This is a genomic window from Mycolicibacterium austroafricanum, from assembly GCF_000612725.1.
Lineage (GTDB): Bacteria > Actinomycetota > Actinomycetes > Mycobacteriales > Mycobacteriaceae > Mycobacterium > Mycobacterium austroafricanum.
The window spans coordinates 1382415-1433756 of sequence record NZ_HG964450.1; the positions used below are offsets into that span (position 1 = coordinate 1382415).

The 51342-nt window shown below is 64.4% G+C and carries 41 protein-coding genes and 3 pseudogenes; 25 read left to right on the top strand and 19 right to left on the bottom strand.

What is annotated here, in order from left to right:
- The 11 genes from BN976_RS06530 to BN976_RS06580 form a co-directional block, all read left to right on the top strand.
- Positions 1–2259, top strand: a 2259-nt coding sequence (locus tag BN976_RS06530; RefSeq protein ID WP_158498003.1) for a transglycosylase domain-containing protein, incomplete at its 5' end; no start/stop codon positions are given.
- A gap of 80 nt (positions 2260–2339) precedes the next feature.
- On the top strand, positions 2340–3986 hold the full coding sequence (locus BN976_RS06535; protein WP_051558344.1) for a glycosyltransferase family 87 protein: 1647 nt from the start codon (positions 2340–2342) through the stop codon (positions 3984–3986).
- Between the two features lie 83 nt (positions 3987–4069).
- Positions 4070–4360, top strand: a complete 291-nt coding sequence (gene rpsF / locus BN976_RS06540; RefSeq protein WP_011783131.1) for a 30S ribosomal protein S6 — start codon at positions 4070–4072, stop codon at positions 4358–4360.
- Positions 4361–4424: 64 nt separating this feature from the next.
- Positions 4425–4937 (top strand): single-stranded DNA-binding protein, encoded by a 513-nt coding sequence (locus tag BN976_RS06545; protein WP_011783130.1) that lies wholly within the window; start codon positions 4425–4427, stop codon positions 4935–4937.
- A 40-nt stretch (positions 4938–4977) separates the two neighbouring features.
- Complete coding sequence (gene rpsR, locus BN976_RS06550) at positions 4978–5241, top strand: 30S ribosomal protein S18 (RefSeq protein WP_011783129.1); 264 nt, start codon at positions 4978–4980, stop codon at positions 5239–5241.
- A gap of 11 nt (positions 5242–5252) precedes the next feature.
- A complete protein-coding gene (gene rplI / locus BN976_RS06555; RefSeq protein ID WP_011783128.1) occupies positions 5253–5708 on the top strand; it encodes a 50S ribosomal protein L9 in 456 nt (151 codons plus the stop codon).
- Between the two features lie 476 nt (positions 5709–6184).
- A complete protein-coding gene (gene dnaB, locus BN976_RS06560; RefSeq protein ID WP_036369346.1) occupies positions 6185–8821 on the top strand; it encodes a replicative DNA helicase in 2637 nt (878 codons plus the stop codon).
- 244 nt (positions 8822–9065) lie between these two features.
- Complete coding sequence (locus BN976_RS06565) at positions 9066–9764, top strand: TnsA-like heteromeric transposase endonuclease subunit (protein ID WP_235621981.1); 699 nt, start codon at positions 9066–9068, stop codon at positions 9762–9764.
- Complete coding sequence (locus BN976_RS06570) at positions 9761–11893, top strand: TnsB C-terminal domain-containing protein (RefSeq protein ID WP_036368797.1); 2133 nt, start codon at positions 9761–9763, stop codon at positions 11891–11893. The genes BN976_RS06565 and BN976_RS06570 overlap by 4 nt, the downstream gene beginning before the upstream one ends.
- Positions 11890–13014, top strand: coding sequence for an ATP-binding protein (locus tag BN976_RS06575; protein WP_036368799.1), 1125 nt, complete (start codon positions 11890–11892; stop codon positions 13012–13014). Before BN976_RS06570 ends, BN976_RS06575 begins: the two co-directional genes overlap by 4 nt.
- Positions 13011–15704 (top strand): TniQ family protein, encoded by a 2694-nt coding sequence (locus tag BN976_RS06580; protein WP_051558305.1) that lies wholly within the window; start codon positions 13011–13013, stop codon positions 15702–15704. The genes BN976_RS06575 and BN976_RS06580 overlap by 4 nt, the downstream gene beginning before the upstream one ends.
- On the opposite strand, the gene BN976_RS06585 is transcribed toward BN976_RS06580, so the two are convergent.
- From BN976_RS06585 to BN976_RS31995, 4 genes are all read right to left on the bottom strand, one after another.
- On the bottom strand, positions 15696–15956 hold the full coding sequence (locus BN976_RS06585) for a type II toxin-antitoxin system ParD family antitoxin (protein ID WP_036368801.1): 261 nt from the start codon (positions 15954–15956) through the stop codon (positions 15696–15698). The genes BN976_RS06580 and BN976_RS06585 overlap by 9 nt on opposite strands.
- Positions 15957–16031: 75 nt before the next feature.
- Positions 16032–16823: an IS21-like element helper ATPase IstB gene (gene istB / locus BN976_RS06590; RefSeq protein WP_036368803.1), complete on the bottom strand. Its 792-nt coding sequence runs from the start codon at positions 16821–16823 to the stop codon at positions 16032–16034.
- A gap of 24 nt (positions 16824–16847) precedes the next feature.
- Positions 16848–18452 carry an IS21 family transposase gene (istA, locus tag BN976_RS06595; protein ID WP_036368805.1) on the bottom strand — a complete coding sequence of 535 codons (1605 nt, stop codon included), beginning with the start codon at positions 18450–18452 and terminating at the stop codon, positions 16848–16850.
- Entirely contained in the window at positions 18430–18897 is a 468-nt protein-coding gene (locus BN976_RS31995) for a MarR family winged helix-turn-helix transcriptional regulator (RefSeq protein WP_051558306.1), read from the bottom strand. Before BN976_RS31995 ends, istA begins: the two co-directional genes overlap by 23 nt.
- Positions 18898–18967: 70 nt before the next feature.
- Here BN976_RS31995 and BN976_RS06605 point away from each other — a divergent pair, with 70 nt between their 5' ends.
- Positions 18968–20146, top strand: a complete 1179-nt coding sequence (locus BN976_RS06605; protein WP_024449040.1) for a macrolide family glycosyltransferase — start codon at positions 18968–18970, stop codon at positions 20144–20146.
- Positions 20147–20473: 327 nt separating this feature from the next.
- Here BN976_RS06605 and BN976_RS34570 read toward each other — a convergent pair whose 3' ends face one another.
- The 6 genes from BN976_RS34570 to BN976_RS06635 form a co-directional block, all read right to left on the bottom strand.
- On the bottom strand, positions 20474–20596 hold the full coding sequence (locus BN976_RS34570) for a hypothetical protein (protein WP_268748842.1): 123 nt from the start codon (positions 20594–20596) through the stop codon (positions 20474–20476).
- Positions 20597–20777: 181 nt separating this feature from the next.
- Positions 20778–21536, bottom strand: coding sequence for a TatD family hydrolase (locus BN976_RS06615; protein ID WP_036368811.1), 759 nt, complete (start codon positions 21534–21536; stop codon positions 20778–20780).
- Positions 21537–22850 (bottom strand): hypothetical protein, encoded by a 1314-nt coding sequence (locus tag BN976_RS06620; RefSeq protein WP_051558307.1) that lies wholly within the window; start codon positions 22848–22850, stop codon positions 21537–21539.
- Positions 22847–23644 carry a hypothetical protein gene (locus BN976_RS06625; protein WP_036368813.1) on the bottom strand — a complete coding sequence of 266 codons (798 nt, stop codon included), beginning with the start codon at positions 23642–23644 and terminating at the stop codon, positions 22847–22849. Before BN976_RS06625 ends, BN976_RS06620 begins: the two co-directional genes overlap by 4 nt.
- Before the next feature lie 3 nt (positions 23645–23647).
- Positions 23648–25354 carry a KAP family P-loop NTPase fold protein gene (locus BN976_RS06630; protein ID WP_051558308.1) on the bottom strand — a complete coding sequence of 569 codons (1707 nt, stop codon included), beginning with the start codon at positions 25352–25354 and terminating at the stop codon, positions 23648–23650.
- Positions 25355–25850: 496 nt separating this feature from the next.
- Positions 25851–26672, bottom strand: coding sequence for a hypothetical protein (locus tag BN976_RS06635; protein WP_036368814.1), 822 nt, complete (start codon positions 26670–26672; stop codon positions 25851–25853).
- A 236-nt stretch (positions 26673–26908) separates the two neighbouring features.
- Between BN976_RS06635 and BN976_RS06640 the strand changes: the two genes are divergently transcribed.
- On the top strand, positions 26909–28297 hold the full coding sequence (locus tag BN976_RS06640) for an AAA family ATPase (RefSeq protein WP_109489566.1): 1389 nt from the start codon (positions 26909–26911) through the stop codon (positions 28295–28297).
- Positions 28298–28574: 277 nt separating this feature from the next.
- Here the strand turns inward: BN976_RS06640 and BN976_RS06645 are convergent, their stop codons facing one another.
- Entirely contained in the window at positions 28575–29135 is a 561-nt protein-coding gene (locus BN976_RS06645; RefSeq protein WP_036368818.1) for an RES domain-containing protein, read from the bottom strand.
- Positions 29132–29473, bottom strand: a complete 342-nt coding sequence (locus BN976_RS06650) for an antitoxin Xre/MbcA/ParS toxin-binding domain-containing protein (RefSeq protein ID WP_036368820.1) — start codon at positions 29471–29473, stop codon at positions 29132–29134. Before BN976_RS06650 ends, BN976_RS06645 begins: the two co-directional genes overlap by 4 nt.
- Positions 29474–29561: 88 nt before the next feature.
- Between BN976_RS06650 and BN976_RS06655 the strand changes: the two genes are divergently transcribed.
- The 4 genes from BN976_RS06655 to BN976_RS06665 all read left to right on the top strand — a co-directional run bounded on the left by BN976_RS06655 (position 29562) and on the right by BN976_RS06665 (position 33860).
- Entirely contained in the window at positions 29562–30713 is a 1152-nt protein-coding gene (locus BN976_RS06655; protein ID WP_051558309.1) for a hypothetical protein, read from the top strand.
- A 75-nt stretch (positions 30714–30788) separates the two neighbouring features.
- Complete coding sequence (locus BN976_RS32455) at positions 30789–31022, top strand: DUF2188 domain-containing protein (protein ID WP_084182219.1); 234 nt, start codon at positions 30789–30791, stop codon at positions 31020–31022.
- Between the two features lie 28 nt (positions 31023–31050).
- The gene (locus tag BN976_RS06660) at positions 31051–31389 is read left to right on the top strand and encodes a hypothetical protein (RefSeq protein WP_145977921.1); all 339 of its coding nucleotides are present in this window, start codon (positions 31051–31053) and stop codon (positions 31387–31389) included.
- Positions 31386–33860 carry a tetratricopeptide repeat protein gene (locus tag BN976_RS06665; RefSeq protein WP_036368824.1) on the top strand — a complete coding sequence of 825 codons (2475 nt, stop codon included), beginning with the start codon at positions 31386–31388 and terminating at the stop codon, positions 33858–33860. Before BN976_RS06660 ends, BN976_RS06665 begins: the two co-directional genes overlap by 4 nt.
- Before the next feature lie 515 nt (positions 33861–34375).
- On the opposite strand, the gene BN976_RS06670 is transcribed toward BN976_RS06665, so the two are convergent.
- Positions 34376–36019 carry an FAD-dependent monooxygenase gene (locus BN976_RS06670; RefSeq protein ID WP_322787911.1) on the bottom strand — a complete coding sequence of 548 codons (1644 nt, stop codon included), beginning with the start codon at positions 36017–36019 and terminating at the stop codon, positions 34376–34378.
- Between the two features lie 223 nt (positions 36020–36242).
- On the opposite strand from BN976_RS06670, the gene BN976_RS06675 reads away from it, so the two are divergent.
- Positions 36243–36863, top strand: coding sequence for a TetR/AcrR family transcriptional regulator (locus BN976_RS06675; RefSeq protein WP_036368826.1), 621 nt, complete (start codon positions 36243–36245; stop codon positions 36861–36863).
- A 213-nt stretch (positions 36864–37076) separates the two neighbouring features.
- Here the strand turns inward: BN976_RS06675 and BN976_RS06680 are convergent, their stop codons facing one another.
- Genes BN976_RS06680 through BN976_RS06695 form a run of 4 tightly spaced genes read right to left on the bottom strand, consistent with a single transcriptional unit; the run spans position 37077 to position 41510 of the window.
- Complete coding sequence (locus BN976_RS06680) at positions 37077–37511, bottom strand: hypothetical protein (RefSeq protein ID WP_036368828.1); 435 nt, start codon at positions 37509–37511, stop codon at positions 37077–37079.
- The gene (locus BN976_RS06685) at positions 37508–40423 is read right to left on the bottom strand and encodes an MMPL/RND family transporter (protein WP_235621982.1); all 2916 of its coding nucleotides are present in this window, start codon (positions 40421–40423) and stop codon (positions 37508–37510) included. Before BN976_RS06685 ends, BN976_RS06680 begins: the two co-directional genes overlap by 4 nt.
- Positions 40420–40866, bottom strand: coding sequence for an MmpS family transport accessory protein (locus BN976_RS06690; RefSeq protein WP_084182221.1), 447 nt, complete (start codon positions 40864–40866; stop codon positions 40420–40422). The genes BN976_RS06685 and BN976_RS06690 overlap by 4 nt, the downstream gene beginning before the upstream one ends.
- Positions 40863–41510 carry a TetR/AcrR family transcriptional regulator gene (locus BN976_RS06695; protein WP_235621983.1) on the bottom strand — a complete coding sequence of 216 codons (648 nt, stop codon included), beginning with the start codon at positions 41508–41510 and terminating at the stop codon, positions 40863–40865. Before BN976_RS06695 ends, BN976_RS06690 begins: the two co-directional genes overlap by 4 nt.
- A 462-nt stretch (positions 41511–41972) precedes the next feature.
- On the opposite strand from BN976_RS06695, the pseudogene BN976_RS34025 reads away from it, so the two are divergent.
- Both BN976_RS34025 and BN976_RS06700 read left to right on the top strand, forming a co-directional pair.
- Positions 41973–42077: pseudogene (locus BN976_RS34025) on the top strand (F0F1 ATP synthase subunit C); the annotation flags it as partial.
- A 322-nt stretch (positions 42078–42399) separates the two neighbouring features.
- Positions 42400–42636, top strand: coding sequence for a hypothetical protein (locus BN976_RS06700; protein ID WP_036368833.1), 237 nt, complete (start codon positions 42400–42402; stop codon positions 42634–42636).
- A gap of 82 nt (positions 42637–42718) precedes the next feature.
- On the opposite strand, the gene BN976_RS06705 is transcribed toward BN976_RS06700, so the two are convergent.
- Positions 42719–43378, bottom strand: a complete 660-nt coding sequence (locus tag BN976_RS06705) for an Ea47 family protein (protein WP_036368836.1) — start codon at positions 43376–43378, stop codon at positions 42719–42721.
- A gap of 416 nt (positions 43379–43794) precedes the next feature.
- Here BN976_RS06705 and BN976_RS06710 point away from each other — a divergent pair, with 416 nt between their 5' ends.
- The 4 genes from BN976_RS06710 to BN976_RS34290 all read left to right on the top strand — a co-directional run bounded on the left by BN976_RS06710 (position 43795) and on the right by BN976_RS34290 (position 50057).
- Positions 43795–44025: a hypothetical protein gene (locus BN976_RS06710; protein WP_036368838.1), complete on the top strand. Its 231-nt coding sequence runs from the start codon at positions 43795–43797 to the stop codon at positions 44023–44025.
- Between the two features lie 88 nt (positions 44026–44113).
- Entirely contained in the window at positions 44114–45421 is a 1308-nt protein-coding gene (locus tag BN976_RS06715; RefSeq protein ID WP_036367295.1) for an IS256 family transposase, read from the top strand.
- Positions 45422–45429: 8 nt separating this feature from the next.
- Complete coding sequence (locus BN976_RS06720) at positions 45430–48687, top strand: AAA domain-containing protein (RefSeq protein WP_036368840.1); 3258 nt, start codon at positions 45430–45432, stop codon at positions 48685–48687.
- A 104-nt stretch (positions 48688–48791) separates the two neighbouring features.
- The gene (locus BN976_RS34290) at positions 48792–50057 is read left to right on the top strand and encodes a phospholipase D-like domain-containing protein (RefSeq protein WP_235621984.1); all 1266 of its coding nucleotides are present in this window, start codon (positions 48792–48794) and stop codon (positions 50055–50057) included.
- A gap of 162 nt (positions 50058–50219) precedes the next feature.
- On the opposite strand, the pseudogene BN976_RS34295 reads toward BN976_RS34290, so the two are convergent.
- A pseudogene (locus tag BN976_RS34295) lies at positions 50220–50423 on the bottom strand (integrase core domain-containing protein); the annotation flags it as partial.
- Between the two features lie 160 nt (positions 50424–50583).
- Here BN976_RS34295 and BN976_RS06735 point away from each other — a divergent pair.
- Positions 50584–51273: pseudogene (locus BN976_RS06735) on the top strand (DDE-type integrase/transposase/recombinase); the annotation flags it as partial.
- Positions 51274–51342 lie beyond the last annotated feature (69 nt).

The window sequence follows — 51342 nt, forward strand, 5'->3', positions numbered from 1 at the left end:
AGCCAGCCGCCGCCCCCGCCCGGTCGTCCGCCCGGTGGCGGCGGTCCGCCCGGTGGCGGTGGTCCGGCCGGCCCGCGCCGCAGCCTGCGTGAGCAGATCAACTGGAAGTGGGTGCGCCGGGGCTCGATCATCGCCGCGGCGGTGCTGATCCTGTTGCCGCTGCTGACCTTCGGGATGGCGTACATGATCGTCGACGTCCCCAAACCCGGGGACATCCGCACCGCGCAGGTGTCGACGATCCTGGCCAGCGACGGCAGCGAGATCGCCAAGATCGTCCCGCCGGAAGGCAACCGGGTCGACGTGAACATCGACCAGATCCCGGTCCATGTGCGCGACGCGGTGATGGCCGCCGAGGACCGCGACTTCTACTCCAACCCGGGCTTCTCGTTCACCGGGTTCCTCCGCGCGGCCAAGAACAACATCTTCGGCGGCGACCTGCAGGGCGGGTCGACGATCACCCAGCAGTACGTGAAGAACGCCCTCGTCGGAGACGCCCGGTCCGGGGTCGGCGGTCTCATCCGCAAGGCCAAAGAGCTGGTGATCTCGACGAAGATGTCCAGCGAATGGTCCAAAGACCAGGTGCTGCAGTCGTATCTGAACATCATCTACTTCGGCCGCGGCGCCTACGGGGTGGCGGCGGCTGCGCAGGCCTACTTCGGCAAGCCGGTCGAGCAAGTCACCGTTTCCGAGGGCGCGCTGCTGGCCGCGCTGATTCAGCGGCCGTCGGTGCTCGACCCGGCCGTCGACCCCGACGCCTCCGCGGTGCGGTGGAACTGGGTGCTCGACGGCATGGTCGAGATCGGTGCGCTGTCGCCGGAGGACCGTGCGGCGCAGGTGTTTCCGCCCACGATCCCGCCGGACCAGGCATTCACCCAGAACCAGACCACCGGGCCCAACGGACTGATCGAGCGCCAGGTGGTCAACGAGTTGATGGAGATCTTCGACATCAACGAGCAGACGCTGAACACCGAGGGCCTGCAGATCACCACGACGATCGACCCGCAGATGCAGGCCGCCGCCGTCGACGCGGTCGAGGAGTACATGGACGGGCAGGACCCGGACATGCGCACCGCCGTGGTGTCGATCGACCCGAGAACCGGGGGCGTACGGGCCTATTACGGCGGCTCGGACGCCAACGGGTTCGACTTCGCGCAGGCCGGTCTGCCCACCGGCTCGTCGTTCAAGGTGTTCGCGTTGGTCGCCGCGCTGCAGCAGGGGATGGGTCTGGGTTACCAGGTCGACAGTTCACCCGTCGAGGTCAACGGCATCAAGATCTCCAACGTCGAGGGCAACAGCTGCGGCACCTGCAACATCGCCGAGGCGCTGAAGCGGTCGTTGAACACCAGCTATTACCGGCTGATGCTGCAGCTGGAGAACGGCCCGCAGGACGTCGCCGACGCCGCACACGCGGCAGGCATCGCCGAGAGCTTCCCCGGCGTCGAGCACACCCTGTCCGAGGACGGTCAGGGCGGACCGCCCAACAACGGCGTCGTGCTCGGTCAGTACCAGTCCCGCGTCATCGACATGGCGTCGGCGTACGCCACGCTCGCCGCGTCCGGGGTGTATCACAAACCGCACTTCGTGCAGAAGGTCGTCAACGCCGAGGGCACCGTGCTTTTCGACGCGAGCCAGGAGGACAACACCGGCGAGCAGCGCATCGACAAGGCGGTGGCCGACAACGTGACCGCCGCGATGCAGCCGATCGCCGCGTACTCCAACGGGCACGCGCTCGCCGGAGGGCGGCCGTCGGCGGCCAAGACGGGCACCAACCAGCTCGGCGACACCGGCGCCAACCGTGACGCGTGGATGGTCGGATTCACCCCGTCGCTGTCGACGGCGGTCTGGGTGGGTACCACCGACGGCACCAAGCCGCTGGAGAACAAGTGGGGTTCACCGGTGTACGGCTCGGGGCTGCCGTCGGACATCTGGAAGGCGACGATGGACGGTGCGCTCGACGGCACCGACAACGAGAGCTTCCCCAAGCCTGAGGAGATCGGCGGGTACGCCGGCGTGCCGCAGGCCCCGCCGCCACCCTCGCCGAGCGTGACCGTGCCGCCGCCGCCGTCGGAGACCGTGATTCAGCCGACCCTGGAGATCGCGCCGGGCATCACGATTCCGTGGGGCCCGCCGACCACCGTGCCCGTCGCGCCGCCGGTCCCCGGTGCGCCGCCGGCGCCCGGCGCCCCGCCGCCTGCAGACGCGCCGGGAGCTCCGGTACCGCCGGGAGCGCCGCCGCCAGGCCCGCTGCCGCCCCCGTGACGGCGGAACCCGACTCGCCGGCGCCGGCGGCAGGGCCGGTCTCGCCGGCGCCGCACGAAGGGGTCGGCACGCCGGCCGGGCTGGATTCGCCGGCTCCGCCGGCAGAAGACCGACGGAGCCTCGACACCCGCGACCTGCCGAGCCGCACCGACACGATCGGGGCGGCGCTGTCCGAGACCATCGGCGGACCCGTCGGCCGGCACGCGCTGATTGGCCGCACCCGGTTCCTGACACCGCTGCGCGTGATGATGATCATCGCGCTGGTGTTCCTGGCGCTCGGCTACTCGACCAAGGCCGCATGCCTGCAGACGACCGGCACCGGTGCCGCGGATCAGCGGGTGGGGAACTGGGAGAACCAGCGCGCTTATTACCAGCTGTGCTACTCCGACACGGTCCCGCTGTACACCGCAGAGCTGTTGAACCTGGGCAAGTTTCCGTACAAGTCCAGTTGGCTGGAAACCGACGCCGAGGGCAAACCGCGTGCGCAGTACGACGGCGAGCCCGCGGTGCGGTACATGGAGTATCCGGTACTGACGGGCATCTACCAGTACCTGTCGATGTCGCTGGCGAAAACCTATACGGCCCTTACGAAACTGGTGTCGGTGCCGGTCATCGCCGAGGTGGTGATGTTCTTCAACATCGCGGCGCTGGGGCTGGCGCTGGCGTGGCTGACCACGTTGTGGGCCACAGCGATGCTGGCGGGTCCGCGACGGATCTGGGATGCCGCATTGCTGGCGGCGTCACCGATCGTGATCTTCCAGATCTTCACGAATTTCGACGCGCTGGCAACGGCGTTCGCGGCGGGCGCGCTGCTGGCGTGGGCGCGGCGAAGACCGACCCTCGCCGGTGTGCTGATCGGCCTGGGTGTTGCGGCCAAGCTGTATCCGCTGCTGCTGCTCGTGCCGCTGACGCTGCTCGCGGTGCGGACGGGCCGGCTGCGGGAAGCCGGCAAGACGGCGGCGGCCGCTGTGCTGGCTTGGGTGGTGGTGAACCTGCCGATCATGGTGCTGTTTCCGCGCGGCTGGTCGGAGTTCTTCCGGCTCAACACCCGGCGCGGCGACGACATGGACTCGATCTACAACGTGGTGAAGTCGTTCACGGGTTGGCGCGGGTTCGACCCCGAGCTGGGGTTCTGGGAGCCGCCGGTGGTGCTCAACACGGTGACTGCCGCGCTGTTCGCGGCGTGCTGCATCGTGATCGGCTACATCGTTCTGACGGCCGAGCGCAGGCCCCGGGTCGCGCAGATCGCGTTTCTGGTGGTGGCGGCGTTTCTGCTGACCAACAAGGTGTGGAGTCCGCAGTTCTCGCTGTGGCTGGTGCCGCTGGCGGTGCTGGCGCTGCCGCACCGGCGGATCCTGTTGGCGTGGATGACCGTCGACATGCTGGTGTGGGTGCCGCGCATGCTCTATCTGTTCGGTGAGCAGAAGATGGGCTTGCCGGAGCAGGCGTTCACCGCCACCGTGCTGTTGCGCGACCTCGCGGTTGTTGGGTTGTGCGCGTTGGTGATTCGTGAGATCTACCGGCCCGGGCTGGACCTGGTGCGCCAGGGCGGGGTCGACGATCCGGCGGGCGGGGTGTTCGACGGGGCGCCCGATGCGCCGCCGCGCTGGCTGCCGGACTGGCTGCGCCCCCGCCCCCTGGTGAATTCGGCGCGCCAGGCGACCGCCCGCGTCGCATCGCGCGCCCGATCCGCCGGCGATTTCGCAGATCAGGGCACGTCCCTGTAGCCTGAACCGGTTGCCGACGCAGGCGACCCTCCTGCCACGGACACGCCGTGGCCGACCAGACCAGAGGAGGTGATGGGTTTCTCATGCGTCCATACGAAATCATGGTCATTCTCGACCCCACACTTGACGAGCGCACCGTAGCTCCGTCGCTGGAGACGTTCCTGAACGTCATCCGCAAGGACGGCGGCACTGTCGACAAGGTCGACATCTGGGGCCGGCGGCGCCTGGCCTACGAGATCGCCAAGCACGCCGAGGGCATCTACGCGATTGTCGACGTCAAGGCGGAGCCGGCGACGGTGTCCGAACTCGACCGCCAGCTGAACCTGAACGAGTCCGTGCTGCGGACCAAGGTGATGCGGACCGACAAGCACTAAAGGGTGCCGCTCGTCGGGACCGCTGCGTAGGCTCGCGCCCAACGCCCACCTTGAGGAGGAACTCGTGGCTGGTGACACCACCATCACCGTCGTCGGAAACCTGACGGCAGATCCTGAACTGCGCTTCACCCCTTCCGGTGCCGCGGTGGCCAACTTCACGGTTGCGTCCACGCCGCGCATCTACGACCGCCAGAGCGGTGAGTGGAAGGACGGCGAAGCGCTGTTCCTGCGGTGCAACATCTGGCGCGAGGCCGCCGAGAACGTCGCGGAGAGCCTGACTCGCGGTTCGCGGGTCATCGTGACCGGACGGCTCAAGCAGCGTTCCTTCGAGACCCGCGAGGGCGAGAAGCGCACCGTGGTCGAGGTCGAGGTCGAGGAGATCGGACCTTCGCTGCGCTACGCGACCGCCAAGGTCAACAAAGCAAGCCGCAGTGGCGGCGGGGGCGGCGGATTCGGCGGCGGTGGCGGGGGCGGCAACTCGCGCCCCGCGGCCAACAGCGCACCGGCCGAGGACCCGTGGGGCAGCGCGCCCGCGTCGGGCTCGTTCGGTGGCGCCGACGACGAACCGCCCTTCTGACAACACAACTCATCAGTGATTTCTAGAAAGAGATAGACACATGGCCAAGTCCTCCACCAAGAGGCGCCCGGCTCCGGAAAAGCCGGTCAAAACTCGCAAGTGCGTGTTCTGCTCGAAGAAGGGCAAGAACCAGGACATCGACTACAAGGACACGCAGCTGCTGCGTACCTACATCAGCGAGCGCGGCAAGATCCGCGCCCGCCGGGTGACGGGCAACTGCGTTCAGCACCAGCGCGATATCGCGATCGCGGTGAAGAACGCCCGCGAGGTCGCACTGCTGCCGTTCAGCTCGTCGACGCGATAGGGACCACGACAATGAAACTGATTCTCACTGCCGAGGTGGAGCACCTGGGCGTTCCCGGTGACGCTGTCGAGGTCAAGGACGGCTACGGCCGCAACTACCTGCTGCCCCGCGGCCTGGCCATCGTGGCCACCCGTGGTGCCCAGCGCCAGGCCGACGACATCCGTCGGGCCCAGGAGCTCAAGAGCGTCAAGGGCCTCGAGCACGCCAACGAGCTGAAGCAGGCCATCGAGGGCCTCGAGTCCGTCGAGCTGGCCGTCAAGACCGCCGCCGATTCCGGCAAGCTGTTCGGTTCGGTGACCGCGGCTGACGTCGTCGCCGCGATCAAGAAGGCCGGCGGCCCGAACCTGGACAAGCGGACCATCGGCCTGCCCAAGGCGCACATCAAGACGACCGGCGCCCACGACATCGCGGTGCGGTTGCACCCCGAGGTGACGGCCGCACTGTCGCTGAACGTCGTCGCGGGCTAGTCGGCTCCGGCTCACAACGGCCGGGTGAGGACCTTCCGGGGGTCTCACCCGGCCGTTGCACGTTCGGGGGCGAACAAATGGCGGCAAAGCGATCCCAGCGAACCTAACCGGCTGTTAACCTTCTCGGCCCCGCGGTGAAACACAACACGCCCGAGATGGAAACCGCGTACGACACGCCGGGCAATTTCCCATCCACAGCCATTCGACCGGCCTACCGTTCGTCTATCTGCGAAGACAGGGTCAGCGTCGACGTTTACTAACAGGTTCTCCCCAGCACCTCAACATGGCCGACCAGAGCTATCCACAGACCATCCACAGGGTCATCAACAGGGACGACTTGCTTCCCGTCCAGCAACGTCTAACGTTGTCCGCCGCAGGGGTTCCCGGCGGGGTTTGTCGGAGGCGAGAGTTAGCATCGCGGCGGTAGACTTCGAACGTATGTTCACACTGCGACGACGGAGGGGAGAGTGCGCTGCGTGGCTGTCGTAGATGACCGGGGCCGCCCCGGGGACCCGTCGCAGATGGAGCCGCCGCCGAGCGAGGATTTCGGCCGCCAACCTCCGCAAGACGCCGCAGCCGAGCAGGCCGTGCTGGGCGGCATGCTGCTGAGCAAGGACGCCGTCGCCGACGTCCTGGAGAAGCTGCGTCCCGGAGATTTCTACAAGCCCGCGAATCAGCTCGTTTACGACGCGATCCTCGACCTCTACGGGCGCGGGGAGCCGGCCGACGCCGTCACGGTCGCCGCAGAACTCGACCGTCGCGGCCTGTTGCGCCGAGTGGGCGGCGCGCCGTATCTGCACACGCTGATCTCGACCGTGCCGACCGCGGCCAACGCGGGCTACTACGCCGAGATCGTCGCGGAGAAGTCCCTCTTGCGCCGCCTCGTCGAGGCGGGGACGCGCGTCGTGCAGTACGGCTACGCGGGAGCCGACGGGGCCGACGTCAACGAGATCGTGGACCGCGCCCAGGCCGAGATCTACGACGTCACCGAACGCAAATCCTCTGAGGATTTCGTGATCCTGGAGGAGATCCTCCAGCCGGCGATGGACGAGATCGACGCGATCGCCTCGGAGGGCGGGGTTTCCAAGGGCGTCCCCACCGGATTCACCGATCTCGACGAGTTGACCAACGGGCTGCATCCGGGCCAGATGATCGTCGTCGCGGCGAGGCCCGGTATGGGGAAGGCGCTGGCCTTGGACACCCCGTTGCCGACGCCCACGGGGTGGACGACGATGGCCGACGTCGCGGTGGGGGATCTGCTGATTGGTGCCGACGGCAAGCCCACGCGAGTCGTCGCGGCAACCGAGGTGATGGTGGGCCGGCCGTGTTACGAGGTCGAGTTCTCCGACGGCACCGTCATCGTCGCGGATGCGGACCACCAGTGGCTGACCGAAACTCGGGCGTCGCGAAAGTCTGCGCAGGCCGCAGCCGTCGGCTACAACCGATACAAGAATCAGCGGACATTCGCTGCGGTCCGAACGACGCGTGAGATCGGAGAGACGCTGCGTTGCCCGACCGCCGACCGTCGCCTGAACCACTCCGTGGTCAACGCGGCGCCGATCGAAGCGCCTGTCGCAGACCTGCTCCTTCCGCCCTACACGCTGGGTGCTTGGCTGGGGGACGGGACGTCGCGGGCCGCTCAGATCACGACCGCCGACCCGGAGATCCTGATGAGGATCGAAGCGGAGGGCCTTGTGACGGTTCCCTTGCCCGGGGCCAGGATGCGGTACGGGCTTCAGCTGCCCACCGAGGCGCCGGCCGGGACTCGCGAGTGCGTCGTGTGTGGAGCGTCGTTCACTCCGAGCACCAGCCAGGTGCGAACCTGCGGGCGTTCGTGCGGGGGACGGGCCCGTTTTGTGTCCGAACCTGTTGCTGCGCCGACCTGTTCACACTGTGGCGGGCCGTCGTGCGGGCTTCGGTTGTGCCAATCCTGTCGTAACGCGGTGGGCACGGTTCAGGGTCGTCTACGGACGATCGGCGTCCTGGGGAACAAGCACATCCCGACTGAGTACCTGCGTGCCTCTGAAGCGCAGCGGCGGGCGTTGCTTGCCGGCCTGCTCGATACGGATGGCACCGTCACCAATGGAGGTGCGGTCCAGTTCAGCGTCACCAGTCGGCGGCTCGCCGCTGACGTCGCCGAACTGGTCGTCTCGCTCGGCTATCGGTGCCAGGTGGCGACCAAGGCCGTGAAGGGGCGAACCGAAGCGTCCTCGACCGCGTATATCCTCAACTTCTCGACGACGGACTCAGTGTTCGGCCTGCATCGAAAAGACCTATCGCACAAGGAACGTCGCGCGTCGAGTTCCGTGCGATCCAACACACGCTTCATCGTGGATGTCCGTGAAATCGAGACGGTTCCCGTCCGGTGCGTGGAAGTCGACAACGACGACCACATGTACCTGGCGAGCCGCTCCATGATCCCGACGCACAACTCCACTCTGGGTTTGGATTTCATGCGGTCGTGCTCCATCAAGCACCACTTGCCGAGCATCGTGTTCTCGCTGGAGATGAGCAAGACCGAGATCGTCATGCGTCTGCTGTCGGCGGAGGCCAAGATCAAACTCGCCGACATGCGGTCCGGACGGATGAACGACGACGACTGGACTCGGCTGGCGCGTCGCATGAGCGAGATCAGCGAAGCCCCGTTGTACATCGACGACTCGCCGAACCTGACCATGATGGAGATCCGGGCCAAAGCGCGACGGTTGAAGCAGAAGGCGGACCTGCGTCTCGTCGTGATCGACTATCTCCAGCTGATGACGTCGGGCAAGAAGGTCGAATCGAGGCAGCAGGAAGTCTCCGAATTCTCAAGGCAGATCAAGCTTTTGGCGAAGGAGCTGGAAGTGCCGGTCGTCGCGATGAGCCAGCTCAACCGAGGCCCCGAGCAGCGAACTGACAAGAAGCCGATGTTGTCCGACCTCCGTGAGTCGGGTTCGATCGAACAGGACGCGGACATGGTCATCCTCCTGCATCGTCCCGATGCGTTCGAGTCGGATGACCCGCGCGGTGGAGAAGCGGACCTGATCGTCGCCAAGCACCGCGCCGGTCCGACGAGGACGATCACCGTGGCGCACCAACTGCATCTGTCGAGATTCTCGAACATGGCGAAATAGCGGCCGATTCTGTAGGGTCTCATTCCTGGTGTCATATTCTCATCCGCAATGTCATGTTGATGTCATATATGACAGCGCGGTGAGATTCGAGGCCCCTTGCTCCGGCGTGTCGATCGGCTCGGTTCGGAGCGTGGGTTGAAGATCGTGGTGATTCGCCCGAATGCTGGGAGCCGCGATTGTGCGTACGAAGCCCGCTTCCTCGAATGCCCCCAGCGCCATACCAGATCTCGTTGCGCGGACCAGCGTGTCCTATCGGAGCGCAAGTGATGGCCAGGAGATCGCACTCAAGCTGAGGGATGCAACCTCTGCCGCTCTCGCGGGCGCGGCTCCGTGGCGTACATTCCGCTGGGTCAAGGGCCAGAAGCACTATTCGGGCGCGTATTGGTCGGCAACGGAGGCCGGTCACGTGATCTACGAGTCGCGACTGGAACTTGCGCGGCTGTTGTACGCCGACTTCGACCCCTGCGTGAATCGAATTGTTGCCCAACCCTTTCTGCTGACGACCGAGATCAATGGGCAAGCGCGAAGGCACATTCCGGACTTCCTTCTGATCACCGACACCGGTGCTGTCGTGGTCGACGTCAAACCCCAACATCGGTTGACCGATCCCAAGGTTTCGTCAACTTTTGCGTGGACACGCACAGTCGTGAACGCCCAGGGATGGCGTTACGAGGTAGCCAGTGAACCGCCCGCCATCGAATTGGCGAACATCCGCTTCCTCGCCGGATACCGGAGGCCGCATCTCGTCGATAACACGCTTGTACGCCACGTGCGAGCGGCCGCGATCGATGGCGCCACCCTCACTGAAGCGATGAAACAAGTCGGCGGGCCTGCACCCCAGGCCCGCGCGACGATCCTGCATCTGATGTGGACCCAGGAATTCATCGTTGATACGACCCAGCCGCTGACAAGTCGAACACCGCTACGGAGAAGAACCGCGTGACCGCGTATGGCGTCCGGATCGGAGTGGGGACGCGCTTCAGCTATGACGGCGAAGCCGTCGAGATTATCGAGGTCCTGACGACACCGGCTGGCAACGAGGTAGTCCTCAAAGCTGTTCGTGACCAGAGCATCCGGCGGATGGCCCTGCGAGAGCTGCTCAATTCCACCATGGCCCAGGTCATTCCAGACGGGGCTGGCCCGTGCGCCGAAGATGATGCGGAGATCGCTGGAGTCGTACTGGCCCAACTGTCCGACTTGGACCGGGCGGAAGTCGCAGCACGCGCGGAGCACGTGCGAGAAGTGCTGACCGGGTTTAGATCTGGCCATAGTGAGTTGCCCCAACCGGGTGAACCTCGACCAGAGTTCGATCCACATCTCCCATTGGAGGCCAAGTACGCCGCAAAATCCGCCGAGCTCGCCGTTACAGACAGGACCGTCAAACGCTGGGTCCATGCCTACCGCCATCTGGGTGTGGCCGGTCTGGCCAACGAAACGGCCGATCAGCCGACGAGAACCGACAGTCGCTGGATTGAAACCGCGCTCGAGGTGATGGTCGAACACACGGATCAGTCGCGGCCGTCACAGACGATGGTGATCGACCGGACGAACGCGAGAGTGTTGGCACGATTCGGGGACGGCGTAGTGAAGTCTCCGAGTCGCGCTACCGCCCACCGGATCCTCGCGAAACTCGAGAAACAACATCCGACGTTCCATTTGAGTACGAAGCGCAACCGCGACATCGCCGATCGTCCGACCGAAGCGTATGGGAAGCTGCGTCCGACTCGGCCCGGTGAGTACCTCTTGATGGATACCACGCGGTTGGATGTTTTCGCGCTGGATCCGGACACGTTGCGGTGGGTGCAAGCGGAGTTGACGGTCGGAATGGATTGGTACACGCGGTGTGTCACCGGAATCCGGGTGACCCCGGTGTCGACGAAATCGGTCGACGCCGCGGCGGTGCTCTATCAGGCGTATCGCCCGCGACCACCGGGGCGTGATTGGCCCACGCACGCTGTGTGGCCCGAGCATGGGATCCCACGTGCGGTCCTCGTTGACGTGGACGCGGTCGACGGCGCGGGTGCGTCCGGGCCGGCGATCGTGCCGGAGACGATTGTGGTCGATCACGGCAAAATCTTCGTCTCCGAGCATTTGACGAGTGTCTGTCAGCGGATGGGGGTGTCGATTCAGCCGGCCCGGTTGCGGACGGGTCGGGACAAGGGACCGGTGGAGCGGTTCTTCCGGACCATTCGGGAGGACCTTCTTCAGGCGCTGCCGGGATACAAAGGCCCCGACGTGCACTCGCGAGGGCTGGACCCGGGGTCCGAGGCATTCTTTTATCTCGACGAGTTGGAGGCGATCATCCGCGAGTGGGTGGCAGTGGTCTACCACCACCGGCCCCACGACGGTTTGGTGGATCCGCATGTGCCCGGTCTGAGGATGTCGCCGGCGCTGATGTTCGAGCACGGTATGGCCCGGGCCGGATATATCGAGGCGCCGCGCGGTCCTGATCTGGCCTATGAGTTCTTGAAGACCGAGTGGCGCAAGATCCAGCATTACGGGGTTGATTTCGGCGGCCGCCGCTATAACGGGCCTGCGCTGAACCCGTACCGCAACATGACAAGCCCGTACACCGGGAAGGCCAAGGGCCGCTGGCCTATTCAGCATGACCCCGATGACGTGACCCGCATCTATTTCCGCGATCCGGAGACCCGGACCTGGCACACGTTGATGTGGGAGCACGCCGCTTCAATGGACATGCCGCTGAGTGAGGACGCTCTCCAGTTCGCCCGCAAGCTCGCGGCGTCGAAGTACACCTATCCTGACGACCGCCTGGCGGTCGCCGACCTGCTGGAGCGCTGGAACCTCGGACTAGGTTCTTCAGTGGCCGAGAGACGGATCGCGCTGCGCCTCTCACGGGAAGCGTCGCTGCTCGACGCCGCTGAACCCGAAAACGAGGTCGCTGCAATGCCCTCCGTGGCACGGGTTCTGGCGATGGCCTCTCCGCCTGGCGTCGACGACAGCGCAGCCATCGAGCAGACCGAGCCTGAGGTCGGCGACGACGACCCCGACGACCGACTGGATGCGTTCGATGAGGACGACTTCTACGCCGATGCTTTGGAAGACGCATGAGGGCGCGAGAACCAGACACCACGGACAAGCCGCATCGGTTGGACAATCTGACATTGGCCCGCAAGGAGGGCTGGCAGCGATTCGTCAACACACCGGCCCGAATTCCACCGGAACCGTTGACCCGCCCCGAACTTGGGGCGCTTAGCGACTGTGCCTACGAGGATTACAACCGGCAACGCCGGGAGTGGCACGCCAACCTGGGCACCATCAAGACCCCGCAATTGGCCGCGCTTCATGAGGACCTGTGGGACATCGTCGACAGCAACCTGCAGGACGGCGATAAGGCTAAGGGCGCGGTGGCGATCGACGCGTTTCCGGGGCTGGGCAAAACCACCTCGGTGCTGGCGTTCGCGCGGGAGTATCACCGCCGCGAGATTGCCGCCGACGGATCTCAGACCCGCGAGGGGCATGAGCGTTGGCCGGTCTGTCGGGTGGGCCTCACCGGCAACACCGGGATGCTTGATTTCAACCGGGCGATGCTGTCGTTCTTCGCTCATCCGGGTGTTTCGCGCGGTAACGCCGCCCAGTTCGCGCACCGGGCACTGGACTGCGTCCTGGCGTGTGAGACCCGATTGCTGATCGTCGATGATCTGCACTTCCTGCGATGGCGCAACACCAGCGGTGTGGAGATCAGCAACCATTTCAAATACATCGCCAACGAGTTCCCGGTCACGTTGCTGTTCGTCGGCGTCGGGCTGGCCGCGCGAGGGCTGTTCTCCGAGGGCTGCACCTATGAGGATGCGGTCATCGCCCAGACCGGACGGCGCACCACCCAACTCGGCATGCGCCCGTTCGCCATCGACACCGACGAGGGCCGCCGCGAATGGCGCCAGCTGCTCCTGGCCCTGGAGAAGCGTATTGTGTTGGCCGACAAGCATCCCGGCATGCTGGCCAACGAACTGACCGACTATCTGTTCGTGCGAAGTACCGGGCATATCGGCTCGCTGATGACGTTGATCAACCGTGGCTGCCAACGCGCTATCCGCACCGGCGCTGAACGCCTCGACGGCGAGCTACTGGACCGCGTCAAGAACGACGCTGCCTCGGAGAAGGCCCGCCAGGAGTTGGCGGCAGCATTCGATACGCGACGGTTGAGCACAGCGGTCGGCAAGGCCGGATGAACACCGTTCGAACGCTTCCGATCCGCGTCGCGCCGCTTTCGGGGGAATCGATTGACTCCTGGCTTGAAGCGATCGCCCACCGATCCGAGACCGCGTGGGGTGACCTGCTGACCGCGGTGGCTCTCACCTCACCGGACAACAGATCCAACACCTGGATTGTCCAGCTGCGCGACGCCGAAGCAGCTGCCCTCGGCGCAGCGGCCGGCGCTACACCCGCCGTCGTACACGCGATGACGTTGTCGCACTACGCGAACAGGGCGGTGGGAATAGACCTGGCGACCGGCCGGTTCCTGCGCACCTTTCCGTGGGGTCGAGCCCGCGGATCGCGCTACTGCCCGCACTGTCTGGCTGACACCGGTGGGCGCTGGCAGCTGGCCTGGCGACTCGGCTGGGCGTTCGCCTGCACCCAGCATCGCTGTCTGCTGGCCGATGTCTGCCCGACATGTCACAGCGCGCAACGCCACCGCACCCACATAGCGACCGCTGTCCCGCGCCCCGGTTACTGCGCCAACCCCGCCATCGGACAGACCGGATCCGCACCCGCGCGGTGCGGCACGAAGCTCGCCGACACCTCGGTAGCCCGATTCGACGATGATCACCCGCTGCTGGCCGCGCAGCGCACGGTGTATGACGTAATCGAGTGTGGTGTCGGTGATTTCGGTGTCTACCGCACAGCGCCGCAACCACAACGTGCGGTCCTGGCCGACATCCGGGTCGTCGCGGGACGAATCCTGACCTACGCCGCACCTGAGGAACTCGCCCAAGCAGTCCCCGCCGATCTGTTGAGCGCCTACCGCGCGGTGTCGGCCCAACCCAGCCCGCGGTCCGGCCGGCCATATGCGGAAGGCAAGCCCGGCCTGGCCGCACCCGCACGCGCCGAGACGGCCGCCGTCGGTGTCGTCGCCACCATGGGCATCCTGGGAGCTCGTGACATCGACTCGGCGGGTGACAAGATGCGCTGGCTGGTCACCGGCGCCCGCACGCAGGGACTGTCGGTCAATGCCACCACCCTTGGCCATGGCCGCGGAAAGTCCGACAACCTTTGTGCCGTGCAACTCAGCGCCCTTGCCCCGCTGCTGGCCCCGGGCGATCAGCTGCGCTACCGAATCGGAACCCCAATGCCCCGCCGACCGACGCGCGACCGCGCGAGACTCGACCGCCTTGCCCGACGCACCCCGACGATGCTGTGGCCGGCATGGTCACTGCAGCTGGCAACAGCTGAGTGCAACCAGAAACAGCTGCGGCCCGCATTGTCCACGGCGCTGCTGTTCGTCGAGACGCCCGCCCGGTTGCGCGAAGCCGCCGGGCTTCTAACCTGTCCTCTTCATGAGCAGTCCGTGTTGGCCGTGCTGCGCAAACTCGCCCGCTCCCAACACTGGGACCACATTCGGCAGGCGCTGACGTGCCTGGCCGACTATCTGGCCGCCACCGACACCCCCATCGACTACCAGCGCCGCCGCCGGCTCGACTACACAGAGCTACTCTCACCAGCAGAGTGGGCGCGGATCTGCCGCGACACCGGCACCGCGGGCGGCACCGCCGCCCGCGCCAAGAACGTGAGGTTCTACCTCTTCGAGCGCCTCAGCGGCATGCCCGCCGCCGTGGCAGCGCCCGGCACCGTCGGCAACGACGAAGCCCTCAAGAGGGCCGCCGACTTCCCGCGTCACCTCACCCCGGAACTGAACAAGGCCTTGCGCGACCATGCCAGCGACTTCCTGAGAAAGCAGGGCGTCACTGACGAGCCCGCCTTCTGGCACCCTCCGACCACGCTCCTGGACCCGTTCACCCTGCCGAGTCCCGCCCCAGCCGCACTTGACACACCAGTGCTACACAGCATGATTCGCCGTCGCCGCTTAACGCTCAGCGCCGCCGCCAGCCAGCTAGACACCACACTCGATGATGTCCGGTATGTGTTGGAGTGCCATCCAGCACCGGCGAACGCAGCAACTCCGCGGGGGCCCCAAACGCGTCTGGTCTACGGCGCCGCAAAGTCCGCGTTGCCGCGCGAGAAGCTGATTCAGTTGTACGAGAGCGAGGGACACAGCCTGCGTGACATCGCCGCGACTGTCGGTGTCAGCCGCCAAACCATCAGCCGCCTGGCCGCCGAATACGGCATCGCCTTGCGTGAGGCACTCCGGCGGCCGATCTACGACATCGACGCCACTTGGCTCTACGAGCAGTACGTCACCAAGCACCGTTCCCTCGAGGATCTCGCCGCTGAGTGCGGCATGAGCGTGGCCAACATGGCTCGGTGGGCCAGAGCGCATTGCATCCCGGTACGAAGACTCAGCCGCTACACCCCCCACGAACTTGCGGCCGACAGGCGCATCCCACCGATACTGCGCCCCGCGCTTTCCGGGGTGGGCGGATGGGAACGACTGCAACGGTTCGCCGAAGCTTCCGGGTACCGAACACTGCATGTCGCGGCCCAGGAACTGGGACTGAACCAATTCGCGCTGATCGACCAGGTGAACCGGATCGAAAGGGATCTCGGGAGCCCGATCCTTGTGCGAGCCAACGCCGGACGGCCCATGCAATTGACTCCATTCGGATTCCAGGTGGTGGCAGCAGTCGCAGACATGGCAGGCAGGATCAACGAGGCCGCATCACAATCTAGTGGGACGCGTAGTGCGAGATCTGTGTCAGGTCCAGCTGAGCCGCGGGCGACAGTACCTACCGGCTCACCGTGAGTGATTACTGCCCTCGGTCCGCTTGCGTGCCACGAACTCGTCGAAATCGAACGGCGTCGACTCCCCACAGCGTTCACCGTCGACAAGCGCCTCGCGCAGAGCGCGCAACCGCATTTCGCGATCTTCGAGCAGCCGCAGAGCAGTGCGCACAACGTCACTGGCTGGCCGATAACGGCCCGCGGAAACTGCCTGCTCGATGAACGCGCTGCAGTGCTCGTCGAGACTGAACGAGGTCTGGCGTTGGTCGTGGATGAGGGCGTCGTTTGTTCGTGAATGTTGACGTCAGGTTCGGCGGGTTCGGGTGTGGTGTGTTCGCGAATGTTGACGTCACTTGTCGGTGTTGTCGCGGCTGCGGAGTGTGTGGGCGAGGCGGTAGGAGTCGGTGCCGGTTTCGATAATGTTGCCGCCGAAGGTGAGCCTGTCGACGATGGCTGCGCAGAGTCGTGGGTCGGTGAAGGTCTTGGTCCATCCGCTGAAGGCTTCGTTGCTGGCGATGCCCACGGATGCTTTTTCTTCGCGTTCGGTGAGAACTTGGAAGAGCAGTTCGGCGCCGCGCTTGTCGAGGGCCATGTAGCCGAGTTCGTCGATGCACAGTAGGTCCACGCGGCCGTAGCGGGCGATCGTTTTGGTGAGCGTCATTTCGTCGGCGGCTTCGACGAGTTCGTTGACCAGTTTGGCGGCGAGGGTGTACTTCACCCGGAATCCTGCCATGGCCGCTTCGGTTCCTAGGGCGATGAGTAGGTGGCTCTTGCCGGTGCCGCTGTCGCCGATGAGGCAGAGGGGTTGGCCTTTGCGTACCCAGTCTGCGGTGGCCAGGGTGTTGATGACGGCGGGGTCGACGTTCGGGTTTGCGGTGTAGTCGAAAGTGCGAAGGGACTTTTCGCGTGGGAAGGCCGCGGCGCGGATGCGGCGTTCGGAGCGTCGGCGGGCACGGTCGTCACATTCGGCCAGGAGTAGTTCGGCGAGGAAGGCGCGGTAGGACTGCTGTTGGCGGGCGGCGGTGTCAGCGGTTTCGGGGAAGTGGGTTCGGATGGTGGGGAGGCGGAGCATGCGGCAGGCTTGGTCAATCGCGGCATCGGCGGCTTGTTCGGTGAGTCCGCGACGGGTGGGAGCGTTCATCGGCGGGGTCCTTTCGGTTGGCGTCTACTGTGTGCTCCGTCGGAGAAGCTGGTCATAGGCGGTGACTGAGGGCGGGGGCCGCGTGTCGATCGGCAGGTGGGTTAAGCGGCGCTGTGTCAGTGACGACACGGCTGGCATGTCGGTCGGCGGCGGGTCGGCGGTGGTGATGTCGCTGCCAGTCTCAGCGGCTTTGCGGGCTTCAAGGGCAACAGCGTCAGCGGTTAACGCTCCGGCTTGCAGGGCGGCGTTGATGCCGGCAATGACGTGGCGGTGGTCGGTATGTCGGTGCAGGAGAAGGACTTCGATGAGCGCGCGGGTGCCGGCGGTGTCGCCATGGGCTTTGCAGGCTGCAGCCCACCACGCGTCGTGGGCTGCGGTGAAGGTACCTGCTCGGCGGGCCTGCTCTAGTGCTGTCGCTCCGGGCAGGGCGCCGGGCTTGCGGACGAATGCTTCCAGGTAGTGGTCGAGGTCGAGGCGGGAGCCGCCTTTGGTGAGCAATCGCTCGTGGCTGGCGACGAGTGTTCTGCCGTCGTAGACGGTGAGGTCTGATGCGTTGAGGAGTACTCGGGTTTGGCGGCCGATGAGCCGTGAGGGTACGGAGTATCGGTTGGTGCGGACGGTGATCTGGGAGTAGCGGTCCACGCGCGGTGTCACCCAGAGTCCTGTCTCGAACGTTTCTACGGGTAGCGGTTTGAGGAGTTGACGCTCGGCGTTGAAGGACTCGGCCACGGTGTGGGCGCGGTGGCCGATGCGCCGCAGATCGTCGGCCTGGTCGTAGCCGTCGATGAGTTCGTTGAGTTCGTGCAGTGACTCGACTTCCGGTACCGGCACGAGGTGATTGCGGCGGAACCGCCCGATGTCGCCTTCCACACCGCCCTTCTCGTGAGCGCCGGTGATACCTGGCTGGCAGTAGAAGGCGTCGATGTCGAAGTGCGAGCGAAACGCCACCCAGCGGTCTGTTTCGACGCGCTGGCGAGAGAAGCCGATTACCTGTGCCACAGCGGCTTTGAGATTGTCGTAGCGGATCTTACCGGCAGGCACTCCTCCGAGAACCTGGAACGCGTGCGCGTGGCCCTCGAAAAACGCCTCCTGACCTCCGGTTGCAGAGGCACGATGAACCGCTTTGCCCGAGTAGGACATCCGTAGGGAGAACAGGTGGCATGTGGTGAGTTGACCACGTAACCGCACGCCGATCTCACCAAAGTCGACTTCGGCTTCGCGGCCGGGCAAATGGGTTTGCGGAACGAATACCCCGGGTGCGCCACGGCCGCATTCGATGCTGATCTCCGGTCGCCGTCTGGCCACGTATGCCCGCACTACGGGGTAGGACACGTCATCCATACCGAACTCAGTGCGCAGGCGGTCGACGATGCGGGTCACGGTGTGGCGTTGCTTGCGCGGCGCGTCGAGATCGGAACGCAGGATGTCGTCAATCGCAGGTTTGAACCCGTCGAGTTTGGAGGCTCTGGTGGGATAAGCAGCTCGCTGTTGGGGCCAGGCCGATGCGAGGGCGGATTGCACAGTGCGCCATCCGACGCCGTGTTTGCGTTGGATCTCTCGACCGGACAGGCCAGCGCGGGCATCGCGGCGTATCGCCGCGTACAGCTCAACTCGTGAGTTCCGAGTCATCAGCGCCGGTGAACTCGGCCATCGCGTCGATCACTGCGGCCAGGTATGTGCTGATCTGCTGCTGACCAGCCACGTCGTGCCGGTCGCCGATCGAGTTGAGCGCCTCGACGAGTGGGCCGATGGCGGTTTGGGCACGCATGGCGGCCGTGTCGGTGACCTCAAGGATGACTCGGCGTCGATCGTGAGGGTCGCGATGACGCCGAACATAACCGGCACGTTCGAGTCGGTCAGCCAGCACCGTGGCCGAGGCCGACGACATTCCCAAACGCCGGCCCAGCTCGGCCGGTCCCGCGGGCGGTAGTCCCACGAGATGTTGCAACGCCGCCAAGTCGTTGAGGGGCAATCCGAGTTCACGGGCCATCAGTTGATTGATCGGCCCGGCGAGCCGGACGACGAGGGCAACCATGCTGGCCAGATCGATGCGGGTGGCGGTGGCGACAGGCATCGCGCGATCCTTCACTCTGTAAGGTGACTAGACATATCTAGCTAAATCTAGCGGAAACGGCGGCCATCTGATGCATATTCTCTTCACGACGCCACCGGCGCCGGGCCACGTCTATCCGACGTTGCCCCTAGTTGAGGAACTCGTCGACCGCGACCACCGTGTCACCTACATCAGCGCCGCATCGCTGGAAGCGGAGATCGTGCGAGCTGGTGCATTGTTCATCGATCTTGGATGGGAACCCGACACCACCACACTGGCCGCATCAGGATTTAGCGTTGACACTCTCAGCGCTGACCTGCGCGGGTTCCTGGCCGCCGCGCGCACGCTCACTCCCGGCCTGCTCAACGCGCTGGCCAACGATCCCCCCGACGTCGTATGCATCGACAATGTTCCGCTCGGCGGGTTCCTCGTCGAGCAGTTCGCGGCGTCAACGGTCTCTTTGATCGCGAACCTGGCCACCAACGAGGCGTTCCCACCCTCCGAACTGATCGACGGATTCACCCCGCATCACCCCGGTATGCAGCACTACTTCACCGAACTGGCCGACTGGTTCAGCACCCACGGTCTAGCCGTTCCCTTCGGCCCGAGCCGCGATAACGAGCCGGGACCGCCGTCGCTGGTGTTCATACCGCGGGAGTTTCAGATCGCCGGCAACAGCTTCGCCGAAAACGTCCACTTCATCGGCCCCTCGATGCCCAAGCGCGCCCGCCGCACCGCTTCCTGGGCGCCACCACACGATGACGCCCAGGTGCTGTTGGTCTCGTTGGGCACCGCCTTCAACAATCGACCCGAATTCTTCGCCTCCTGCGCAGAGGTATTCGCGGACAGCAGATTTCACGTCGTTCTCAGTCTTGGCACCCATATCGACCCCGCAGACATCGGAACGCTGCCACACAACATCGAGGCCCACCAAACGGTGCCCCAACTCGACGTGCTGCGCCACGCAACCGCATTCATCACCCACGCGGGAATGGGATCAACGATGGAAGCTCTGTACTACGAGGTGCCCACCATCGCCGTACCTCAGGTCCGCGAGCAATCAGTCAACGCCGCCCGCCTCGAATCACTCGGACTCGGAGTTCAACTCCCATCACCCACACCCGGCGACCTCCGCACCCTGACAGAAAAAGTAGCTGCAGACACGGTCATCCGGAGCGGCCTGGCGGAAATGAAAGAAGCGATCAACCGCGCCGGCGGTACAACCGCTGGAACCGGCATCATCGAAGCCGCCCGGCACCAACCGCCGTGACCCCGCGTGACGACCCAGTGACTCCAACATTCACGAACAACCAATCGGTCGCACAGAACGCGACGTCAACGTTCGCGAACAAACGACGTCGAGAAGTCCGCACAAAACCAGAGGTCTTCTTGCCCGCGACAACATGTAACCAATTCTTGGTAGTGGGTGTCGTTGTTTAGGTTTCGGCGGGTATGGCCGACATGCGAATTGCGTTGTCGAACGCTTAGCTGGATAGTGGCCGGCCCGCCTTCGACGGCTTTAGGTTTAGGGTGGCTCGGACGAGTCCGGTGAGGATCATGTCGAGTCCGGTGTTGAATCGCCGGTCGCGGTCGCCGGTCAGGATCGCGATGAGGTCATCGGCCTCAGCGGGCGGATCGTGGCCACTGTCGTGATCTGCTGCACGAGCCAAGCCCACTCGTCGCTGGCCCTGAGCTGAAGAATGGCCTGCTCGTCGATCACGAATCTCGTTGTGTAGGACCGCAACAGGGAAGGAAGCTGCTCTGGGCTTAATTCGAGTGCGGTGACCGCTTGCAGGAGGGTCATCAGCGTTGCCGACAGGTTGAGCGTGGCGGACAGGGTCGCGTACGAGCTGGCCGATGATGATGCCTCCGCCGTCCCGAAATGCCAACACCGCGTGCCCTCAGCTGCTTAACATCTGGACCTGGAACTGCCGCGGCAGCATGTCCTGAACGCCGGTGTCCGCCGCAAGCTGGCTGAGGTTTCTCCACACCAGTCGGCGGACGCCATCGGGCCGAAGGCCAATGCTGTCGCCGAGTCGGCGTTCGACGAGGCTGATGTTGCCGGGCCGTTGTGGTGCTGCCTCGCGGCGGTCGCCGAAGGGGTGATCAGTCTCGGTCAGGAGCCGAGTTGTCGGGACGACCGCGAGTGGGGCCCATCTTCCGATTTGGGACGCGTTGACCGAGAAGTACGCGCCGAGGTCGACGGCGCGTCGGGTCTGCTCGTCGGTGCCCAGCCACCAGTGCAGCACAACGCCTTTGGGTTGATGGCGTTCGATTGTGTCGAGCACGTGGTTTGTGGCGCGGTAGCTGTGTATTGACACGATGCGTGGCGTCTCGACGAGCGCACTGATCACACTGTCGAACACGTCCTGTTGCGCGTCGAGTGGTACTTTCGCGCTTCCGTCCAGACCGACTTCGCCGACGACGGGGGTTGAGGGTAGGGCGGCTTGGAACGCGTCGCGGGAGAAGCCTCGGACGGCTTTGGCGAGACTGGGATGGCAGCCGACACCCCAGGCGACGGAGGGGTCGTCGCGTTGCGCGACGTCGGCGTATTCGGTGAGGCTGCGTGTCATCGCCGCCACGCAGGCGCCGAGGCGATGCAATTCAGAGGGGGCTATGTCGGGTTTGATGTGGGCGTGCATGTCCAGCGGCGTCAGCATCTACGTCACTCCCGCTAGATCCGCCGCCGTGTCCACCACTGCGGCGAGCTCGCGCAGTCCTCGGTTGGCAATATCGAGGGCGTCGTCGAGCGAAACATAGTCGGGCAGCCCGACCGACAGCAGGTCGGCGGCTGTGAATCCTCGACAGCCGGCGTAGCGGACTGTGAGCACTTCGTCTCGTGCTGCTCGCCGCAGCTGGGCGGATTGACGGTTCAGCTCGATCGCCGTGTGCAGATAGATTGTTCGGTCCTGCAGTCCGGCGGCGAGGAAGGCTGACCGGCGCACCAGGCAGCCGAAACACACGCCGCACTGCGTATCGGGGCTAAACCCGGTGCCTGTCGCCCAGCGGACATGGGAACAAGAGTGTGACAGCGCCAGCAACGTTTCGGCGTCCTTTTTGCCGAGAAGCTCGGCCACCTCGGCGTACATCTCTCCTTTGGTGGAGGCTGCGAACGGGTTGCTCACGTCGCTGTACCCGCCGACTGCTGCGATCGAACGCCGCAGTTGGTCGAGCATGACCGGGTGTGTCGTGCGAGTCGACAGCGCGCCGCGACGCTCGCCCGCCAGTGGAGGATTCAGTGCAGCGTAGCCATTTTCGGCCAGCCAGAGCGGGATCGGGGGATCGACGGCGGCATGGGCGAGGCCGAGAGCTATGAAGAGGAGGCTGCGGCTCCGGCGGGTCGCTTCATCACCGAAAGCTACTGCGCCGCCAAGCTGTTTAGAGCGACGCGCGATCCAGTGCTGCTTCATGAACACCTGGTCGGGGAACCGTCGAGCCAGCCACCTGGCCAGCGCCTTCTGGCGGGCCGAGTGTCCGCCCCAATCCCAATGGGAGACCAGCAGGAGGCGTTCTCCCGCGCAGAGCGATCTGACCGCGCCGCACAGCGAGTCGGCGCCGCCACTGAAGAGCAGCACCCGGTCGACCTGCGGTCGGTTGGCTACCTTACGTGCCTTGGCTGTGGTGCGCTTGCGAAAGTTGAGTGTCCAACTGTCGGCGGTCAAAAACTCCAGCGTCGCAGCGATATTCGGGGCGACAGCCTGCCAGTCATCGACGCCATACATCGGGATGTCGAGTTCGATCTCCCGGGCCCAGCCCTTGGGCCGGGGCACGGTGCGATCGGCCAAGAACGTCGACACTGACAGGGCGACGAGGTCGACGTTCGGTTCGGGGACGGCGCCGATGATCGCCAGCTGCGGCCCGAGGCGTGTATGGAACGACGTTTCACTGTGTGCCGCCCGCCAAAGGAACTCACCGTTGGTGAGCGGCCGCTTTCGAGGCCACGTGCCACTGATGATCAATCGGCGGCCCGTCATCTGCGTGGCTGCCCGATTCGCTCGAGGCTCTCCAGAGCTGTTTTGATGGCCTGCTCAAAATCACGGGCTGTGAGCGGGCGGCCCTCGGGCAGGCTGTGCGCGGAGACCGTGGCCTCCAACGCGGCCCGCATCTCCTGCTCGACGCGGAGGCTGTCGTACCCTGTCGCCGAGTGGGAGCGGATGATGTGGCCGGCTTCAGAGATCCACACCTGCCAGACGTACTCGACGACCCATCGGTTCGCCAGGTCGATCGGAGCGGGTTCGGACTCTTCGTTGAGCGCCCAGAGAATGAGATCTGCATTCGCCAGTCGAAGTTCGCTCTCGGCGACGTCACCGCTAGGGCCGGTCGCGGCTTCGAGCAGGCGCTTGGCCTGTTCATGCCGGGACAGGCCGACCAGCTCATTGAGCGAGAGCCCCAGTTCTCCGAGCGTCGCTGCGACCCCGCTCCTGAGGCCGTAGGCGCCCGCCGCTGCACGCCCGCCGGCTGACGCCGCCCGCGCCGTGGAGCGCCCGCGGCCTCCTGTCGCAGTGCCTGCGGAGCCGCCTGCGCCCCCAGTGCCGCCGCCACCCGATGCTGGTCCGCCGCCGCCTGAGCGTGCCAACCTTCGGGCGAGGTCGGCGATCAGAGCAGCGAGTTGGGGATTGGGGAGGGACCGGTCGCCGGGTGAACTTCCGGGCGTGCCGTCAGTGGTGGCCGGCCCGGCCTCGGCCGCGCCGCCGTCGAGCCAGTCCTGGGTCTGGTTGCCGACTCCCGACCAGCCGGGTGATCCGCCGTATGCGCCGGAGGTACCCATCGGCTACTGCTTCAGGGCTTCCTGGCCGGCGTTGCGGACCAGGTCTGGGGCGTCGGGGCTGGCGGTCCACTCTCGTACGAGCTCGGCAAGCTCGGTCGGCTGGTTCTGGGCCAGCAGAGCCAGCGGGACACCTGCGGTCAGCGACCCGTGGGACATGCGCCGCAGTTCCTCGGCGGCGGTAGCGGCGATGGCAGGGGAGTCCGCGAGAGCGGAGATGGATTCGGCGAGCGCCTTCTGCGAGTCAGGACTGCGCTGCTGGCGAAGCGACGTCGCGAGGAACCCGGCGATCACCACGCGCTTGGACTCGTCAAGCTTGGCGGCCTCCCGGGTGGCGGTGCGGCGGGTGGTCGCCGACGACGCACTCAGTTGTGAGGCGATAGCCCGCAGTTCGGGCGGCAGCGCGGCCGCCTCGATGGGCTCACCGCGCAGCGACGCGGCGAGTAGCAGGTATTGGGACAGGTCCTCGCCGGACAGGTCGGGTGCGAGCTGCCCCCATTCGCGCACTCCCTGGCTATGTTCGCCCTCGCCGCTCTCGATCTCGGCGACCTTCTCCGCCACGTTGCCGGCCGCCAGCCAACCGAGCAGCTGGCCGAACAGCTCAGGGTAGTGCAGTTCAGCGAGCATCAGTTTGGCGAGCGCTTCAGGTTCTAGCTTGATGCGCCGCGCTGCGGCGAACGACGTTCGTAGCCAGTAGGCGTTCAGGAAGCGCTTGATGCGTCGGGGGTTACCGGTGGTCTGACGATGCAGCAGCGGGGTCAGCTGTTGCGCGAGGGCGATCTGCTCGCGTCGATCGTCCGGTAGGGCATCGCCGAACCGTTCAGCGAGCTGTCTGCCGCCCGCCGGGCGGGTGTCCTTGATGCGTTCGATCAGTTCGGTGAGTTGGTCGTGGTCGGTGAGCATAAGCAGAGCCAGGTATTCCTCGGTTTGCTCCCGGCTCAGCGCTGGCACGCGGACGGGCACCTGGATGATCTTCTCCATGTAGTTGCGGGCCGTGATCGGCTGGCCAGTCGTGGCGAGTCGTCGCCCGATGGCGTTGGCGACGTTGTCCTCATCGGCGGCGATGACGAATGCCATGCCGTTGACGGACAGAAAGAGCTTGATCGCCTCCAGCGCCTCGACGACAGTGTCGGGCAGTGACCGGTCGAGGTCGTCGACAAGGACCACCACGCGGTCGAGGGGCGCCATTTCTGGGTCGGCCATGAGGTCCTGAAACTGGGTGCGGAAACCCTGCAGCGTCGGGTCGGAGGGCTCTTCTTTTTCCTCGGCGTTCTCGTCGAACAGGTCGATGAGGCCGCCGACGCCGGGGAGGGTGGCCGTCAGCGCTGAGGAGGCCGCCAGTTTCATGGCCTTGGCGAAACTCACTCTCCGGCGCAGCTTGTGAAGCCCTTCCTTGATCTTGTCGAACCGCGACTGGGGTTCCTTGAGGGCTTTCTCCAGACCGGCCAGCACCTCGTCGATCAGCGCTGTCGTCGGGTCCGTCTTGTTGTCGTACTCCCAGGGGCTGATGAGCAGGCACAGCACGTCTTCGCGGGTGTCGAGGCGCTGCTGCAGAAGGTGCAGCACGGTGGTCTTGCCGCCACCCCAAGGTGCGTTCACGCCGACCGTAATCGGATCGAGGTCTCGACGTAGGACGATCTCCTCGACGACGTCGACAACGTCCTCAAAGCCGAGAAGATCCACCGGGCTGGGGTTGTCGTCTCGAAGTGGCATCGCACCATGTGCGCTAGAAGACAGTGGTCCGGTCATCGGCCGGCGCCCTCTCGCCGATGACTCTCGACCCCCACCACGTCTCGATCGACGGCCATCGGTCACCCCTTGTCGCCGGAGGAAATGCCTGAGACTAGCCCGACCAGTCCTCGGGAATGCGGCGGATCGTGAGACCAATTCGCAGCCTTGCATTGAGACATGGCGAGAACGTCCAGCTCATGGCATGCGCCAGACGTCCCCTAGACTGAGCCACACGGCAGTAGGCCGAAGTGATGACCATCGAAATGCCCACCGCTACAGTAGAAACTTAGAGCGTGCTGAGCGTGGACGGCCGATGGCAGTCACAACCGCCGGTCGGCGGGTTCTCGACGCAATCGAGGCATTCGACCGCGACCACGCCGATGGATCCTGACCCGAACCCGGAGGGTGCGCGCACTTCCCAACACACACGCCCTCGCGCCGGTCGAAAGCCACGCCCCTGAACCCAGCCGACAGTTGATCACCGGTTAGGCAGGCGGACCCCGCAGGCTGGACACCAGCGGGCCGGGGTGTCGAACGCAGCTTCGACCGATGTCAGGTCTTCGTGGTGAAGCGTGCATGCCTGGCGAGTCAGATGGGTGCGGATCGTGTCGACGATAAACGCGGCCCGCTCAACGGGCGTGGTCCCGTACCGCTCGGCGCCGATGGTGCCCTCGGCGACGGTGTCACCTTCCTCTACCTCATGCTGCCGATAGTGCACGGTGCCGTCGCTGTCGGTGCTGTCGACGACGGGCACGTATCGGCCGCTGGGCCGGATATCGATTTCGATGCGCCAATGGCCGTGGCGTTCGCGGAATTCGAAGTTGTGGCCGTCTACCTCGCCGGTCCACTGCTCGGGGACCAGGCCACCGTGATTGTGCACGATGACACCCGGCTGCTGTTGGAGCCAGACCTGCAGCTCCGCGTCGGCGGCCTGTTCCTCGGCGCGGATCTGCTGGCCTTCCGGCGAGGCCCAGAACGCCTCCACGCTCGCCCGCCAATCCTTGAAGGCGCGGCGACGAGCGGCGGGCGGGTGGGTGCACAAGCAATCGAACCCGAAATCGTGCAGATCGGTGTCGGGCAGCCGGGGGTGGCAGCCGCACATGCACCGTTCGTCGGTGTCGACGTAGCGCCATACGGTCAGCGCATCCAGCGCCACATCAGCAAGTGTTGTCGCCTCGTCAACGCCGTGCTGGTCAAACACCGCAGCCAGGTGGCCGCGATAGCGTTCGCGCGCTTCACCGCGGGCGCGCTCGACACGCTCCCGGTACTCGATCGAAGGGGAACCCACGAAGTCATCCATCGGAGCTTCAGGCTCGTTGTTCACGGTGTTCGAGGGTGGCACACCTTCGTCATGCTGTCGCCTGAGTTTCGGGCCCGCCGCCCGTGCCATCAGGGGAGGCGCCCGGGGCACCGTGAGAGTGAAGCGCGGACTGCCGCGGCCAGTAGTCGGATCGCGCGCTCATGAAATGGAGTTGACCGGCCACTGGCCAGATGCGAGTCTGTACGGCTGCCCTGTCCCCGAACAACCACGACGCGATGCCCCTGACTGACGATGAACAAACCGATCCGAGTGACGGACTGATCGGCGTCCCCGACACCCAACGGCACCCGATCACCGACGTCGCCGCCTGGCTGGACGGCCTGGACGGCGGCGTACGTCCCGCGCTGCATGCGCTCGGCGAGCTGCTTGTCGGTGTCGCCGAGCGCGACCGCGCAGAAACCGCCGAGCGGTTCACCGCCCGCTGCCTGGGAGTGCCGGATTCGGGCTACCTACTCGACGAGGAACGTCCCCTCAACCCGGTATCGCGGCTGACCACCGCAATGGCGCTCGCGGAATGGATCGACGCGCACGCCCACATTTGTGAGGTCGGCCCCGGCGAGCACACCCATCCACCGAAGTGGACACAAACCGAGATCGGCGGACAGCGCTACCGCCACCCACTGTGCCTGCAGGTGTACTTCCCTGCCGGGACGCTGCTGGACGACACCGGGTGCGTGATCGGCATCGAGACACGCGAGACGATCATGCGTTCGGCCGAAGTGAGCGCCTATGTGACGCCCGAGGCCCAGGACCGCGCCCGCATCGTCTTAGACAGGCTCGCCGAACGAGCCAACGCACTCAACCCCTACCGCGGCAAGGCGGTGCGGGCCACCCACGCCCAAGGGCTGAGTTTGGCCATCATCGACCTGCCTGCGACCGCGACGCGCGAAACCGTGATTGTCGGCGACGAGGTGTGGACCGAGGTCGACCTCGGAGTGGCCGCCGTGCGTGACCGCCACGCTGTGCTCAATGCACACGGGCTCGGCGCGCGGCGCGGCGTGCTGCTGTGCGGGCCGCCCGGCACCGGCAAATCGGCGGTCAGCGCAGTTGTGGCCAGGGAGGTGGTTGGCGAGTTCACCGTCATCTACGTCGAGGCCAAAGCCGGTGAACACCTCTTGACTGCGGTAGTCCAGGAGGCCCAACGCCTCGGTGGTCCGGTACTCCTTGTACTGGAGGATGTCGACCTATGGTGCCGAGACCGCAGCGACGGTGGCAGCGGGTTGTCGGAGTTGTTGCAGGCCATGGACATCCAACCTGATGCCCGCATCCTGACACTGGCCTCCACCAACGACGTCTCGACCTTGGACAAGGCGGCCGTGCGTACCGGGCGGTTCGACGCCATCGTCGAAATCGGCTACCCCAGCCCTACCGACGCGGCCCGCATCCTGGCGGCCCTCATTGGCGACCTGCCCGGCGGACAAGCCGTCGACACGTCAGCGGTAGCAGCCGTGTTACCCGAGCACACCAGCGGCAGCGACATCCGCGAAATCGTGCGCCGAGCCGTGCTGGCCGGCGACAACGGGCACGTCAGCACCGCAACACTGTTGGCGGAGGTAGGCAGCGGCCGCTACCGCGCCTCGGTTCCAGCGGGAATGTACCTCTGATGAGCCAACACGCCCAGCGGGCGATGAGCTCGCAGACCGACGCGATATCCCTGATCTGGGTGTGGGGCGCTCCACGGAGTCGGCTCTCGGCGGCGGTCGATGCGTATCCGGCATCGAGAACATGCTCTGCGGGCTCGTCCGACGCGGTCGCCTGGTGGGGCCCGCTGGGAGTCGGCATCGTCAGATTATCGGCGCATCTCGTCAGCTCGGCCAATGGGGTTTCGATCTCGAGGTGCCGCTTTCGATGCCCGGGCGGTGTTCCTGCAGCCTCCTTGGGTCAGGGTTGTCGCAGTTCGTGGTAGCGGTTGGGGGTCAGCTCCTCGCTGGAGGTGACTTGTAGCTGGCCTGGGCGGGTGCGTTGTTCGTAGGCGGTGATCACCAGCCCGACGCCGCCGGCCGCGGGTACCAAAACTCCCTGGACATGTAGGAACCAGGCGGCATGGCCCACTGCTTGGCAGGCCGACCAGTCGTCTCCATGGATATCGGCATCGTCCAGGCCTACCGCTTCACGGGCTTCTGCGGTCGTCAGATCCAGCACCGCCAGAGCGTCGGCAGCCACGGTGTGCAGCCGGTAGGAGGCTTCGAGCATCTTCTCTGCGGTGGTGGATGCCGCCTGTGCCGCCCGGTCGACTTCGACCATGCACGCTCGGGCGGAATTGGCCAGATAGATCGCCGAGAACAGCGATGCGGGGTTCCACCTGCCGCCGAAGCGCCGCGCCCCCTCACCCGACAGGGGGTCACGGTGGGCGGTGGTGTAGCGGAAGCACGTTCCTGACCACGCGACAGTGCCACGCGCATCGATGCGCTGCACCAGGCTCTCGTCGAGCCCGTTGTTCACACAAAGATCCCTTCGGCCATCGCGTCGATGAGCGCCAAGACCCGCTGATACTCACCGTCGCGTACCAGGTCGGCCGGTTTGGCGTGGGCCAGCAGGCGGTTCGGCGAGAACATCCACACGTTGGCCTGATCGCGCGGGAGTACTTCGGCCAGTGCGTCCGCGACGTAGGCCAATTCGATGAGTCGTTGCTTGTTGAGTCGTTGCGGAACGACCTGACCGGAGGTCCAGCGCGCCACTGAACGCGCGGAGGCGTCGACGATGCCGCCGACCTCCTCGTAGGTCAATCCCAAACGCTCGATCGCACTCGACACGGTCGAGGCGAGCGCGTTAGCTCCCATATCGTCTGCCTGTCTTCCTTTTGTCGACCACTATGTCATGTATTCTGTCACGAAACGACGCCCGCAGGCGAGAGGGAGTTTCACAACGATGGGTATTCAGTTTCGGCTTGGACCCAACGACCACAAACCGGTCGAGGACTTCCTGTCCCGCGAACACGCCGGTGCCGCCGCGATCACCCTTGACACCAAAGCTGCACGTCACCAAAAGGATGCTGCCGCGGCCGCCGCCGAAGCAGGGTTGTCCGTGTACTGGGAGCCGGCCGCCGAGCGCCTCGCCGCCCCCGGGTATGACCTGGAAAAGCTTCCCCTCTGGGCAGGTCAGCCCTACGACATCGACTCCCTGTCCGGCAACCTCGCAGCCCGCGCGGCCCTGGTCGAACGGACCATCGACAAGCACCCTGAGCTGAGCACACACATCACCGCGCCGCACTTCTACGTGGCCGACGAGCGCACGGCGCGGCTCAACGTCGATCTTGCCGAACGAACCCGGATCGCCGTCGGTGACGACAAGCCAACCCGTGCGGTCATCACCCTGGCGACCACCGCCATCAACCGCCTCGGCATCGATCTGGCCGCCGAATACGCAGGCGCAGGGATCGGTGACATCGAGATCAGGTTTTCCCCGCTCGGCGGCGACGATGAAGGTATCCGCAAGATCCGTACAGTCTTCGGGGTGCTCGATCAGTTCCGCGAACATGGCATGACCGTCACCCTGGGCTTGTCGGGGAACATCGGCCGCGCCGCACTGGCCATGGGCCACGCCGATGCCTACTCGGTCGGTCTGGGGATGCTCGAAAAGGTCAACCACTCTCAAACGATGTCGCGCTACCGCAAGGCTCCCGACCCTGAGAAAGACCAGGGCGGCGGCGCCACTGCCGGCATCTATCTGCCCGTACTCGGAGCCACCGTGTCAGCCAAGGCCGCCCGACAGTTGTTGAGCCACACCGATATCCGCACCCGCGTCGGATGCCGAATCGGATCGTGCCGCAACAGCGTGACAGGACCCCTCGATAACCGTCGAGCGCACTACCTGCACTCCCGATCCAACGAGGTAGCCGAGACGCTTCGCCGCCCCGCACCATGGCGCGGGGCAATGGAAATCGACCGTCTCACCGAGGCCATCGCGCTTCGTGAACGTGTCAACGAGCACTACCTCAGTGAGGACGTACGCAAACTCAGCACACGCACCCTGCGCAGTCTCATCGACGAGATCGAACACGAACAGCAGCAAGCCTCGTGAGAAGACCGTCGATGTCGTACTGCGGGAGTAACTTGCTCAACGAAAACAGTCGAGCGGACAAGGAGTAGTAGCAACGTGGCTGACTATGACGTGCAATACGACAAAGACTCAGGTGACTGGAGCGCAAGACGCGCAGGCGCAGAACGCGCTGCCGGCCGCTACGACACCCAAGCCGAAGCCCACGACGCCGCACGCGGTTTCGCCGAACGAAGCGGCGGCGGCGAGGTCCGCGACCACCGCAAAGACAATAACCAGATCCGCAACACCGACACAGTGGGGAAGAGGGATCCCTACCCCCCTAGAGGATAAGAATCCACGGTTAGCGGAGGATCAGATGATGCGGGTATGGGCGGCGGCGATGCTCGGTGTGATCTCGGCCGTGGCTCTGACTTTTGCCGGTACTTTCCTGACGAGCGGCGGCGCCGTCTGGTGGGAGTGGCTTCTCCTCGGCGTGGCGATTGTGGCCGGGATAGCGAGCGGCGTCCTGGTAAAGCGGGAGCGCGATTCGCGAGCTGCCAGCCAGGCGGTACAGGGTGGCGCTGTAGGGCAACAGACAGCGTCCGACGAGGGCACCAACATATCGATCAACGCCGACCACGGTTCGGCGGCCGCGTATCACATGGGTGAAGTGCACGTCGGGCAGCAGCGCAGACGCCGGAAGCGCAAAGGGTCGTGACCGAGGACGCAGAGGGCCGCCGAGTCGACGACGAGGACGGTGCTGCCCGAAACATCTACATCAGCGCGACCAACGGTGGGGTGGCCGCATATCGCATTGATCAGGTGATCATTGATGGTTTGGCCGAATTGCAGGCCGCGACAACCGTTCTCCCGCTTGAGGCGCTGGTCGTCGAACCCACGCCTTTCGTCGGCCGCGAATCCGAACTGACGCGGATCGCTGATCTGATGTCTGGCTCAGGCGACGGCCCCAGCAGCGGCATCGTCGTGGTGAGCGGACCCCCAGGGGTGGGGAAGACGGCGCTGGTGCGGCAGTCCGCGAACGCGGCCGCGGCGGCCGGACGGTTCGACCATGTTCTCTTTGTCGATCTCCGCGGTTACGCGGATGACCCCGCCGTTCGGGTGCAGCCCGCGGTGGTGTTGTCGAAACTGTTGATCCTGCTCGGGGTCGACGACGATGAGATCGCCGCCGATCCGGCCGAGCAGGCTATCCAGTACCAGCAGCGACTCCACGACCTCGCAGCCGAAGGAAAATCGGTACTGCTTTGGCTAGACAATGCCAGCCATCCCTCGCAATTCGAACCACTACGGCCCGGCAGCCCCATCCATCGAGTCGCCGTGACGACGCGCGAAACGTTCGGCCGCATACCAAAGCCCCAGGTCGTCGATGTCGACGTGATGGGCTCCGACGAAGCGGTCGAACTGCTGATCAGCGCTGTCCGTGCCCGCGATCCGGACGATGGACGACTGATGAATGCTTCGCAGGTCACGCTGCGGTTAGCTGAACTCTGTGACCATTTGCCGCTCGCGATGCAGATCGTGGCCGCACTCCTGGCCGATGAACCAGACCGGCCGATCGTCGAGCTGGTCGAGGAGTTAGCCAGTGAGGAGGACAGGCTCAACAGCCTGGACTACGGCACAGACCTCTCCGTTCGGGCCGCGTTTGCGTTGTCCTACAAGAGATTGCCCGACAACTTGAAGCGCCTGTTCCGTCTGCTGTCCGTCGTTCCCGGAGGCGATGTCGGGCTGGTGGCAGCCGGATGGTTGATCTCCGCATCACACGCTGCGGTACGGCCGCAACTGATGGCATTGGTCCGCAGCCACCTCACCCAGCAGCACGTTCGCAACCGCTGGAGCATGCACGACCTGATCCGGTTGTACTCGGCCGAGTTGTGCGCGGAACAACCCGAGGATGCCGAGCGGGCGTTGAAGGTAATCGTTGTGAAGTATCTCTTGGGTGTTGGAGCTGCGGCCGACTGGCTCACGGGAGTGCCGAACGACAACAACAGAAAATTCTTTCCTACAGCACAACAGGCGGCTGCCTGGTTCGAGGAGGAGCGCACTACGGCGATTGCCATCGTCCTGGCGGTCGCGAAGCGCCCCGAAACCGAGTACCGCGAGTTGATTTTGGCATTCGCGGTCGGGCTCGGCGAGATATTGGGATCACAGCGGCACTGGCTCAGAGAATTCCACGACGTCGCGGTCGTTGGTGCATCACTTGTCCCCGAGGCGCAGAACCGACACTATGCGGCGTGCGTACTGAACCACTACGGTTCCGCTCTTCGGAAGATGCGCCAGTTCGACGACGCACTCGACGCGTTTCGGCGGGCCGCCGAAGTCGCCCAAGAAGCCGGGTTTGACGGTGTAGCAGTCGCGGCGCGCACCAACATGGGAAACGTCTACCTCGATCAAGGCCGGGACGTCGACGAAGTCATCGAAATCTACTGGGACGATGTACGAGCCTGTCGGGCATCTGACCCGCCGGACCGTAGCGGCGAGGCGATTGCTTTGAGCAACATTGGCGGCGCGTTGGCGAAGGCGGAGCGGTACGCCGAGGCGGTTTCACCTCTACGGGAAGCTGTTGCCATCTGCCGCGACCTGGAGGACAAACCCGGAATTGCCAGCGCAGGTAAGAATCTCGGGGCAGTTCTCGGTCGCCTGGCGCGGATCGAGGACAATCAGACGTACCTGGACGAAGCGATCGAACTGCTTGAAGAGGTGGCCGAGATCTATAAGGAGCGCGGCAACGTTTCGGGCTGGGCGGAAGCTGTCAACAACCTCGGGCAGACGCAGTGCCAGATCCGGCGATTCGCCGAAGGCATTCCGAACCTTGAGGCGGCCCTCGACTACTTCGAGAGGTCCGGTCAGACCGAGTTGGCCGGTCAAGTTCGTGAGGACCTGGAGTCCTACCGGCTGGACGCTGCAGCCGGGCGACCGTGGTCAGCGATCCCGCTGGGGGCGAATCGGTATCGCTTCACCAATGCCTCCGGCGGACGCCTCGCAATGATCGCACTGACGCCGTTCGGCGCAACCCATGTCGAGGTCGAAGGCAGCCCCGAACCCCATATCGTTCCTGCGCCGGTTGATGCCGGCGCCAGTTTCATCGCGGTGGTTTGCGGAATCGGTGTGCGTATCATCGCCACCGCGGTGCCATCGATGACGCACACCTACTCGGACTTCGTGCCGACCTGACTTGGCCGCCATCGGCGGGCTATAACGCCGGCGGTCTTCGTCGTTGTCTTCTCCGAGACCAAGGGCCGGGCCGGTGCGTGGCTTTTACGTCATGGCAACACCGACCTCTGCGCGGGATCGCGCTCAGGTTTCTGACCATTGGGCGGACTACCTGCCTGTCCGTGCGGTTGTGGGCGTCTTGTGCGACGCAGTACGGATAGGTTTGGCGACCCGCGCCGCGAATCTTCGACGGTGTCGGGCAGCGCCACGGCGGCACTGTGGGCGCTGGGGCAGGACTTGACCGTGGGGGCGGTGCGCATCTGTAGTCATGGCTGTGGCATCACGGCGTGGCGACAGGTTGTGGACAGCGCCGAAAGTCCCATGCAGCCGCCGCACGCCGAAACCTCGCGACACCGGCCACTATCCCGAGGACCAGCGGTATCCAGGATTGCGTCAACTCCCTGCTCATCGAAATCGGCTCCACCACTGGGTCGTTCGGCAAGCGACGGTCATGTTTTCAATTCGGGCGGCTAGACTCACGACCGCCCACGGGCTGCTCGGCCTGTCTCGATCAGGTGGAAGTATTCACGTACAGAGATGAAGTCCATCGTGTCGTTGCGGTAACCGACATATTTGTCCGGCCGGATCAGGTACAGGCTGGGGCGTCGGACCCCATAGCGGTCATGTACGTCGCTGCGCACATCGGCGAAGACACCTTCGGTGGCTGCGAGCGGTTGATGGCATCGAACGATCAGGTGGACCTGTCCGTAGCCTGCCATGACTTCCTCGGCTTGACGCTTCCAGCGAGTGAGCACGTCGGGGTTGGATTCGTCTGCCGCAAAGAGCATCAGGTGATGCCCGAGGCCGCGGTAAAGATGACGCAAGGCCACCGACCCCGACCGGGTTTCGACATAGGCATCACGGAAGACCTCACCGGCCTGTGGCCCGGTGTCCTCGCCGTCACTCCACGGCGCGCCCGTCGCGTTGGACCAATGCTCGGAAACCAATGCGCTATTGCGGTAGTTGACCAGATGCTCGCCGAGTGCATTGGAGAGCCTCTGCTGCATCGTGCTGAGCTGGCCGAATAGCCGCAATGCGTGGCGGCGTGCTCGCCGCGCAACGAAAGCGTTCTCCGTAGCCACGCGGGTAGCGGTCGAGGTGGCGTTGATGACCGAGGCGGCCACGGGTCGGCGTTCGGCCTGGTAGCTGTCGAGCAGCCGTGGATCGGCGCCGCCGGCGACGACAAGTGCGAGTTTCCAGCCGAGGTTGTAGGCATCCTGCATACCGGTGTTCATGCCCTGGCCGCCGATCGGGCTGTGAGTATGCGCGGCGTCACCAGCCAGCAGCACCTGCCCGCGCCGGTACTGCTTGGCCAGCCCTTCGCGTGCGACGAAGGCCGAGCTCCATTGCAGATCGCTCAGGTGCGCGTCAAGCGGTGTCCGTTCGGCGACGTGCGCGGCGAACTCGGTTAACCCCGGGTGGCTGGGCGGGTTGTCGTCTGCCGTGTTGGAAATGATGCGCCAGTACCCCCCGGACATCGGGAACACCGCGACCAGCCCGCCTTTGGCGAACCAGACGTGGAAGCGATCACGCGCGATATCCCAGGGCGCCGCGATGTCACCCAGGATGAAGCCACGGCGCAAGTCGGCCATGTCCCGGTCGATCCCGGCTGCCGCGCGCACGGTGCTGTGGGCGCCATCGCAGCCGAGAAGCCAAGCGGCGCTGCACTGCTCGGTGCGTCCATCATTACGCACGATGTCCGCGGTCAGACCCGCCTCATCGACCCGGAACGACTCTAAGCGGGTGTCCCACTCGATGTGCACCCCGAGTTCGGCGACTTTCTCCCGCAGCAGCTCGGTGGTGCGCCACTGCGCCAGGCAGAGGTCCATCTGAAACGGCGAGTCAACGGCGGTGATGTCCAGTTCCGCCACGCACGTCGTGCCTTGGTAGAAGTTCAAGCCGCGCAACGGGATTCCGCGTTCGATCGCGGCCGTCGCGATCCCGAGATCGTCCAGTAGCTCCAGCGACCTCGCCGCCACCGCCACCGCGCGGCTTTCCTTCACCTGCGCCGGGCCGGCGTCGATCACCCGTGAGGCCACACCGTGTCGAGCCAACTCGCCCGCCAGCACCAATCCGGTGGGTCCCGCGCCAACAACCAGAACTTCAGCTCTCACGTGCACCTCCGGACGAATCGGCTGCCAACAGGTCCGGCCATTGGTCTTTGGCCGCCCGCAGCAGCGCCACCCTCAACGAGTTGGCACTCACGCCGCTGAGCTGCGCGGAACGCCCAGATCTCGTGACCATCAGCCTTGCCTCCAAAAAGAATCAATATTCTGTTTGGAGTTTCCATCAGCTACCATCCAAATGTCAAACAGAATCTCAGTTCGGGTTTAGGGGATCGAGATGCCGCCGGTATCTGAGCGCTACCGCGACGCCCGCCGTCGACAAATCACCAAGGCTGCGCGACGTTGCTTCGCCCGGGCCGGATTCCACGCCACGTCGATGCAGGACGTCTTCGCGGAGTCGGGTCTGTCGGCTGGCGCGGTATACGGGTACTTCGCCGGAAAAGATGACTTGATCGGCGCCATCATCGAGGAGGTCGTATCCGAAATCGCCGCCGCGCTGGACTCGGTTATCGAAACCGAATCACCGCTACCTCTCGGCGAGGTTGTGGGTCAGATCATTCACGTGCTGGACAGTCCGCCAAACGGCGGCGAACTCGCCCGCCTCGCGGTTCAGGTGTGGGCCGAGGCCGGCCGAAGTCCCGAGCTAAGCACCCGGCTGTCGGGCCACTACCGCAAGATGCGTGCGCGCTTCGCCAACCTCGTGCAGCGCTATCAACGCGACGGCATCATCGACCCCGACGTCCACTCACACTACATAGCGCAGGTTCTCACTGCCCTGGCACCGGCGTTCCTATCCCAGCGTGCCCTACTCGACGACGTGAGCGCTGACACGTTCACTCAAGGACTGGGCGCATTGCTTGCCATGGGGACCGGGCAAGGGGCAATGTCTCGACAGTAAGGAACCGCCTGCGCCGGCGCGACACGAACGACGTCCAATGATGATGGGTGGTTGTAGTGTCTCACAACCGATTACATGTCCTCACGCTCGACTGCACACCGAGATGACCATCGGCGACATTCCCCACGACTGGCTGTTCCCCGCGTGGCGGCGGTAGCCCATCACTGCGGGCGCGGGCACCACCGCAGCGGGACTGCGCGCCGGGTAGGAGTATCAACGCGCACGCTCGCGCCGGAGGCGCTCCGCGCGCCCATTCAAGTGGCCGATCTTGTGCAACTGCGCGGTCATGTTCAGGGCCGCCAACATGGGCAACACCCCGATGAATGTCGCCCAGGACGGGGAGGCTCCATCCAACTGGTCGAGTTTTCCGAACACGTAGAGACTTCCGATGCTGAACAGCGCGGCGGGAATGGAGTAGGCCATCGGGGACCGACGCTCGGCGGTGGTCTGGGCGGCGAAATCCAACTCCTCCTCCGAAATCGGTTCGCCCTTGCGTAGCTTGCGCAGTACCGAACCGACGCTGCCGATTCGTTCGCTGACCTCGGTGGGTGTGCGCTTCAGCAACCGCCGGACGTAGACGAAGGCGACGCCCCCGAACACCAACGCGGCCACGAAGGCCGCCAGCGTCAGCCAACCGAACAGGCTCACTGTTTTGCTCCTCGGGGGGCCATGGACTCGTCGTCGTCATCCCAGAGCAGCAGTTGCCGCACCGCGGATCGGGTCCCATATGGCTGTAGCATCTGGCTGGCCGGGCGGGGACGCACGCGTTGGGGCCACCAGAACCAGCGGCCGAGCAGGGTCGCGATCGACGGCGTCATGAACGCCCGCACGATCAGGGTGTCGAACAGCAGACCGAGCGCAATAGTCGTGCCGACCTGCCCGATCGCCCGCAGATCGCTGAACACGAACGACGCCATGGTGGCGGCGAACACCAGACCCGCGGCGGTGACGACCGAGCCGGAGCCGGCCATGGCACGGATGATGCCGGTGTTGAGTCCAGCGTGGATCTCCTCCTTGAACCGCGAGACCAGCAACAGGTTGTAGTCCGACCCCACGGCCAACAGCAGAATCACCGACAGCGCCAACACGATCCACAGCAGTTGGATCCCGAGGATGTGTTGCCACACCAGTACCGACAGGCCGAACGACGCCCCCAGCGACAGGACCACCGTGCCCACGATGACCAGCGCGGCGATCAGGCTTCGGGTGATGAACATCATGATGAGCAGAATCAGGCAGATCGCGGCGATGCCGGCGATCATCAGGTCGTACGTCGCGCCCTCGCTGACGTCTTTGTAGGTTGCCGCCGCGCCGCCAATGTAGATGTCGGCGTTGCCGAGCGGAGTGCCTTTGACGGCGTCGTTGGCCGCCGCGCGGATCGCATCGACATGCGAAATGCCTTCCAGCGTCGCGGGATCGCCGTCGTGGGTGATGATCATGCGGGCGGCCCTACCGTCGGGCGAGAGGAACAGTTTGAGGCCGCGTTGGAATTCGGGGTTGTCGAACGCCTCGGGCGGCAGGTAGAAGGAATCGTCGGTCTTGGCGGCGTCGAACGCCTGGCCCATCGCGGTCGCGTTCTCCAACGAAGCCTCGCTGTTGGCGGCGATCCCCGATTGCGTGGCGTAGTTCGTCATCGCCAGATCGCGGTTGGCCTGCTGGCTGGCGATCTGGGTCGGGATCAGCGCGAGCAGTTGCGGCTGCAGCGCATTCAGTTTGTCCAAGCTTGCGGTGACGTTTCCGAATTGGCTGGCGAGCTGGTCGATCCCGTCGATCGCGTCGAACACCGAGCGCAGCGCCGAGCACATCGGGATGTTGAAACAGTGCGGCTCCCAATAGAAGTAGTTGCGGATGGGCCGAAACTGATCATCGAAGTTGGCGATCTTGTCGCGCAGCTCGTTCACCGTGGCAACGGTGTCGTGGAACGCCTGGGTCTGTTCGGCCGTGGCGGCGCTGGCCTGCTGTTGCAGTGCGTACTGTTGTCGCAGGGTGGCGATCGACTTGTCGATCTCGGCAACCTGTTTGAGCAGGTCAGCGGCGCGGTCTTGCTGGAAGGGCAGGTTCTGGATCTGGCCGATGCTTTGGGCGCTGATCTGAAACGGGATCGAACTGTGCTCCAGCGGGGTGCCCAACGGACGGGTGATGGACTGCACCTGAGCGATGCCCTCAGTGTGGAAGATCGCCTTGGCGACCCGTTCCAGAAGGATCATGCCGGTCGGATCGCGCAGGTCGTGGTCGGTTTCGAGCATCAGCAACGTGGGGTTGAGCGTGGCCGCGGAGAAGTGCCGTTCCGCGGCGGCGTAACCGAGGTTGGCCGGGGTGTCCGCGGGCAGATAGCGACGCATGTCATAGCTGGTCTTGTAGCCGGGCAAGGCGAGCAAGCCGATCAACGCGGCCCCTACCGTCACCACCAGGATCGGCCCGGGCCAGCGCACCACCGCGGTGCCGATACGCCGCCATCTGCGGGTCTGTGCTGCGCGCCGCGGGTCCAGTAGCCCGAAGGCACCGGCCACCGTCACGACGGCGGGTGCCAGGGTCAGCGCGGCGGCCAGCGCGACCAGCACGCCGATCGCCCCCACCGGACCCATGCTCTGGAAGTACGGCAGCCGGGTGAAGCTCAGGCAGAACACCGCACCGGCGATGGTCAGTCCCGATCCCAGGATCACGGGTGCCGTCGAGCGGTACATGGTGTGGAACGCGGTGTCGCGGTCCTCGCCGGCGTGGCGTGCTTCGTGGTAGCGACCCAGCAGAAAGATCGCATAGTCGGTGCCCGCGGCAATGACCAGCAGCGTGAGCAGGTTCGTCGCAAACGTCGACAGCCCGATGATCCCGGAGTTGGCCAGCAGCGCCGCGACGCCCCGGGCCGCGCTCATCTCGACGATGACCGTCAGCATCACCAGCAGCGTGGCCACCATCGATCGGAAGATGAACAGCAACATGACGATGATCACCCCGATGGTGATCAAGGTGACCTTCACCAGACTTTCGCCGCCGACCAGGATTTGGTCGGCGAACAGCGGCGCCCCGCCGGTCACGTAGGCCTTGACCCCCGGCGGCGGCGGCGTGCTGTCCACGATGTCGCGCACCGCACCGACCGACTCCAGCGACAACGAATCGCCCTGGTCCCCGGCCAGAAACACCTGTGTATAGGCAGCCTTGCCGTCGCTACTCTGGGAGCCCCCGGCCGTCAGCGGATCACTCCAGAAATCCTGAATGTGTTGCACATGGGTGCTGTCCGCCGACAGCATTTGGATCAACGTGTCGTAGAACCGGTGCGCGTCGGCGCCCAGCGGCTCGTCACCTTCCAGCACGATCATGGCCGAACTGTCCGAGTCGAATTCGTCGAACACCGTTCCCATGCGTTTCATCGCCTGCAACGAGGGCGCATCTGGTGAGCTCAGGCCGACGTTGTTTGCCTCGCCGACTTCCTCCAGCTGCGGCAGGAAGACATTGGTGAGAACCGCAATGAGCAACCACACCAACAGGATCGGCACCGACCACCACCGAATGGTCCGCGAGATCCGGCCCGCCAACGAACGGTCCTCGATGCGCTGCTCACTCACCCGGACTTCTCCAGACAGTAGGTATAGGCGTTGTGCGTGTTGACAATTCGCTCGTCCTTGACCTCGCCGTCGATCGTGATGCGGCAGCCCAGTGAATCGCTGTCGCCCTGGGCGACGACGTTGACGAACACCCCGGGCTGGGTGGTGGTCACGTCGTAGGACCACGGCAGCACAGCGTCATCGACGCTTTGTGGTTGCGCGTCGATGTCCACATAGCTGATCGTCGCCACCGAACCCGGGGCGCCGAAGACCTCGATGACAACACGTTTGGGGTTCAGCGACACCGCTTCTCGTGGCAGCTCACCACCGGCCGACACGTCGCTGTCAGACCCGAAAATGCCGTGCAGTCGGTACACAGCAAACCCGGCCAACGCGATCACCAGCACCGCGACCAGCAGCATCCACCTCCCCATGAGGAGTCCGCCGACCGCGCGTCTGGTCATCGGCTTAGCTCGCCCAGGAGATAGCGCTGCAGCGTGGCACCAAGGTCGGCGGCCACGAGGTCACGCGGATGCGTGGCCAGCGGTTCGATCCCGACGATGTAGCGGGCCACCGTGACCCCGACGATCTGCGACATCACCAGACCGGCCCGGTATTCGGGATGGTTTGCCTCAAGCCGCTGCGCGATGGGCAGCAAGATGTTGCGGGTCAGGAAATCCCGCACCCGCCGGGCGGCTTCGGGTTCGGCGGTCGCCGCGCGGATCATGCCCACCATGGGGCGGCGGCGCACCTCGTCGTCGAGGACGTCGAGCACCGCGGTCGCCAACCGGGTGCCGGCCCCCTCGGCGTCACCGCTGACCACCCAATCGATCAACACCACCGGGTCGATCGGCAACTCGACGACGGCCAGGAAGAGATCCAGCTTGGTGCCGAAGTAATGGGCTACCAGCGTCGGATCGACTTCGGCCGCATGCGCGACCTGACGCATCGACGTGCGGTCATAGCCCAACGCGGCGAACTGCTTGCGGGCGGTGTCGGCGATCAGCTCCCGGGTGGTGTTGGGCCCCGGCCGACGCCCGGTGTGCTTGACGGGTCTGGGCGTGCGGCTCATCACCGAGTCCAGATTTCCGCACGCATAGAATTCCACACGGATGGAAATGCTAGCGGCAGGACGGCGCCGGGACCAGAGCTGATAATCTCCGCATCCGCAGCGAAATGGTGGGGAGGCACAATGGGCGTGCGGCGGCGCCGGGGCCACTGCTCCATCACGGTTCCGGAGACGGTGACGTTTCCATCCGGCTTGACCGCCTGCACCACGCAGTAGATCCGCCGTCGGGGGATTCCGCCACGTTAGTGAACAAGGGGCGTCCGACAGGTTGTTGAGAAACAGCAGGTCGCATGTGCGGGCAAACCGACAACTACGTCGACTTCCTACGTGACGGCCCGTTCTGAGCCGTCCGACTCACCGCATTCGGGGCGCCGCCGCCACTATCAACCAGCGCCACCTCACCGCCGACCGGCTCGCTACCGCGATGCGGGCCGCGGTCAACGACCGTCAGCTCCGCGCGTCGACTCAGTGCAGACATCGCCGCCGAGGACGGCGCCGCCCACGTTCACACCGATTCTGATCACCGTGTGCCTGGTCGTCGAAGCGATCTACCTCATCAATATCGCCTTCATGGCTCTGTTTATCTACGCCACTCCGGGCAAGTAGCGCACTGTTGGTCTCGCGGCAGCCCCTCCAAAGTTGAACGCGTTGCCGTGACGCGCCTTAACGCCCCAGCTCACATATCGGGCGAGATCTGCAACGTCGTCACGGCGTCGGCGGGCGCACCATGCACGCCGCGTTGGGCTTTGGCATGGAGTCTGATTTAGGAAATGCAGCACTTCGTGAGACAAACTCCGGTGCAGGCGTTGTGAGACAAAATGAATAGCCGCAGGTCGGATAGCGGCCATATGCAGCCGAAGGTGAGAACCTACAGATTCTCGGCGATTACCAGGCTAATTGGGTGCTCAAGTGTGGCCCTTTTTAGGACATGAGTAGTGCGAGCGACGGCATCCTGTGCGCAGGGTCGGAAAAAAAGCAGTTCGTAGAATCGCCCGACTTCGACGATGCGGTTACCGGTGCGGTCGCCGACAACCAAGGTGCGCACGAGAAGATGAGTGACTACTTCTTCACAAATGCGCCTGGCCGGTCACATCTCATGTCCGATATCGCTAAATGGTTCTACCAGGTCGTGGCCTCGGGGAGCGAGCACATACCAGTGCAGTGAATAGTTAGCGGCAATGCTGGCTGGTGTCATGTCACTGCGGATGGAGATGCTCCTGAATGACCTGAGCGGTCACAGCAAGCGATTATCGACATATTTCGCCCCCGAATCGCGATCTGGCTGGGACCACCGCCTCAACTTCCAGAAACTCGAGCGCAAGTTCGGCCAATGCTGCGAAGCGCAGGTCGATGAGCTGTTGACCGTCGTGAACGGTTGGCGGGTCCGGCAATCGGAAACTGCGCAGCCCGTACGACCCCGTCAGCTCGCCTGGCGCAAGATCAACGTGTTGTCGCACGGCTCCGCTGACGGCCAGCCCATATTGGTCTTCGTAGCAGGCGACATCCGCGATCGCCACCCCGGTGTTCAAGTCGTACATTTCCGCCAACGCGCCTGGCAGACCCCGCTTTTCGATCTCGTTCCGTAGGTTGACGAAATACCTCATGAGGGGATCGACTCGCAGCCGGTCCTGAATCGCGGCGTACCAGCCGTCAAAGTCAGCTGAGTAGCTCCTCAGCGTTTGCAGAACAAAGGTCACGCGACGGATGTCGATGACCGCTGACCGAATGTGGGCCAGCTGCTGACCGGGGCGTGAGCAGTTCTCAATCTGGTGGACGGCATCCCTCGCCGCTCGGACGACCAATTCTGCCTGGGCGACGACTGTCTTGGGAGAGTCATGCCGACGAAGGTGCGGCAGCTTCGGCATTTGCGGAAGGTCGGGAAACTCCCCATCGATCGATGCCGCCACCGCATGCCTCCTTGCCGTTGAGTTCTAGCTTTCGACGGTAGTGGGCGGTGAGCGTAGGCGGAATCACCGCAGTTCGCGCTCGCCCCGAGTGACTCTGCTACCAAAACCAGTATTCATGCCCACGATTGCGCAAGTGCAGCTTGCTTCGGGCAGCGACCAATCGCGGGGTACCGTACACGTGCCAAAATCGCCGTAGTCGCGGGAGTTACTTGGAGCTCGGGCCACGTGGGCTCGTGAACGGACGCTCCCGGAGCAGGTCGAAATGTTAAACGAGCAGGCACCCCAGCCCCGGGTTCGTCGAGCGCCCCGGCCTGTCTCCGAGCCGCCGGCTTATCCGCGGCGAGTTCACGTCGTGTCGGACCTCAATGTTTCGATAAGGTTCCGTAATCCAGCGCCGACGCAAGGGGGTCTCGGGCGTGCCCGACGTTATCGCCGACCACTACATGCTTCTGAAGGTTGAGCGCCGTAGCGGAACCTTCTCTATCGTCCGAAAAGCGATTGACGACCGCGACGAGTCGTTCGTTGCTGTGAAGCTCCTGTCGGGCCAGTCCGACGATGTGACTCGGAAGGTCTTCAATAACGAAGCGAATACGCTCAAGAGCCTTTCGCACCCGAACAGAGGTTGTCCCGTTCTTCGTGGAATTTGAGGTGACGGTCCCTCACCTGAGGCCTGCCTGATGGTAGGTCTTCGGGTGAACCGCCAAGTACACCTCGAAGAAGGAGTAAGGGACCGCCATGAAGACCGTACCTACTGTTCGTCTCGCTGACACGATCGATGCTGCCGCTCTGCCCGAGTTGCCGGAGGAGATCGCGCTGGCGATGACCGATATCGCCGATGCCGCGCGCGAAGGGCTGATGGCGATGAGCGTGGCCGCCGGGATGGCGGTGATGGCCGCGATGTTTGAGGCCGAGATCACCGAGATTGCCGGACCCAAGGGCAAGCACAACCCGGATCGCGCCGCGGTGCGCCATGGCGCCGAGAAGGGATCGGTGACTCTTGGCGGTCGCCGGGTGCCGGTCGAGCGGCCGCGGGCACGCACCGTCGAGGGCCATGAGGTGCCGTTGACCAGCTACGCCCACTTCGCTGCTGACGACCTGCTGACTCAGGTGGTGATGGAGCGGATGGCCGCCGGGGTGGCCACTCGCCGGCACGCCCGCACCGCCGAGCCGGTCGGCGAAAAAGTCAGCGGCACACAGAAATCCACTTCGAAGTCGGCGATCTCGCGTCGATTCGTCAAGCAGACCGAGACCGCGCTGGCCGAGTTGATGAGCCGCGACTTGGCCGGCGAGGACATCAAGGTGCTCATGCTCGACGGGGAGCATATGGCTGGCCGGTGCGTGGTGGTGGCGCTGGCGATCACCGCCGACGGCACGAAGAAGCCGGTCGGGTTGTGGGACGGCTCCACCGAGAACAAGACGGTGGTGTGCTCGCTGTTGGCCGATCTCGTTGAGCGTGGCCTGCGCTTCGATGACGGACTGCTGGTTGTCTGCGACGGGGCCAAGGCATTGGCCGCCGCGGTGCGTGAGGTGTTCGGCGCCAAGGCTGCGATCCAACGATGCACCCTGCACAAGCGTAGGAATGTCGCCGATCACCTGCCCGATAAGGAGCAGGCCTGGGTGGATGCCAAGCTGGTCAAGGCGTTCGGCCACCCTGACCCCCACACCGGGCTAGCCAATGCCAAAAGCCTTGCTGCGCAACTGGAGAAGAACTATCCCGGCGCGGCCGCGTCGCTGCGCGAGGGGCTGGACGAGATGTTCACCGTCGCCCGTCTGGGCATCGACGGCCGGCTCGCCAAAACACTGACAACCTCCAACCCAGTCGAGTCGATGATCTCGATCGCGCGCACCACCAACCGAAACGTCACCCGCTGGCGCGACGGGCAGATGGTGCTGCGCTGGACCGCAGCCGGCATGCTCAACGCCGAGCGAGCCTTCCGCCGCATCAAGGGCCACAAGCAGATGCCCCAGCTCGTAGCTGCCCTACATCGACACGCCCACCCCAAAACCGCCGCCGGTACCGAAGCTGTCGGTGCCGCCGCCTAGAGTTCACCATGGATCGTCACCAAGAATCCACGAGACTCGGGACATGCTCCCCGAACATCGTTCGCTGCCGCTGGTCCGGCATCGACGAGACAGACACCTATGTCCTCGTCTTGGATTGGGTCGATAGCAACCTCGATGACGTGCTGAAGGCAAATGGGCCGTGGGATTCTTGGGATCGGTTGGCTACCGAGATCGCCCTGCCGCTTGTGGATGCCCTTGCCTACACGCATCTGAAACAGATTGAGCATCGAGACATCAAGCCACAAAACGTCCTTGTGTCAGACACCGGCGTCCCACTACTTGCAGACTTTGGCATCGCGAAGATCCGCGGGGATGAGCAGACGACTTCGCACACAGTCGCAGCCTGGCATTCGAAGCCGTACGCTCCGCCGGAACTCAACGCTGATATCCGGTATGTGCGCGACGTCTACTCGATGGGTGTTCTCCTCATTCAATGCATGACCCAGGAGCAACTCAAGGACCTCGCTGGTGTCGAACGGGCATTGGATGCAATTCCCGTTCCTCCTGAAGTTCGGCGCCTATTGGGCTCGTGCATCGCGACACAGCCAGACGACCGTCCAAAGAACGCCAGCGACCTCTTGGGGGCCCTAAAGGCCATCCAACAGCGCAGGCAGGCACAGCAGCAGGTTGCGCGAAACCCCGTCTGGCTGCGACTCACAAAGTCGGCCATTAAGGCACTAGCGGGTAGCGATGCTGCGCGGCAGGAAGCGATCGGCAAGGCCAACGCAGACTTATCGGGGGACATCTACGCATCCTTCTTCAAAGACCAGGAATCAGGCGAACTTCAACGTGACAGCATTCGCGTCGACGGCGAGGCTTGGAGCTTCACCTTGAAGACTGACGACAGCGGTGCCGTGGTAATCAAGGCGGCAGAACTTGATTTCGAGCGACTTGAAAATCACAGGCGACGGGCACTACTCGTTCCGAAAGTCTTTGACTGGACGTTCAACCAGCCAGTCAATCTTGCCCTCGCAAAGACCGGCATCGCCACTTTGATCGACACCGTCGATGCCTTCTACGAGGGCTTGGGCAGTGCCGACGAACGTGTTGCAGAGGAGCGGGTCGGCGACGAACTGTTCGACACGTGGCGGCGAGTTCTGAATGCCCGCGAGGAGCTCGCCCGCGGGGAGAAGAAGCCACTGCCTTATAAGAAGTGGCAGGCACGGGGCCGCGAGGCCACGTTCACCCTCGATACGGCGGTAGACCACGATCTGGTGGGCACCGAATGGCGGGTTCGAGATCTGGCGACCGACCGAAAGCTCGGATGGGGCGAGGTGATCGATCATGATGGCGATCGAGTTGTCATCCTGAGCGCTCGGCGATGGGAAGGGCTTCCCGATCGCGCTGTACTCGATCCCCACCTTGGACCGGACGAGGCGGCATTGAATCGACAGCGCCGGGCCGTAGACGACGTTCAGCGCGATAAGTCAGCTCGCCCGGATCTCCGGCAGTTGCTTCTTGACCCCGGCCGCAACGCGGAGCCCAAGCCGATTTCGATCGTGAGCTGGAAACGCCAACTTGACGATCGCAAGCGGGAGGCTATTGAGACAGCAATGGGTTCTCCTGACATCTTCGTTGTCCAAGGGCCACCGGGTACCGGCAAGACGAGCTTCATCGCCGAGCTCGTTGAGCAAACATTGCTAGCAGACCGACAGGCACGGGTGCTCATCGCTTCGCAGACGAATGTCGCCGTGGACAACGCCCTGCAGCGACTTGCTGACGGTGGTCAGGCCAGCATGGTTAGGCTCGCGAGCGCTGACCAGAATCGGGTAGACGAATCAGTGCGGCACCTTTTGCTCGATGCTCAGATGAAGCGTTGGGCACGAGCGGTGCGCAAGAACGCCGAGGGCCACCTCGGAGCGCGTGCCACCGAGGCGGGTTTGGTGCCGTCACATCTGCGCGCGGCATTGGCGCTCCAGCAGTTGTCTGCCACCCTGGCGCAACTCGAACACTTCCAAAACGCGCGCCCGGATGAGGAGGAAGGGCAGCGGTCGGAGTTGGCAACGGCCCTGTCCGAGCCAATGTCTGCGACGTCGGTACAGGAGAAAGCTGACGCGCTGGCTGACCTACGGGATGAGCTGGTCTTAGAGGCTCAATCCGAGCTCGGCAGTGACCTGACACTGTCGGCAGACATGACCCGAGAAGACGCGATGAATGCTGTAGATGCCCTCATCGGAGGAAGCAGCGACGCGCAGCAACTGTTGGCCCGATTGCAGCTGCAAGGTGAATGGCTGCAACGCATCGCTTCGGATTCTGGCCTCGCGAGCACTTTCCTGGACCAGACAAGCGTGATCGCGGGAACCTGCGTTGGCTATCTGAGGCACCCCGCTGTGCGCCATCTCGACATTGACCTGTGCATCGTTGATGAGGCGTCTCGGGCGACCCTTACCGAAGCCTTGGTGCCGGTTTCACGCGCCAAGCGCTGGGTCGTCGTCGGTGATACCAACCAGCTGCCACCGGTCGACGAAGACTTGCTGCGGAATAAGGACCTGATGAACGACAATCAGCTTCTTCCAGAAGACGTGAAACAAACGCTCTTCCAGCGATTGGCGGACCGCTTGCCAGAACACTCGCAAGTGATGCTGAATCGGCAGTACCGGATGATCCGTCCAATCGGTGACATGATCTCGACCTGCTTCTACGGCGAGGAGTTGCACTCTCCCAACGACGGCGAACTCGTTGGCTACGCTCTCGGCTACGGCAAGCCCGTTCTGTGGCTTGATACGTCGGCCCACGGTGACGGTCGCCGAGAGGCTGCTCCCCAAGGCAAGGGCAAGAGCTTTGCGAACCGTGCCGAGGCTCGCATAGTGATCGATCGACTGGTGGTGCTGAACGGAGCGGTCGACAAGGGGGTCGTCAGCCTGCCGAAGAACTGTGAGCAGCTCGAAGTTCTAGTTATAGCGCCGTATGTCGCGCAAGTCGCCGAGCTCAAACAGCAGATCGCTCCCCTAAGCAACCGGTTACGGCACTTGTCAGTTACCGTCATGAGTGTCGATGCAGTGCAGGGGCGCGAGTCAGATGTCGCCATCTTCTCGGTGACACGCAGCAACGCCAGAGCTGAACTGGGATTTATTGGCCCCGACTACTGGCGTCGCATCAATGTGGCGCTCTCCCGCGCTCGATTCGGCCTTACCGTTGTTGGAGACGCGGGGTTCATCAGAGGTACGGCCGGTGCCTTGAAGAAGGTGCTCACGTATGTCGAGACGCATCCGGACGACTGCGAATTGAGGACCGCCGAGCGATGAGTCTTACCTCCGCCGATATGCTCCGGCGTCGGTTCGGTGATCACCGACCAGGGCTTCAGCTGATCAGCGTGGTGGATGCAGCCCTACCGGTAACGATGCTTCGGGTGGATGTGTTGGCGCAGGAGCGCAAGCCGCTCCCCTTGCTAGAGGAGTTCATTCTGCGATTCGTGCACGCAGGGGTGGGCGACATTGATGAGATTGCCGCACTCCTTGGTCTGGAACGCGACCAGGTAGTTAGCACCGTCGCCGACCAGATCAGCTCCAACAACCTCACCAAGAATTGGAGCGGACAACTCGGCCTCACGGCATTGGGTCTGGAAGCTGCGCGCGACGCCGCGGCGGTACAGCCCGTCTTAACCCAACTCAATGTGCCGTTCGATCGGCTCGTCTGGAACGCCCAAAACTACACACGTTCCAACCTGATCAAGAAGCGGGACGCACAGGACGCCGGCCTTGAGCTTCTGCCCGCCAAGAAGAGCTCACGGGTCGACCTAAACGACCTGGCCGTGGAGCGCTTCAACGAGCTGGTCGAGTCCCGCGACGACAGGACAAGGCAAGTGGAGGTGCTGCGCATTCGTAAAATTGCGTCGCAGAATCTGCACCTTTACATGCCAGCCCAGCTGCTGGTCTATGGCGACCCTGACTCCGGCGAGGTGGATCTGGGACTATGCATCGATGGGGATCTCCAGCCCGCTCATGGATTGGAACTTGCGGCCGCGGACGCCGTGGCCAGACTTGGGATCGCTGTAGCACGCCCAAATCCCCGCCCCACTCTGTCCCCCGAGCTCGAAGCGCAGCGGGTCGCAAGCGATCAGATCGAAATCCTCAGAGCCGCCGGCGATCTGAACGAGGCGGAACCTGACGAGAGTCCACGACGCATCGAGGACATCGCGGTGCGGAGTGTTGACGTGCACGAGCACCCACAACTACTCGCTGAAGCGCTCAGGAGCACAAAAGAGCGGTTACTGATCATCGCGCCTTGGGTAAAAGGCGCCGTCGTCAACACGGACTTTCTCGCGGCCCTCGAACGACGACTCCGGGCTGGAGTCGAAATACATGTCGGCCACGGTTACGGACCAGATGACAGCGGATCTGACGAGTTTGCACTGCGCAAACTCAACAACCTTGCAGCCCGCTACGACAATCTAAGAATTGTCCGCCTGCAGAACACCCACGCCAAGATACTGATCTTCGACGACCAGTGGATCACGACCAGCTTCAACTGGCTGTCGTTCAGAGGTGATCCGAACCGGACGTACCGCATGGAGGAAGGCACGCTCGTCCAGATAAGGAGCGAGGTCGACAGGGCCTTCGCCCGGTACGTCGCTGTACTCGACGCAGACGGCGTTGATCCCCGTGAGCACGTCTGACCCGCCGCGAATCTCCGTCTTCTGCACCGGGTTGAGCCTCATACCGCTTGCCTGCGTCGATCGTTGCCGTGAAAGGCAATAGGAAGTGAAGCGGACGTCGTGAGATGGGGCGGAAAGATGCAGTGACCCGTCCCGGTGAGTCCGGAGACTGCTTTCGTTGAATCACCCTGCCTTTGGTGGGGTGTGTCTGTGATCGTAATGGAGCTTCTCCACGGCCTCGGGGGTGAAGTCATCGAGGTACTCGTGCGGCCGCTCGGTCTTGAACCACAACACCCATTCGGCGGTCGCGAGTTCGACCTGGTTGACGTCGCGCCACGGGCCTTGGCGGCGGATGACTTCGTTCTTGAACGACCCGACTGTGGTGTCCCTGGCCATGAAAAAGTACCCACTGGTGGCCAGGCTGAGGTATCCGTTTTTGGCCAGGTGAAAGTATCCAGCCCGTGTTCGTCGTGTCGATCAGGAACTGCGGGCCCCGATGGTGACGGTGAAGGCGCCAACCAATCGCCATCACCACCGGGGAGTTCCATTGAAGTCTGCGAAGGACCGCATGGATATCATTTCTGCCTACCACCAGCTCGGTTCCTACCGAGCCGCCGCGGAGCACTGCGGCACTACCCACCGCACCGTCAAGAAGATCGTCGACAGGTTCGAGGCCGACCAGGCCGGTGTGCCGCGGCCACCGCGAGCCGAACGGGCACACAACTACGATTCGGTGGCCGATCTGGTCGCCGAACGCGTGGAGAAGTCCCACGGCCGGATCTCGGCCAAGCGGCTGCTGCCGATCGCGAAGACCGCGGGTTATGAGGGTTCCGCGCGTAACTTCCGGCGGCTAGTTGCCGAGAAGAAAGCGTTGTGGCACAGCACTAATCATCGCGGGCGGCGTCCCGCGGTGTGGGAGCCGGGTGAGTACCTGGTGATCGACTGGGCCCAAGCCGCACCCGGGCTGTTCCTGTTCTGTGCGGTACTGGCGTTCTCCCGGTGGCGGTTCGTGCGGTTCGCCACCAACCAGAAGGCAACCACCACGCTGGCGTTGATCGCCGAAGCCCTCGCCGCGATCGGCGGGGTCCCGGCACGGGTACTGGCCGACCGGATGGCCTGCCTCAAAGGTGGCGTCGTCGCCAACGTCGTCGTCCCCACCCCGGACTACGTCCGGTTGGCCGGACACTACGGTTTCGCCCCCGATTTCTGCCACGCGAGCGACCCACTCTTAACCGGCTAATCCGGGTGACTCGGATGGGGGGAACTGCCCATTTCCTCCAGTTTTGCGCCCGGATCGAGCCAGATG

Coding starts and splice junctions, on each gene's coding strand:
- rpsF (WP_011783131.1), top strand. CDS start 4,070: ATGCGTCCATACGAAATCATGGTCATTCTCGACCCCACACTTGACGAG.
- rpsR (WP_011783129.1), top strand. CDS start 4,978: ATGGCCAAGTCCTCCACCAAGAGGCGCCCGGCTCCGGAAAAGCCGGTC.
- rplI (WP_011783128.1), top strand. CDS start 5,253: ATGAAACTGATTCTCACTGCCGAGGTGGAGCACCTGGGCGTTCCCGGT.
- BN976_RS06575 (WP_036368799.1), top strand. CDS start 11,890: ATGAGGGCGCGAGAACCAGACACCACGGACAAGCCGCATCGGTTGGAC.
- BN976_RS06580 (WP_051558305.1), top strand. CDS start 13,011: ATGAACACCGTTCGAACGCTTCCGATCCGCGTCGCGCCGCTTTCGGGG.
- istB (WP_036368803.1), bottom strand. CDS start 16,823: ATGAACGCTCCCACCCGTCGCGGACTCACCGAACAAGCCGCCGATGCC.
- istA (WP_036368805.1), bottom strand. CDS start 18,452: ATGACTCGGAACTCACGAGTTGAGCTGTACGCGGCGATACGCCGCGAT.
- BN976_RS31995 (WP_051558306.1), bottom strand. CDS start 18,897: ATGCCTGTCGCCACCGCCACCCGCATCGATCTGGCCAGCATGGTTGCC.
- BN976_RS06605 (WP_024449040.1), top strand. CDS start 18,968: ATGCATATTCTCTTCACGACGCCACCGGCGCCGGGCCACGTCTATCCG.
- BN976_RS06615 (WP_036368811.1), bottom strand. CDS start 21,536: ATGCTGACGCCGCTGGACATGCACGCCCACATCAAACCCGACATAGCC.
- BN976_RS06620 (WP_051558307.1), bottom strand. CDS start 22,850: ATGACGGGCCGCCGATTGATCATCAGTGGCACGTGGCCTCGAAAGCGG.
- BN976_RS06625 (WP_036368813.1), bottom strand. CDS start 23,644: ATGGGTACCTCCGGCGCATACGGCGGATCACCCGGCTGGTCGGGAGTC.
- BN976_RS06630 (WP_051558308.1), bottom strand. CDS start 25,354: ATGCCACTTCGAGACGACAACCCCAGCCCGGTGGATCTTCTCGGCTTT.
- BN976_RS06635 (WP_036368814.1), bottom strand. CDS start 26,672: ATGGATGACTTCGTGGGTTCCCCTTCGATCGAGTACCGGGAGCGTGTC.
- BN976_RS06640 (WP_109489566.1), top strand. CDS start 26,909: ATGCCCCTGACTGACGATGAACAAACCGATCCGAGTGACGGACTGATC.
- BN976_RS06650 (WP_036368820.1), bottom strand. CDS start 29,473: ATGGGAGCTAACGCGCTCGCCTCGACCGTGTCGAGTGCGATCGAGCGT.
- BN976_RS06655 (WP_051558309.1), top strand. CDS start 29,562: ATGGGTATTCAGTTTCGGCTTGGACCCAACGACCACAAACCGGTCGAG.
- BN976_RS06660 (WP_145977921.1), top strand. CDS start 31,051: ATGCGGGTATGGGCGGCGGCGATGCTCGGTGTGATCTCGGCCGTGGCT.
- BN976_RS06675 (WP_036368826.1), top strand. CDS start 36,243: ATGCCGCCGGTATCTGAGCGCTACCGCGACGCCCGCCGTCGACAAATC.
- BN976_RS06690 (WP_084182221.1), bottom strand. CDS start 40,866: ATGACCAGACGCGCGGTCGGCGGACTCCTCATGGGGAGGTGGATGCTG.
- BN976_RS06700 (WP_036368833.1), top strand. CDS start 42,400: ATGAGTAGTGCGAGCGACGGCATCCTGTGCGCAGGGTCGGAAAAAAAG.
- BN976_RS06715 (WP_036367295.1), top strand. CDS start 44,114: ATGAAGACCGTACCTACTGTTCGTCTCGCTGACACGATCGATGCTGCC.
- BN976_RS06720 (WP_036368840.1), top strand. CDS start 45,430: ATGGATCGTCACCAAGAATCCACGAGACTCGGGACATGCTCCCCGAAC.